Raw genomic sequence first — 57,192 nt, 5'->3', positions numbered from 1 at the left:
TCTGGTCATGACATCACAGGTTGTCAGGCGAACACCAGTTCGCTAACATGTCTTCATGGGACACGCCACCGAGGTCCTGAGACCCGAGTTCCAAGCCTTCACCGCCGGTATCGACGCGATGGCGACCGTGGACCCAGACGCCCTCAGCGACGTCGAGCTGCACGAATTGGTGGTTGCCATGCAGCGTCAGTGTGCGCGCATCGGTGTGGCAAGGGCCGCCCTGCTACGCCGCTGGGACGCCCGTGGCGTGTGGACCGACGACGGTTCACGCAGCCCGGCTCACCGCCTGGCTCGGGAGACGAACACGTCGACGCGTTCGGCCAGGGTGGAGCTCGCCCGGGCGCGTGATCTGGCGGTGATGCCCTATACCGCAGACGCGATCGAAGCCGGTCGGCTGTCGTTGGACCACGTCTACTTGTTCTCCAAGGCACGCAAGGAACCGTGCGAGGCGGCGTTCGCGCAGAGCGAGCAGTGGCTCGTCGACCAATGCGCCCGATTGCGGTACCACGACGCCGAGCGGCTCGTCCTCTACTGGCGCCAACGCGCCGACGCGGCCGCCGCGGAAGAAGAAGCCGATCGCCAGCACAGCGCCAACTCGCTGCACGCGTCGACGACGATCAACGGCACGGTGGTGATCAACGGCCAGCTCGACGCGATGTCGGGCGCGGTGTTCACCAACGAGCTGCAACGCCTGGAACGCCAGCTACTGCTGGCCGACAAGGCTTCGTTGACGGTGCGCACCCCCACCCAGCGGCGGGCCGCGGCCTTGGTGGAGATGGCCAAGCGCTCAGCCGCGTCCAAGACCGGCCGGCAGCGGCCACTGGTGACCGTGCTCGTCGGCGAGGACTCGCTGCGCCACATGTGCGAGCTGTCCAACGGCACCGTGATCACCCCCGGCCAAGCAGCCGGGCTGTTGAACGACGCGTTGTTCGAATCGGTGCTGTTCGACGGACCGTCCACCGTGCTCTCGATCAGCAAGAAGCGCCGCTTCACCGGGGTGCTGCGCCGCGCGATCGAGGTGCGTGACCGCCGCTGCCAACACAGCTCGGGCTGCGACGTAACGGTCGACCGCTGCGACGTCGACCACATCGTGCCCTACCGCGACGGCGGCCCCACCAGCCAGTTCAACGGACGACTGCTGTGCAGCTACCACAACCGCCACCGCGACGTCAGCGACCACAACTGCGTCAACCCCTACCCCACAAGACCGATCGACTACCTCGAATGCCGGCGCGCCCGGCTGATATGGCAACTCCGCCGCGAACAAGGCGACGCGGACCCGAACGACGAGGACCCACCAGACGGCGAAGCGGCCGGCTAGTGAAGCAGGGCAGTCGTCTTCGAGTTGTCGGAAAGGCGCTCGGCCACGGTGCGCAGCATCTGGCGGGCGAGGCCGGGAACCTCGTCGAGGAGCGGGGCGAACGATCGACTGTCGACGACGAGCACGTCCATGTCGGTCGTCGCCACCACAGTCGCGTTCCGTGGGCGATGCAGGATCAACGCGAGCTCGCCGAGGACATCGCCCGGGCCGACGTCGGCCACCTTGCGCCCATTCCGGCGAACTGCGGCGTTGCCCCTCACGACCATGATGAACTCGTGGGCCATCGAGCCCTCGGTCATCAGCGTCGTCCCTGACGGGACGGTCAGCTCGGTGGTGATCGACGCCACGTGCTGAAGCTGCTTGCGGGTGCAGCCAGCGAGGAGGGGGACATCCTTCAGATGCTCTACGTACCGATCACGCGCCACACGGTCCTCCTCGAAAACGTCGCTGCCGTGGCGGGAATCGTGCCACAAAACGACAGGGCTCAGCGGTGCCTCGCCACCTCGTAACAGGCAAGAGCCGCAGCGGTGGAGACGTTCAGCGACGACAGGCGCCCGCGCATCGGGATGCTGACCACGAGGTCGCAGCGCTCGCGCACGAGACGTGACAGCCCGCTGCCCTCCGCTCCGACCACCAGGCAGACCGCCTCGGCGGCGAGATCGCCGAGATCGAACAGCGAGCGATCGGCAGAGTCGTCGAGGCCGACCACCCAGATGCCTGCGTCGCGGATCCGCGCGAGCGCGGCCGGCAGACCGCCGACGACGGCCATCGGCACGTGCTCGACTGCCCCGACGGCCGCCTTCGCGACGGTGGGGGTGACGTGCACGGCTCGGTGCCGCGGTAGCACCACGGCGCCGACGCCGGCCCCGTCGCACACCCGCAAGAGCGCGCCGAGGTTGCCGGGATCGGTGACGCCGTCGAGCGCGACGAGGAACGGAACGCGACCGGGTCGCCGGCGCGTGATCGCGTCGAGCTCCACGGGCTGTAGCGGCGCAGCCAGAGCGAGCACACCTTGGGGCGCTTCGCTGCGCGCCTTCGCCTCCAACTTCTTGCGGCTCACCTCGACCACCGGCACCCTGTTCGCTCGGGCGAGCGCCACGATGTCGGACAACACCTCGCTCTCGCCGAGATCGGTCGCCACCCATACCTCGTGCGTCTTGCGGCGGCCGGCGACGAGCAACTCCCGCACCGCCTGACGGCCCTCCACCTGGGTGCCCCCGAGATCGTGGTCGTCACCAGAGCGCGTGCGTCGCGGCTCGGGAGCGCGCGGCGCCATCCCGCCCGGTGCTCTGCGCACCCGGCCACCTGGCGGCGGGCCCTTGCCCCGGCGGTTGGCCACGGTCACGTACCTCCTGCGCTGTCGCGCACGATCACGGCCACCGCCCAGCAGGCGATGCCTTCGCCCCGGCCGAGTGCGCCGAGGCCTTCTGCCCTTCGCCCCTTCACCGTCACCGGAGCGCCGACTGCCTCGGTCAGCGCGCGCTGCATCTCGGCGCGACGTGGCGCGATCTTCGGCTGCTCGGCGACGACGCTGCAGTCCACATTGCCGACCACCCAGCCTGCGTCGCGCACGAGCCCGGCGACGCGCGTGAGGAGCACGACAGAGTCCGCTCCTGCCCATTGCGGATCGGTGTCGGGGAAGTGCTCGCCGATGTCGCCGAGGCCTGCCGCGCCGAGCAGCGCGTCGGCCACGGCATGGGCCACGGCGTCGGCGTCGGAGTGGCCGGCCAGACCGGCGATCCCCTCGAACGTGCACCCTCCGAGCACCAGCGGGCGGGCGGGGTCGTCGGAGAAGCGGTGGACGTCGAAGCCCTGTCCGACCCGAACCTCGCTCGCGGTCACGCCCGCTCCTCCAGCTGGGCCTGAGCTCGCTGGCGCGCCCAGGCGAGGTCCTCGGGGTGGGTGAGCTTGCGGTTGTCGGGGTCGCCGGGGACCACCACCACCGTGCCCCCCGCCGCTTCCACCAATGCGGCGTCGTCGGTCTGCTCGCCGCCGGCCGCGTGGGCACGACGCAGCACGTCGGCGCGGAAGGCCTGCGGCGTCTGCACCCCGACGAGCGTCGCGCGATCCGGCGTCGAGACCACCCGCGCGCCGTGCGCGATGTCGCCGGCGATCACCTTGATCGTGTCGGTCACCGCCAGTCCCGGCACGGCGCCGTCGGCGCCGGCGCGAACCGCTTCGATGACCGCGTGGTAAAGCCCCTCGGTGGCAAACGGACGGGCCGCGTCGTGCACGCACACGATGGTGGCCTCCGCCGGCACCGCGGCCAACCCGGCCCGCACGCTGGCACTACGCGTCGCCCCGCCCGCGACACCGCGCTCTTCGGCGACGTCGCCGGGTGGCACGACCAGCACCACACCCTCGCTGACGGCCCTCGCGACGTCGGCCGAGCGGTCGATCACGCGCCGCCCGCCGATCGGTTCGTACTGCTTCGCACGGCCGAACCGCATACCCGTCCCACCGGCGACGACGATCGTCCACACGGTCTCGGCTTCGGCAGGGGACACGGTGCGGGAGGGTAGTACCGTCTGTGCCGCATGTCTCACGACGACGTCCTCGCCAAGACGGACTTCTTCGCCGACGCCGGCCCCGATGTGCTGGCCTCCGTCGCCGCCGCCGGTGCCGAGCGGCACCTCGTTCGCGGCGACCTCCTGTTCGCCGAAGGCGACGCTCCCGAGGCCCTCTACGTGGTGCTCTCCGGGCGGGTGGCCATCGCCATCGGCAACGAGCTCGACAACCGCGAGAGCATGGTCGCCCTGATGGAGCCCGGCGACCTGTTCGGCGAGATGGGCATGCTCGACGACGGTGCGCGGTCCGCGATGGCGCGAGCGCTCGAGACGAGCACCGTGTTGGAGATCCCCTACCAGCCGGTGCTGGCGATGCTGCGCTCCGACCCGAGCTTGCTGTGGGGCGTGACGCGCCTGCTCGCCAAACGCCTACGCGCGATGGACGAGGCCCTCGCCGACTCCGTGTTCCTCGACGTCACCGGGCGCACCGCGAAGCGGCTGCTCGAGCTGGCCGACGGAGCCGACGAGTTCATCCTGCCCGTCACCCAAGAAGAGCTCGCCGGAATGGTCGGCGCGTCGCGCGAGCGCGTCAACAAGGCGATCAGCAGCTTCATCCGCCTCGGCTGGCTGGAGCAGCACGAACGGCGCTATCGCGTGGTCCAGCGCGACCGCCTCGAGCAACGCGCCCGCTGAGGCAGTCAGGCGACGCAGTCAAGCGAGGCAGTCAGGCTCCGAGCAGCCAGTAGTGCGCCCTCGCGAACGCGTCGGCGGCGTCGTCGGCGCGGTGTGCCGGCCGAGCGGGATCGTGGGCGAAACCGTGCTCGGCGTCGTGGTAGCGCACCACCTTCACTCCGGCGGCCTCGAGCTCGGCGACCTCGACGGGTGGCGTGTAGGGGTCTTGCTCGCCGATTATCGCGAGCACGCGCTCGGGGTGGCCGGCGCGCAGGTGGTCGAGCGGCTCGTGCTGGCCCGCTCCTCGCCAATCGTCGGGCACGTGGACCATGCCGTAGAAGCTCGCGATGCGCTCGAAGCGGTGGTGGCGTGCTGCCTTCAGGCTGTACATGCCGCCCATGCAGAACCCGATCAGGCCCACCCTCGCGCAGCCGGTGGCGTCGGCGGCCTCGAGCAGGTCACGCAAGTGCATGTCGTCGTCGAGCAGGTGGACCGCCGCGAAGCGTGGCTCCGGGTCGGGGCCGAGGTCACGACCGGGGAAGGGCTCGACGGCACACACGACCATCGACCACTCGCTCGCGAAGCGGGCGACGATGTCGTCGAAGAGCGGCCGCAGCCCGAACAGGTCGGGCGAGACGACGAGACCCATCTCAGGATCGCCCGGACAGCGCGCGAGCGATGCTGGTGTACCCGAGGGAAGTGTGATGCGCACGGGGGAATCCTGCCACTCAGGCGTCGCGGCGTTCGTTGACCGCGAACCCGATCGCGAGCAAGGCCGCCACCCACGCGGCGAAGTACGCGCCGGCGAGCCACCGCGAGCCCCAACCATCTTCGAACTCCTCGACGATCGCGAGCTGGAATCCGGCTGCGTAGGGCATCCAGCGGAACGCCGATTCGCCGAAGGCCAGACTGAGCAGCCCACCGACGATGTTCTCGGCGACCATCGGCCAGAGAACGAGCAGCGCCACCGCGGTCGGGACGTTGCGGATCAGCATCCCTAGGGCCAGCCCGAGCAGCGCGAGCAGCACCGCCAGGAGCACCGACCCGAGGAGAGCGGCACGGCCGTTGGAGGTGCCTGCCATCTCCAAGTCGGCATCACGGGCAGAGGCGATGGAGGTCGCGCTGAGGACGGAAGCCGCCACCGCTACACCGATCACGACCGCGGCCGTGACCGCGACGACGATGACCTTGGCCAACAGCACCTGACGGCGCTGAGGCACCGCGGCGAAGGTCACGCGCAGCGTGCCGTGCGCGGCTTCCTGGGCGACGGAGAGCACTCCGATCACCCCGAACAGCAAGGCGCTGACGATCGTGGTGCCGGAGACGACAGAGGCGATGGACTCGTCGTCGAAGCCGTCGAGATCCGCGAACACCGCCGTGAGCGTCGCCACCACGAACGGGAAGGCCACCGCGATGTACGCCAGCACCCAGTGCGAGCGCACGGTACGCAGCTTGATCCATTCGGCGCGCAGGACGTCCGTCATCGTGGCGCGCCTTGTCCGTGGTACTCGACCTCACTGGACGTCGCGCGGAGGAAGGCCTCTTCCAGCGAGCCGGTGCGCGCGACGAGCTCGTGCAAGACGATGCCCGCGGCCGCAGCCGTCTCGCCAACCCGCTCGCAGGTGGTGCCGTCGAGGAGCAGCGTGTCGGTGCTGCTTCCCTCGCGCACGACGGCGCCGTGCTGCGCGAGCAGCGCCTGCAGCCGCGCTGCCTCCGGGCTGCGCACGTGCACCCAGCGTTCGGCGTGACGGTCGACGAAATCGGCGACGGTGCCTTGCTCGATCAGCCTGCCGCGCCCGATGACCACCAGGTCCTCGGCCATCTGGGCCATCTCCGAGAGCAGGTGGCTGCTGACGAACACCGTGCGGCCCTCCCCGGCGAGGTGGACGAGCACGTCGCGGATCCACCTCATGCCTTCCGGGTCGAGCCCGTTCGCGGGCTCGTCGAGGATCACCGTCGACGGGTTGCCGAGCAACACCGCGGCGAGACCGAGCCGCTGGCGCATGCCGAGCGAGTAGCCCTTCACCCGCGTGGCGCCCACGGAGGCCAGTCCGGACCACTCCAGCACCTCGTCGGCGCGGCTGGAGGAGATCCCGTTCGACGCCGCGATCCACCGCAGGTGGTTGCGGGCGCTGCGCCCGGGGTGCACGTAGCCGGCGTCGAGCAGGGCTCCGATCTCGTGCAGCGGGCGCTTGATCGACTGGTACGGACGGCCGGAGAACAGCGCCGTGCCGGCCTCGGGTCGGTCGAGGCCGAGCATGCAGCGCAACGTGGTGCTCTTGCCCGAACCGTTCGGACCGAGAAAGCCGGTCACCCGGCCGGGTTGCACCTCGAACCCGAGTGAGTCGACGGCGACGATGGAGCCGAACCGCTTGCGCAGGCCGGCGACGGTGATCACCGGCGGCATGGAAGTCCTGTCATCAACCGAGACCCTCGGCGGCGAGGTAGTCGGCCGCGACGTCTGCGGGGTCGGCAGCTTCGACCTCGACCTCGACCATCATCGCCTTCAGCTTGTCGGTGGTCAGCGAGGCGCTGACCGCGTCGAGCGCTTCGACCACCTCGTCGGAGGCGGCATCGACGCGGATCAACGGGAGCACAGCCTCGTTCGGCACGAGCGTCTGGTCGTCCTCGAGGGCGACGAAGCCCTCCGTGGTGATCACCGACATCGTCGAGAACAGGTTGCCGCAGTCGATGGCTTCACCCTTCAGCGCATCGGCTACCTCGCCGGGGGCAAGCGGGACGAACTCGGCGAACTCGGCGTCGAGCAGATCGCGGAAGCCGGCCAGTCCGAACGGGGAGCGCTGCTCGAACTCCGGCGGTGCACCGAGCGTGATCTGGTCGGCGACAGCGGCCAGCTCGGACAGGTTGGTGATGCCGAGCCCTTCCGCGATGTCGGCGCGGCAGACGATCACGTCCTTGTCTTCCGCGGTCGAAGGGGTGAGCACCTTCAGCGACTCGGGCAACGCCTCGCCGAGCGCCGTGACCTGCTCGTCCACCGACGTCGCCGACGGGGTCGCCTCCGGGTCGGCGATGCGCAGCACGAAGGACAGCAGCGAGTTGGTGTACTCCGGCAGCAGGTCGATCTCGCCGGCCTCGATCGCGCCGAAGTACGCCTCGCGGCTGCCGGTGTTCAGGTTGCGCTCCACCGAGACGTCGGCCGCCTCGAGTGCCTGCGCGTAGATCTCGGCCAACAGCTGGCTCTCCGGGAAGTTCGCGGAGCCGACCGTGACCGCCTCGGCGCCCTCGCCACCGCCACCGTCGTCGCCGCCACACGCTCCGAGCACCAGTGCTGCGGCAACGCCGACCGCCACCAAGACTCGCCTCGACCTCACTTGAGCCCCCTTCGGTTCCTCTGCGCAGAGCGCTGGGCCACGGCGAAGACGCCCTCGACCAGCAACACGAGCGCCACTACAGCGATGGTCGCACCATAGACGATGTCGTAGCGCTGGGTTCCGTAGCCGGAGAAGATGAACGCGCCGAGGCCACCAACGCCTACGAACCCGGCGACCGTCGCCGTGGCGAGCACCTGGTTCGCCGCCGAGCGGATCCCGGCCAACACCAGCGGCACCGCGTTCGGCAGCTCGGCCTGCCACAGCACCTGCCACGACGTCAGGCCCATGCCGCGGGCCGAGTCGCTCACCTCGGCGTCGACACTCTCGATCCCGGCGGCCGCGTTCACCAGCACGGGAGGGATGGCGAGCAGGGCGAGGGCGACGAGCACCGGCCACACGCTGAGCGGACGCCACACGAACAGCAGGCTCACCACCCCGAACGTGGGGACGGCGCGCAACAGCCCGGCAAGGCTCGCGGCGACGAACCGCCCGCGCCCGGTGTGCCCGATCGCGAGGCCGATCGGGAGCCCGATCACCACCGCGGCGAGCGTGGCGAAGAGGGAGTAGCGGAGATGCTCCAACACGCGGGCGGCGATGCCACGGTCGCCCCACCAGTTGTCGGCCGTCGTCAGCCACGCCAGGCCGTCGAAAAGGTCGCTCATCGTCCACCCCGCTCGGCGCGCTCGGCACGTGCCCACGGTGTGAGCAGCCTGCCGGAGAGGAAGATCGCGGCGTCGACCACGAGGGCGAGCACCATCACCGCCGCGATCCCCGCCCAGATCTCGATGGTGATGTCCCGCTGGCGGCCGTCGTCGAACAGCCGTCCCAGTCCGCCGCGCCCGATCGCCCCGGCGACCGAGATCAGCGAGATCGTGCTCACCGCAGCCACCCTCAGCCCCGCGACGATGCCGGGCACGGCGAGCGGCAGTTCCACCGCGAAGAACCGGCGGAGCGGCGCGTAGCCCATCGCCGTGGACGCGTCCACGACGTTCACCGGGACGGCGCGCAGACCCTCGACGACGTTGCGGAGCAGGATGACGAGTGAGTAGAGGGCCATCGCGATCACCACCGGCCGATCGTTCGTGAACCCGAAGGCGGGGGCGAGCAGGACGAACATCGTGATCGACGGGATGGCGTAGACGACGTTCACCGCTCCGAGCAGCGGCGGGTATGTACGCGGCCAGCGGTGCGCGACGTAGGAGAGCGGGAACGCCAGCGCGCATCCGAGCGCCAGCGCGAGGGCGGTGAAGCGCAGGTGCTGAGCCGTGTAGAACCAGATCACGTCCCAGTTGCCGACGAGCGAGTGACCGCTCCACGTCGGCGCGGACAGCATCACCTCGGCCCACCTCCGGCCGCGGCCGAACCGGCGTGCAGACGCGCGATCGCGTCGGTGAGCGCGTCGAACCGGACCACCCCGCTCGGGGACCCCGCTTCGTCGAGGACGACGACCGCACCGCCTGGCGAGCCGAGCGCCGAGTCGAGCAGGTTCCTGGCCGTCGCCCGCGGGCCGACGCGCGGCAGCGACGCGGGGTCGACGCCGGCGGGCAGGCTGGCGAGCGGATCGACGGCAACCTCCCCCGCCTCGACGAGCCCGAGCAAGGCGATGCGGCGCTCGTTGCCGAGGAAGCCGGCCACGAACTCGTTCGCCGGGTCGGCGAGCAGTGACGCGGGCGTGGCGTCCTGCTGCAGGACGCCTCCGGGGGCCAGTACGGCGATGCGGTCACCGACGAGCAGCGCCTCGTGGACGTCGTGGGTGACGAACACGACGGTCTTGCGCAGCTCACGCTGCAAGGCCACGAGGTCGAGCTGGAGCTGTGTGCGCACGACGGGATCGACGGCGCCGAAGGGCTCGTCCATCAGCAGCACCGGCGGATCGGCGGCCAACGCGCGGGCCACGCCGACGCGCTGCTGCTGGCCGCCGCTCAGCTGCCTCGGGTAGCGCGGCGCGAGGGCGGCGTCGATGCCGACCAGCTCGAGCAGCTCCAACGCACGGCGTCGACAACGCTCGCGGTCCCATCCGAGCAGCCTCGGCACGGTGGTGACGTTCTCGAGCACGCTCCGGTGGGGGAACAGCCCGATCTGCTGGATGACGTAGCCGATGCCGCGGCGCAGTTCGTGCACGGGCACCTCACGCACGTCACGTCCACCGAGCCTGATCGTTCCCGAGGTGGGCTCGACGAGGCGGTTGATCATCCGCAGCACGGTGGTCTTGCCCGAGCCCGACGACCCGACGAGCACGGTGATCGAACCGGTCGGCACCGTCAGGCTGAGCTCGTCTACCGCCACGACGCCGCTCCGGAACCGCTTCGTCACGCGGTCCAGCTCGATCACGGCGCGACCCTACCCACCGAGGTGCTGACCGAGGATCGGCCCCGGCGGCTTCGACGGTCGGGAGATCTGCACCACCTCCTTCGCGTCGCCGTCGACGACGAGCCATCCCCGCCCGGGCGCAGCCGGCTCCCGGCGCCCCCGCGGGATCACCGCGCCGAGCAGGTCGGCGTCGAGCGCATCGACCCCGTCGAGCAGCAGGCCGTGCCGGCTGCGACGCACCACCTGGGTCCAGTGCCCGTACGCGGCGCGCAACGGCCCCGGCCGACCCGCGGCGACCACGGTCAGTCCGGGGTGGGCGCTCATCGCCCGGACCAGCCGGCCGTCAGGATCGTCGAACATGTCGGCGTCGTCGACGACCACCAGCGTGCGCCGGTCGATCACGCTCAGCCTCCCCAGCTCCCCGAGCGTCACCGCGGCCCGCTCCCGACGCCGACCCGAGCACCACAGCACTTCGGCACCTGCCCCGGTCGAGGCCGCCGGTGCCGCGCCCATCGCGTCGACCCAGCTCTCGGCGAAGCGGGTGAGGACCGACGTCCGTCCCGAGCGGGACGGCCCGACGACCAGCAGGTGCTCGCCGAGCGGCACGTCCACGCAGACGACCGCACGGCTCGCGGCACCGAGCCCCACCGCCAGCACTGCACCGGTGTCCGACCACCGGGACTGCCCGGCGACGACATCGGCGCCCACGTCCGCAGGCAACAGCCCGATCGCCGCGGGAAGGCAGCGCGGCGCGCCCGCCGTTCGCCGTCCCGCTCGGCGCCGCGGCGGCGGCCAGCCGTCGGGGGTGGCGAGCTGGGCCTCGATCAGCTCGGGCCACAGCACCGCGCGGCCCGGAGCCGCACCGGGCGCCGGAACCCGTCCAGCCGGAACACCGCACAGCGTCGCGTCTGCAGGGTCGCTCACCTTCATCACCCAGCGCTGCGGACACATCGACATGATCGCGGCGGGCACCGCGGCCACGTGCTCGACCGCGATCACGGCGACGACGCCCCGTGCCGGACCCTGCGCGAGCACCTGGTCGAAGCGGTCGAGCCACTCGCCGCTTCGTCCGTCGTCCAGCGCGCGGCGCACCACGTCGAGACCGTCGACGAGCACGACGGTGCGCACGGCAGAATCCCCCGACGTCGACCGTGCATGCAGCAGCTCCACCAGACGGGCGAGACGCTCTGCCTCGGCAACGCCCACCACCGCGCCGACGTGGTCGAGATCGGCAAGCTCGCGCAGGCGCAGGTCGGCACGCCCGTCGATCGCGTACAGGTGGATCTCGTCCGGCGTGTGACGCGCGGCCAGCGCCCGCGCGATGCCGACGAGCGTCGAGGTGACCCCCGATCCGTGGGCGCCGGCGACGAGCAGGTGGCCGGTCGCGGACCACGAAACGGCCACCCGTCGCTGCCGGTCGGGATCGTCGGCACACCCGACGACCACCTCGTCGCGGGCGTCACCGTCGTGCAGGTCGACGTGCAGGTCGGCGAGCAGGTCGGCGAGATCGGTCGGCGTGATCTTCCGGGGAAGCGCCGGCAGCCACGGCGCAGTAGCCGACCCGCCGGGCCACGCCAGCGCCGCTTCCTCGACCGCGCGCACCATCGACCCGAGCGACCCGCCGTCGCCCTCGGGCACCGGCCGCCGACCCTCGACGCGCGGCATCGCGCCTCCGGGCGCGCGGCCGACGGCCGTGCACGCCGCCTGGAACACGATCAGCTCGCCGGCGCCGAGGCGCAGGACGGCCCGGCCGGGAAAGGCGCGCGGCAAGGTGGCGGCGACGGCGTCGCCGATCACCTCGGTGGAGTCGGAGGCGTCCTGCACGCGAAGGGCGATCCGCAGGTTCGTGTTCGCGCGCACGTCGTCACTGACGACGCCACCTGGCCGCTGGGTGGCGAGCACGAGGTGCACGCCGAGGCTGCGCCCGCGCTGGGCCACCGACACCAGAGCGCCGAGGAAGCCGGGGAGCTCGGCGGCCAGCGTCGCGAACTCGTCGACCACGACGACGAGCCGGGCCAACGGCTCGGCATCGGGCAAGCTCCGCAGCCCGGACAGGTCGTGGACCCCGTGGCGGCGCAGCACGGCCTCCCTCCGGCGCAGTTCGGCCTCCAGGCTGCGCAGCACCCGCTCGGCCAGGCGGTCGTCGAGATCGGTGACCACGCCGACCACGTGGGGAAGCCTGGCGCAGGCGTCGAACGCGGCCCCGCCCTTGTAGTCGACCAGCACCAGACTGCAGAAATCCGGCGGAGCGCTGAGGGCGAGCCCGAGGACGAGCGTGCGCAACAGCTCGCTCTTGCCGGATCCGGTGGTGCCCGCAACCAGCGCATGCGGGCCGTCACGGACGAGGTCGACCTCCACCACGCCGTCGGCGGCGATCCCGAGCGGCGCCGAAGGCGAGGGGTCCGCGCCACCCAGGCTCCAGCGGGCGAGTATCGCTTCGGGCAGATCCGCGCCGAGGATCGCCGCCGCAGACACGACCTCGGGAATCTGCCGGTGGGGGTCGTCCAGCTCGGGGTCACGCCACTGCGCGAGGGCGGCGGCGGCATGCTCGGCCAGCGCTGCGGATAGCCCCGCGAGACGCGCCACGGCCGGGGGCCGACCGTGCCCGCGGCGCTTCGCGCGACCGTCTCTCGTGAGCTCCACCGTGCAGGTGCACCAGGCGGGCAGCTCCTGCACCGTCGTCGCGAGGACGACCACAGCGGCGGGGCGACCGGAGACGAGCAGCCGACGCAGCGGCGCCGTGCGGGCGCTGACGAGAGCCGGATCGTCGACGAGGGCGACGACCATGCCGTCCGGCGACGAGCCTTCCGGCTCGACCGCGCCTAGTTGGGGAAGCCACCGCGTCCACGCCCACGACCTCGTGTCGCGGCTCTCGACGATCAAGCGCCAGTCGCTCGGACCGACCGCGGTTGCGAGCTGGACCAGCATCGACCGCGCGAGGGCACGAGCATTGGGTCCGGCGATGCCGGTGACGGTCCCGGGCGCGAGGTCGAGCTCGACGGGGACGTCGCCGAGGTGTCCGTGGCGCTGCGCGATCGCCCACACCGCGGTGTCGGCAGGCTCGCCGGCGAGCTCGGGTTCGGCTTCGATCCGGCCGGGGCCGATCGAAACCCACCACGCGTCGTCGTTCTCGGCCCTCCACGACCACACCTGCCCGGACTCGGCCCGGGCCACGACGGCGGGCAGCGCGGGCAGCCGCTTGCGGCGGGCGCCGGCGCGGAGCTGCTGCTGCGCGGCGAGGGCGCTCTCGAAGCGCTCCAGGGCGTGCTGCCAGCTGCGCCGGCGGCGCCGCTCTGCCCGCCAGCGGCCGACGTGATGCGCGCCCCAAGCCGCGGCCGCGACGAGTGCTCCGACTGCACCGATGAGCAGGATCAGCCTCTGGCCGGTGACGGCCGCGATCACCCCCGCCGCGACGAGCCCGGTCAGCGCCGGGCCGAGCACCGCCGGAGGCGCACCGGTAGGCGCAGCCTCCTCCGCGGGCACTTCCACCGGAGCCGGGACATTCGGCTGTTCGACGCCGCCGCGGTGGACGGTGCGCCGCCACGGGCCGGCCTCGTCCGGACACCGGGGCTCCACCTGCGCCGGGCACCCGCTTCCGCTTCCGGCGGCGCGAAAGACGAGCAGGCTCCCCCCGACCGACAGCGAATCTCCGGCGGCGACGCTGCGCCGGCGGCCCGGCGTAAGGAAGACGGCGTCGGTGGTGCCGGCATCGTCGTTGCCTGCCCGCCCCCGGCCCGCGAGCTGGAGCACCGCCGCCCCACGGGGTTCGGCGGTGACCTCTACCAGCAGGTGGTGAGGTTCGAGCTCGGAATCGGCCAGCTTCACGTCGGCGGTGGGCGAGCGCCCGACCACGTGCCGACCCGGCAGCAGGGGGATGCGGTGCCCGGCATCGGGCCCGGCCTCCACCTCGAGCACCAGAGCAGCACCGACCTCGGATTCCCGAGCAGCCGACGACCGCTCCACCACGCTGCCCTCACGCAACCCGCAACGGGAGAGCGCGGCGCTCGCCGGGGCGACGTCGCCGTCGATGCTCAGCTCTGCCGTCGGCCAGCCGAGCGCGTGCGCGAGGTCGGCCACCGTGTGCGTGGGGTGCAGGCCGACGACCGTCGTGTCACCGTGACCGGAGACGCGCAGGTTGAGCCGCACCGCGTCGTGCGCGAGATCACCCATACGTGCGGTGTGTGGGCGCCGAATCGCACCGCCCGGCAGGATCGGGCAGCGGATCTGCCAGGGATTACGCGCGGGGAGAGGTGCTGTGAGCCAGCCGGTGAGGCGGTGGGTGAGACCCGCCTCCCACGATGCGCGCCATGACCGTGACACCTCGTGCCGATGGAATTGCACCCACCCTCACCGACAAGTTGCGCGACGAGTGGGGACACCTGCGGACCCGTCCGGATCTGGCCTCCCGCGTGAGCAGCTGGCAGCTACCCCTTGGCCCGCCGCACGTGGCCGAGGGCCGCGCGGGACTCGACGCGGTCCTCGCGTCGGCCGGTTTCGAAGGCCGCCGCGACGACGAGCAAGCAGATCGGTGCCTGGCCGCGCTAGTCGCCGCCGCCGCCGAAGACGAGCTGGCCGCTCGGGTCGTGCTGCAGCGGATCCTGCCCGGCCTGGTGAACATCGCCCACCGCCGCGGACCCGTGGCAGGCGGCGTCCGCCGGGCCTTCGACGAGCTGGCCGGCACGGCCTGGCTCGTCATCCGCACCTACCCGATCGATCGACGGCCGGCGCGTGTCGCCGCGAACCTGCTGCGCGACATCGAGTACCGGGCCTTCGTCCGCGAGCCGCGCCTCGTCATCCACCAGCGTGAGCAACCGACCGAGTGCCACCGCCTGCCCGACGTCGCGGAGCAGCCCTGCGCCGAGCCCTTCGTCGAGCTCGTGGCGCTGCTCGCGGAGGGTGTGCGAGCTGGGCTGTCAGCGCAGGACCAGTCGGTGCTGTGCGAGGCGGTGTCGTCGGAGTCGCCGCGGGCGTCGAGCCGACGGCTCGGCATCTCCGAGCGGTCCTGGAGAACCTGGCGCGTCGCTTCTGCAGCGAGGCTGCGCCGGCTGGTCGAGGAGTCAGCCGGCGACGGCGCTGCGGAACCGACGTAGGCGGAGGCTGTTGGAGACGACGAAGACGCTCGACAGCGCCATCGCCAGGCCGGCGATCACCGGGTTGAGCAGCCCGAAGGCGGCCAGGGGCAGCGCGGCCACGTTGTAGGCGAAGGCCCAGAACAGGTTGCCCTTGATCGTGGCCAAGGTGCGCCGGGCGAGGCGGATGGCATCGGCCGCGCTGCGCAAGTCGCCGCTCACGATGGTCAGGTCGCTGGCCTCGATGGCTGCGTCGGCGCCGGTCCCCATCGCCACCCCGAGATCGGCCTGGGCGAGCGCCGCGGCGTCGTTGACGCCGTCACCGACCATCGCCACGACGGAACCCTCCGACTGGAGGGCGCGCACCAGGTTCACCTTGTCGGCAGGCAACACCTCGGAGATCACGTCCGCCGCGGCGATGCCCACGTCGGCGGCGACCGCCGCGGCCGTGCGTGCGTTGTCTCCGGTGAGCAGCACCACCCGCAACCCGAGGGAGCGCAGCATCTCGACCGCGGACCTCGACGTGGGCTTGGGCATGTCGGCGACGACCAACACGCCGCGCACCTCGGCGTCCCAGTCGGCGACCACCACGGTGCGCCCCGCGCGCTCGGCGGCGTCGACCGCCTCGGCCAGCTCCTCGGGCAGCACCAGCCCCCGGTCGGCGATGGCCCCCGGACGCCCCACCGTGACGAAACGGCCGGCGACGCTCCCCTCGACGCCGAAGCCGGCGCGGCTCGCGAAGTTCTCGACCGGTGGCAGACCGCGGCCGGCCAGCTCTGCGCTTCCCGCGGCGGCGATCGCCCGCCCGATCGGATGCTCGCTAGCCGCTTCCACCCCGGCGACGGCGCCCAGCAGCTCGCCACGGTCGACTCCCGGGGCCGCCACGACCTCGACCAGCCGCATGTCACCGGTGGTGACCGTGCCCGTCTTGTCCAGCACGACGACGTCGATGCGACGCGTCGCCTCGAGCACCTCGGGGCCCTTGATGACGATGCCGAGCTGAGCGCCGCGCCCGGTGCCGACGAGCAGCGCCGTCGGTGTCGCGAGGCCGAGCGCGCACGGGCAGGCGATGATCAGCACGGCGACGGCAGCGGTGAAGGCCGCGGTCACGTCGCCGTCGACGGCGAGCCAGACCACGAGCGTGAGAATGCTGAGCCCGATGACGATCGGCACGAACACCGCGCTGACCCGGTCGGCGAGGCGCTGCACCTGTGCCTTCCCCGACTGTGCCTCGGCCACCAGGCGAGCCATCTGCGCGAGCACGGTGTCGCTGCCGACCCTCGTCGTCCTCACGACCAGTCGACCGCCGACGTTGACGGTGCCGCCGGTCACGGCCGACCCGGCGGCGACCTCGACGGGAACGCTCTCGCCGGTGAGCATGCTGACGTCGACGGCACTCGCCCCGTCGACGACCTCGCCGTCGCTCGCGATCTTCTCCCCCGGCCTCACGACGAACCGGTCGCCGACTGCGAGCTGGCCGATCGGCACCCGTACCTCGATGCCGTCGCGCAACACCGCCGCGTCCTTCGCCCCGAGGTGGAGCAGCGCACGCAACGCCGCCCCCGCGCGGCGCCGGGCTCGCGCCTCGAAGTAGCGCCCGGCGAGCAAGAAGGTGACGAGCGTCGCCGCCACCTCGAGATAGATCTCGTCGCTCCCCGATCCCCCGTGGCCGCGCTCGGGCACCAGGTTCATGTCCATCGTCATCCCCGGCATACCGGCGTCGCCGAAGAACAACGCCCACACGCTCCACCCGAAGGCGGCGATGACGCCGAGCGAGACGAGGGTGTCCATCGTCGTCGAGCGGTGCCGCAGGTTCATCCAGGCGGCACGGTGGAACGGCCACGCGCCCCACACCGCCACCGGCGCGGTCAGCGTCAGGGCCAGCCATTGCCAGTTGTCGAACTGCAAGGGCCTGACCATCGACATGAGGAGCACAGGTGCGCTCAGGAGCGCGCTGACCACTAGGCGCTGGCGCAGGTCGGCGGCGCGGGCCTCACCCGCGAGCTCGGCCGGAGTGAGCTGCTCGCCGGCGTTCCCGTCGCCACCAACCGTGCCCGGGGCGCCACCTGGCGATCCGTTCTCGGCAGGCAGTGCCCCGTACCCGATCGCCTCGACGGCGGCGACGAGGTCGGACGGCGACAGGGTGTCCGGGTCGTACCGCACCGCTGCCTGCTCGGTGGCGTAGTTCACCGACGCAACCTCGACACCGTCGAGGCGGCTCAACCGCTTCTCGATCCGCGCCGCGCAGGCCGCACAGGTCATGCCCGTGACGGACAGATCGACTTGGCGCGAAGCGCTGGTAGGTGAACCGGCCATCAGCGCACGGCTTCGTATCCAGCCTCGTCGACGGCGGCGGTGATCGCGGGCCAGGACAGCTCGTCGCCGGTGACGAGGACGACCTTCGTCGCGAGATCGACGTCCACCGACGCCACCCCGGCGAGTCTTACAAGCTCCTCCTTGACCGCCGCCACGCAGTGGCCACAGGTCATGCCCGGCACCTTCAGCTCCATCGTCTCCATGTCGGTTGTCTCCTCTCTAAGAGCGCAGCAAGCGCTCGACGGCGCGGGTTGCCTCGGCGACAAGCTCGTCGGCACGAGCGCGATCGCCGTGCTCGGCGGCGTTCGCGACGCAGTGGCGAAGGTGGTCGTCGAGCAGCAGGAGCCCGATCGACTGCAGCGCCTTGGTGGCCGCAGCCACCTGGGTCAACACGTCGATGCAGTACGTGTCGGCCTCGACCTGGCGCTGGAGCCCGCGGATCTGGCCCTCGACGCGGCGCAGCCGGGTGAGCACGGCCTGCTTGTCGTCGTGGTATCCGGGGGTCTCACGCATCGCTGACGAGTATACCCCGGTGGGGTATCCGAACAAACCCCCTCAGGGGCGCTCGGAGAACTTCGGCGGGCGCTTGCCGAGGAAGGCGTCGATGCCTTCGCGAGCGTCGCCGGTGAGCGCGGCCGCGGCCATCACTCCGATCGCGTACTGGTAGGCCTGATGTTGGGGCAGGTCGACCTGGGCGTAGAACCCCTGCTTGCCGAGCGCCTTGGAGAGCACCGAGCCGCGGCTCGCGCGCGAGATCAGATCGTCGACCGCGGCGTCGAGCTGGTCGTCAGCGACCACCCGGTTGACGAGTCCCCACTCGGCAGCCGTCGCGGCGTCGATCGGGTCACCGGTCATCGCCATCTCGAGGGCCCGCTTGCGCCCGATGTTGCGCGCCACCGCGACGAGAGGCGTGTGGCAGAACAGGCCGCCCTTGCCCCCCGGGAGGGCGAAGGCGGCGCTCTCCGCGGCGACGGCGAGGTCGCACGTCGCGACGAGCTGGCAACCCGCCGCGGTGGCGAGGGCATGGACGCGGGCGACGACGGGCTGGGGGATCGCCTGGAGGGTGTCCATCATCACCGTGCACACCTGGAACAGCCGCTGCGCCGCGGCAAGATCGGCACCGGCCATGTCGGCGAAGTTGTGACCCGCGGAGAACACCGGTCCCCGGGCCGCGAGCACCACGCCGTCGGCATCGCTCGCGCCGACCGCCCGCAGCGCGGCGGTGAGCTCGAGCATCAGCTCCGACGAGAGGGCGTTGCGCTTGTCCGGACGGTTCAAGGTGATGCTGACGATGTTGCCGGAGCGCTCCACGAGCAGGTGTTCGTACGAAGCAGCGGAACCACCTTGGACGCTCACCTCTTCAGTCTCGCGCCGCTCCTGGCACACTCGCGACCGGGGGCCGACGAGGGAGAAGTGATGCGTTTTGGAGTGATGTTCGCGAACACCGGTCATGGCTCGTCGCCGCCGGGCGCGGTACGGCTGGCCCAGGCCGCCGAGGCGGCGGGGTTCGAGGCGCTGTGGACGGTCGAGCACGTCGTCGTGCCCTCCGGCTACGAGTCGAAGTACCCGTACGACCGCAGCGGCAAGATGGCCGGAGGGGCCGAGGACTTCGACCTGCCGGACCCGCTCGTGTGGCTCACCTGGGTCGCCGCACACACCGAGCGCATCAAGCTCGCCACCGGCATCTTGATCCTGCCCCAGCGCAACCCGGTGATCACCGCGAAGGAGGTGGCCACGATCGACCACCTCTCCGGTGGCCGGATGGTGCTCGGGGTCGGCGTCGGTTGGCTGGCCGAGGAGTTCGCCGCGCTCGGCGTGCCCTTCGAAGGCCGCGGCGCCCGCCTCGACGAGTACATCGAGTTGATGCGAGCGCTCTGGACGCAGGAGCGGGCCACCTTCCATGGCGCCTACCACCAGTTCGAGGACTGCATCGTGCGTCCCCGCCCGGTGAATGGCACCGTGCCGATCGTCGTCGGCGGGCACACCCAGCGCGCGGCACGCCGCGCCGGGCTGCTCGGCGACGGGTTCTTCCCCGGCAGCGCGTCGTTGGAGGACCTCTCCGGTCTGTTCGCCACCGTACGTTCGACCGCCGAGCAGGCCGGCCGTGACCCAGGGGAGATCCAGTTGATCGCGGGCGGAGCGGGAGCCCCCGGCGAAGCACTCGACCGCCGCATCGAGGCGCTTGCCGAGCTCGGCGTCGATCAGGCGGTCCTACCCGCCTTTCCACCCGACCGGCTGCTCGAGATCGGCGCCGACCTGACCCGTCGCTTCGGCTGACGGGTCCCTAACTGCCAGGACTGATGACCCTTGCCGCGCCCGGTCGTCTGATGCACCGTGACCTCATGGCAAGAATGGAAATGGCAACCGCGGTCGGCGCGATCCGGCCCGACGACAGCCTCGCCGTCCCGCTCGGGCCGGGGGTGCCGGGCGGGTTCATGCACGCGCTCGGCGAGCGTGACGACTTCACCCGGCTAGAGGTGTTCGGCGCCCTCCTGCCCGACCTCTACCAACTGTTCATGCGCAAGGGCGTGCACTACCGCAGCGGGTTCTTCGGGCCGGCGGAGCGGTTCCTGCGCGACGCCGGTGCGTCGATCGACTTCGTGCCCGCGGACTTCCGCCGGTTCGAGCCGATCCTCCAGCACCTGGCGCCGCGGGTGATGGCGACCGCAGCCGCGCCGCCCGTCGACGGCTGGGTCAGCCTCTCCGTGCACGCCGGCGCCGGCATCGACGAGCTTCACCGCGCCGGCGCCGACCCCGACCGCGTGCTGCTGGTGGAGGTCAGCGAGAAGTACCCCCGCACACACGGTCTCCCGCCCGATCACATGCACAGGCTGAGCCTCGACGAGATCGACATCCTCGTGGAGTCGGATCGTGCGCCGCTCGACCTCGCCGATGCACCGCCGACGGCAGAGGAGATCGCCATCGCCGAGCACGCGATGGCGTACTTCCAGAACGGCAGCACGGTGCAGACCGGCATCGGAGGCATCCCCAGCCAGATCGCGACGATCCTCGCCGCGAGCGACCTCGAGGATCTCGGCGTCCACTCCGAGATGTTCACCACCGGGTTGATGCGTCTGCACCAATCGGGAAAGGTCACCAACCGCAAGGGCTCGGAGTTCGACGGGTTCACGCCGACGACGTTCGCGGCCGGCATCCCCGAGCTGTACGAATGGCTCCAGGACAACGACCAGGTGCGCTTCCTGCCGGTGCGTCTCGTCAACTCGCCCGAACGCATCGCCCGCAACCGTCACATGGTGACGATCAACGGTGGGATGGCCGTCGATCTGTCCGGTCAGGTGGTGGCCGACACGATCTTCGGCAAGCAGTGGAGCGGTGTCGGCGGCCACGAAGACTTCGTGTCCGGGCCTGGGCTCTCCGCCGACGGGCGCAGCCTGATCTGCCTGCCGTCGACGAGCTCGATCAACGGCGAGCTGGTCACGCGCATCGTCCCCGAGCTGCCGATGGGCAGCGTCGTCAGCACCCCGCGGCACCAGGTGGACATCATCGTCACCGAGTTCGGTGCCGCCGAGCTGCAGGGCAAGACGATCCGCGAGCGGGCGACGGCGCTCGCCCAGATCGGCCATCCGGACTTCCGCGACGAACTGCAAGCCGTCGCCGAGATCTGGCCGCAGGACTAGGTCAGCGCTCAACGGGCGAGCGCGGCCACCTGCTCGGACGCCTCGATCAGCCAGCCGGGGAAGATGCCGAACACGAGGGTGAAGGCGGCCGCAGCGGCTATCGCGATGCCCGCCGACAGCGGAACGCGCACCGGCTCACGCTCGGTGTCGCCCTCCTCGGTGCCGGTGAGCCACATGCTGACCATGATCCTGAGGTACAAGTACGCAGCGACGACGGCCGAGACCATCGCGATGATCGCGATCGCATAGCTCTCGACGTCGACCGCGGCCTCGATCACCCCGAACTTGGCGATGAACCCCGACGTCAGCGGCACTCCCGCCTGGGCGACGAGGAACACCGTCAGGCCGAGGGCGAGCAGGGGACGCTCGCTCGCCAAACCCCTGAACGCGCCGATGTCGGTGGCGCCGTCGCCGGTGCGGGTGACGAGTGTGACAACACCGAACGTCCCGATGACCAGCACTGCGTAGAACAGCAGGTAGAGCGCTGAAGAGGCCGTGCCGTCGTTCACCCGGCCGACGTGCCCGGCGGCTTCGACACCGACGAGGATGAAGCCGGCATGGCTGATCGAGGAGTACGCGAGCATCCGCTTCACGTCGGTCTGCACCACGGCGAGGATCGATCCGAGCACGAGCGAGGCGACGGCGAGCACCCAGATCACCGGTCGCCAGTCGTCGGCCAGTGAGGGCAGGGCGACGACGAGCACCCGCAGCATGGCGAGGAACGCCGCAGCCTTGCCGGCCGACGCCATGAATGCCGTCACCGGCGTGGGCGCGCCCTGGTAAACGTCGGGAGCCCAGAAGTGGAAGGGCACGGCGGCCACCTTGAACGCCAGCCCGACGAGCAGCAACCCGACCCCGGCAAGGAGCATCACGTCGTCGCCCTGGAGCAGCACCTCTGCGTCGAGCACCCCCGCGACGCCGGAGATGTTGGTGCTGCCGGTGGCGCCGTACACGAGGGCGATCCCGTACAGGAAGAACGCCGACGCGAAGCCGCCGAGGATGAAGTACTTGAAGCCGCTCTCGGTGCTCTCCGCCCGCCGGCGGTGGCTGGAGGCGAGCACGTACAGCGACAGGCTGAGCGTCTCGAGGCCGAGGAACGTGACGACCAGGTCGTTCGCCGCGAGCATCACCACCCCGCCGACGGCTGCGCTCAGGTAGAGCGCGTACACCTCGGGCCCGTCCATCGACTCACGCCGCAGGTAGCCCTCGGTGACGAGCGCGGCGAGAACGATCGCGACGCAGATGGTGATGGTGCCCCAGAGCGCGAGGTGGTCGACGGCGAGGCTGCCGTTGACGATCGTGCGCGGCCCGTCGTTGCTGACCTCGACCCACAGCACCATCGCCAGTGCCCCAGCGGTGCAGGCGCCGACGACGGTCACCAGCGCGTACATGCCCCGCGCCCACGGCCTCGTCAGGCCGGCGACGACGAGCATCGCGACGGCGGTACCGATGAGGACGAGCACGGGGCTCAGCGCGAACCAGTCGATCTCCGGTAGCGCGACGTTCGCCTGGGCCACGAGCGAGGCCATCAGCCCTCTCCCTCCGTGTCGCCGGACTCCTCCAGCACCACCGGCTCGGGAGCCCGGTAGTCGGTGCGCTCCTCGACGTGGGAGATCAGGGCTTCCACGCTGGGGCCGATGCGGTCGAGCATCGGCTTCGGATACACGCCGCAGAACACGATCAGCCCGACGAAGGGCAAGAGCACCAGCCCCTCGCGCAGCTTGAGCTCGGGAAAGCGTGAGTTCTCCTCGTCGGGTTCACCGTGGAACACCCGCTGGTACGCCCACAGCAGGTACAAGGCGGCGAGGATCACGCCGGTGGCCGCGACGACGACCCACCACCGCGCGGTGGCGAAGCTGCCGACGAGGATCAAGAACTCGCCGACGAAGCCGTTCAGACCCGGCACGCCGATGCTGGAGAGCATCACCACCATGAACACGCCGGCGAAGATCGGCGCCACCTTCTGGATGCCGTTCAGTTCGGAGATCTGGCGCGTGTGGCGGCGCTCGTAGATCATCCCGACCAGCAAGAACAGCGCCCCTGTCGACACGCCGTGATTGATCATCTGCATCACGCCGCCCGACACCGCCTCGGTGGTGATCGCGAACGTGCCGAGCACGATGAACCCGAGGTGGGCGACGGAGGAGTAGGCGACGAGCCGCTTCAGGTCGGCCTGCATCGTCGCCACGATCGCCCCGTACACGATGCCCACCACGGCGAGCGTCAGGAAGAGCGGTCGGCTCCAGTACGCGGCCGCCGGGAACAGGTACACCCCGAAGCGCAGCAGGCCGTACGTGCCCAGCTTCAGCAGCACACCGGCAAGGATCACCGACCCGGCCGTCGGCGCCTGCGTGTGAGCGTCGGGCAACCACGTGTGCAGCGGCACGAGCGGCACCTTCACCGCGAACGCGATCGCGAACGCGAAGAACAGCCAACGACCCGTGGTGGCCGAGAAGTTCGCGCTTTCGGCAAGGGTGACGAGGTCGAAGGTGATCCGCCCGACGTCGTCGCGGGCAAGCAGCGCGGTGGCGATGATCCCGACGAGCATGAACGCGGAGCCGATCATCGTGTAGAGGAAGAACTTCGTCGCCGCGTGGACGCGCCCTTCGTAACCCCAGCCGCCGATCAGGAAGTACATCGGCACGAGGACGATCTCGAAGAACACGAAGAACAAGAACAGGTCGAGGCTGAGGAACGACCCGAGCACCCCGGTCTCGAGCAGCAACAGCCAGGCGAGGTACGGCTTGTCGTCGTGGTGCGGATCGCACCCGAGGATGGCGAGCGGGAACAGCACCGCGGTCAACACGACGAGGAACAACGAGATGCCGTCCACACCGAGGTGCCACGAGATGCCCCACGTGCGGATCCACTCGTGCTGCGACGTGAACTGGAACCCCGCTTCGCCGCTCTCGAACGCGGCGAGCAGCCACAGCGCGAGCCCGGCGGTGAGCACCGATACGACGATGGCAAGGAGCTTGACGATCTCGGGTCGACGCCGCGACACGAGCACCGTCGCGAGAGCGCCGATCGCCGGCAGAAGCACGATCGCGCTGAGGATCGGGAAGCGGACCGCGGCCGCGCCCTCTGCGGCGATCAGCGCGCTCACAGCAACACTCCCCGCAAGAAGAACCAGGCGAGCAGCGCGACGACCGCGAGGCCGATCGCAGCTGCGTAGGTTCGCACGAACCCCGTCTGGCCCTTGCGCAGCAAGCCACCGACGCCCTGCACGGCGCGCCCGCTGCCCTCGACGGCACCGTCGATGACGGCGGTGTCGAACGCGGCGACGGCCTCGAACCCTTGGCGCCCGGGCCCGCCCATGAACGCGGACACGGCCTGGTCGTAGTACCACGCGTTGGCCAGCACCTCTGGCTCGACAGGGCGCACCCGATGGCGGGCGTACACCAGGTAGGCACCGATCACTCCCGCGATTCCGACGAGGATCGAAACCACCGCGATCGTCACCTTCAGGTCTTCGGTGCCATCCTTCAGGTGGCGCTCGCCGAACTCGACCACCGGCTCCAGCCAGTGCTCGAAGAACTGCAGCCGCGGGGTGAGCGGCAGGTTCAGCACTCCCCCGCCGATGGACAGCAAGGCCAGCACCACCAGCGGGGTGAGCATCGTCCACGGGCTCTCGTGGGGCTCGAAGTCACCGTGGGCGCCGTGTTCCTCGCTGCGGTCACGCCAACGCGCCTCGCCGAAGAACACCATGATCACCTGGCGGGTCATGTAATACGCGGTGAGCAGCGCGGCGACCAGCGCGAAAACGGCCAGCACCGGGCTCTTGTCCCACGCGTAGACGATGATCTCGTCCTTCGACCAGAAGCCGGAGAACGGCGGCACCCCCGCGATCGCCAGCCAGCCGACGATGAACGTGACCGCGGTGACGGGCATCAGCACGCGCAGCGCACCCATCTTGCGCATGTCCTGCTCGTGATGCATGCCGTGGATCACCGAACCCGCGCCGAGGAAGAGCAGCGCCTTGAAGAAGGCGTGGGTGACCATGTGGAACACCGCGGCGATGTAGGCACCGGATCCGACGGCGAGGAACATGAACCCGAGCTGGCTCACCGTCGAGTAGGCGAGCACCTTCTTCACGTCGTTCTGGGCTACGGCGATCGTCGCGGCGAAGAGGGCGGTGGCGACGCCGACGACGGCGATGATGGTCGGCGCCCAGTCGTAGGCCGCGGTCAGCACCGGACTGATCCTCGTCATCAAGAACACACCGGCAGTGACCATCGTCGCCGCGTGGATCAGCGCCGAAACCGGGGTGGGGCCCTCCATCGCGTCGGGTAGCCACAAGTACAGCGGGAGCTGCGCGCTCTTGCCGGCGGCGCCGACGAACAGCATCAGCGCGATCGCAGTCGCCGTGACCGGAGCGAGTGCTCCCGACTCGGCGGCTTCGTTGATGCCTGCGTAGGAGAGCGTCCCGACCGCACCGAAGGCGAGGAACATCGCGATCATCACGCCCCAGTCGCCGACGCGGTTGGTGACGAACGCCTTCTTGCCCGCCGTCGCCGCGCTCTGCCGGGTGTGCCAGAAGCTGATCAGCAGGTACGAGCACGTCCCGACGCCCTCCCACCCGAGGAACGTGACGAGCAGGTTCTCGCCCATCACCAGCATCAGCATGGAGAAGACGAAGAGGTTGAGGTACAAGAAGAACTTGGGGAAGTCGCGGTCGCCGTGCATGTACCCGATCGAGTACAGGTGGATCAGCGCACCGATGCCGGTGACGAACAGCGCCATCGAGATGCTGAGCGGGTCGGCCAGGAAGGCGAGATCGACGCGCAGGCTGCCGATCGGCATCCAGGCGAAGATGCGCTCCACGTGGAGTCGGTCCTCGGGTTCGTCGCCGAGCAGGTCGAAGAACACGCCGACGCTGACGAGGAACGCCGCCGCCGTGGCGAGCGTTGCGACCCAGCCGGCGAGCGGCTCGCCGAGGCGGCGGCCGAACAGCAAGAGGACGACGAACCCGGCGAGGGGCAGGGCCGGGATCAGCCAGATCACATCGAGCACGGGTGTCTCCTCAACCCTTCAGCGTCGCCACGTCGTCGGCTGTAGCGCCGGGCCGGCGGCGCATGATGGCGACGATGATCCCGAGCCCGACGACCACCTCGGCCGCGGCGACCACCATCACGAAGAACACCGTCGTTTGCCCCGCGATGTCGCCGAGCCGGCGAGCGAGCGCGACGAAGCTCAGGTTCACCGCGTTCAGCATCAACTCGACACACATCAACATGATCAGCGGATTGCGGCGCACGAGCACGCCGACCGTGCCGATCGTGAACAGCACCGCGGCGACGAGCAGGTACCAGGTGGCGGTGGGGGTAGCTGCGGCGACGAGGCTCATCGCCGGCTCCCCTCGCCGGGCGTCGCGCCCGCGTCCGGCGTGCGGCGCCCTCGTCTGGTCAGCACCACTGTGCCGATCACGGCGACGACGAGCAGCACGGACGTCACCTCGAACGCGACGACGTAGTCCGAGAACAGGTTCGTCGCCACCTGCTTCACGTTGTCGTCGCCGTACGGCGCGGTGGCCGGATCGCTGCCCGGCACGGCGATGCCCGTGCCCCGGGCGGTGACCGAGTCGCGTCCGCCGACGATCGCGGCGCAGAGGAACACGACCAGACCGACACCGACGATGCCGGCCAGCCACCGCTGCACGGCGATGGGCTCCGTCCGGACGTCTTCGACCGTATCGACGCCGAGCAGCATGATCACGAACAGGAACAGCACGACGATCGCGCCCGCGTAGACGATGACCTGGACGGCGGCGAGGAAGTGGGCGTCCTGGGCGACGAACATCACCGCGACGCCGAACAGCGTCAGCACCAAGCTGAGGGCGGCATGCACCGGATGGCTGCGGGTGACGACTCCGATCGCGCCGAGCAGGATCATCGTCGCGGCGACGAGGAAGACGGCAAGCTCCATCATCTGGGATCGACCCCCTCGGCGTGGTGTTCGTCGTCGAGCGGCTCCGGGGCGCGCACGCCGTAGCCGAGCTCGCCGCTCCAGCCGACGACACCCCGGAAGCGCGCGTCTCCGCTCGGTGCGGTGGCCCGCACCCACCCCGACGTGGCCAGGTCGTCACCCTCGCGCCAGTCCTCCCACGGCATCTGGCGCGGCTTGCCCTCGTCGTCGACGAGCAGCTCGGTCTTCGTGTACACGGCGTCGCGGCGGTTCGTGAACGAGAACTCGAACAGCTTGGTCTCGGTGATCGCCTCGGTCGGACACGCCTCGACACACAGGTCGCAGTGGATGCAGCGCAGGTAGTTGATCTCGTAGACGAAGCCGAATCGCTCGCCCGGCGAGGTCGGCTGGTCCGGGTCGTTGTCGGCGCCGCGCACGTAGATGCACTGCGCCGGGCACACGCCGGCGCAGAGCTGGCATCCGATGCACTTCTCCATCCCGTCCTCGTACCGGTTGAGCACGTGGCGGCCGTGAAGCCGGGCGGGCTTCGGGATCTTCGTGTCCTGGTGCGTCTTGCCGCGGCGCGCAGCTCGCCCACCCGAGTACTGGGTGGTGACCTTGTTGCGGTAGCCGACCTGGCGCAACGTGACGAGGAACCCTCCGAGATAGCCCATCAGAGGTTCACCCCCTCGGACCGGTGTCGGTGCCCGGACCTGACCGCCGCGCTCATCAGAGCGAAGCCGCCGAGCAGCACCACCCCGGCGATGCCGGCCACGACGAACCGGTTCCAGCCCTCGTCGTCGGCGAGGCGCAGCGCGGCCAGCAGCATGAACCAGCCGAGCGCCAACGGGATCAGGATCTTCCATCCGAGGTCCATCAGCTGGTCGTAACGGAACCTCGGCAGCGTCGCCCGGAACCACACGTACACGTACAAGAACACGAGCACCTTGGCGACGAACCAGAGCGTGCCCTCCCACGAGCCCGGGATGAGGGGGATGTCGAACAGCCCCTGCGGGCCGCCGAAGAACAAGGTGACGATGACCGCGCTCATCGTGACGGTGTTCATGAACTCGGCCAGGAAGAACAGCGCGAACCGGATGCTCGAGTACTCGGTGTTGAAGCCCCCGACGAGCTCCTGCTCCGCCTCGACGAGGTCGAAGGGCGGGCGGTTGAGCTCGGCCGTGGCGGCGATGAGGAAGATCACGAACGGCACCACACCCGTGGCCACCACGTGCCAGTCGGCGATCGTGTCCTGCACGTCGACGATGCCGCTCGTCGACAGGGTGCCGGCGACGAGCAACACCGAGCCGACGCTCAGACCGAGCGCGGCCTCGTACGAGATCATCTGCGCGGAGGCGCGCACTGCCCCGAGGAGCGGATACTTGGAGCCGCTCGACCATCCGGCGAGCATCACCCCGTACACGGCGATCGACGACAGCGCGAGCACCAGCAGGATGCCGATCGGCGGGTCCGCCAGCTGCACCCTCGTGACCTGCCCGAACCACACCACGGTGCCCTGCTTGCCGTCGCTCCAGTCACCGCCGAGGGGGATCACGCTCCAGACGAGGAACGCGGGCACCAGCGCGAGGAACGGGGCGAGCTTGAACACGAGCCGGTCGGCGCGGTCGGGGACCAGGTCCTCCTTGAAGAACAGCTTCACGCCGTCGGCGAGCGTCTGCAGGATGCCGAACGGCCCGGCCTTGTTGGGCCCGATGCGGTTCTGCAGCCCGGCGACGGCCTTGCGCTCGAACCACACCATGAACATCGTCACGACGAGACCGAGCACGAAGATGAACACGGCCTTCAACAAGACGATGAGCAGCGGTGTCCAGGTGAGGTCACCGACGAGGAGCGGGTCGAGAGCGAACATCTACATGTTCTCCACGCGGACGTCGATCACCGGCGACGCGGAATCGATCAGCTCGCCGACGTTCGGGCCGGCCTGGTTCCATGCCGCCCACACCGTGCCGCGCAGCACTGCCGGGTCTGACTGCACCGGCATGATCACGCTGGTGCGCGGCGAGGACACCTTCACCGACGCGCCGTCGGACGCTCCGAGGCGGTCGAGGTCGAGGGGGTGCACGTGCAGGGCGGCCGGCCGCGCGAGCGGGGCCAGCGAGGGCGAGTGCGCGGTCCCGACGGCCTGGTCGTACAGGCGGCGCCCGACCACCAGACGGAAGTCGTAGCTGTTGCGCTCCGGCGTGGGGAGCCCCGACGGAGTGGGCACAGCCACCGCCGGCGCGCCGCCGGCGCGTGACAGCGCATCTTGGACGTCGGCGAGCGCGCCGAAGCCGAGGTCGTGGCCGAGCGCCGAAGCGAGCTCGATCGCGATCATCCAGTCGGGGCGGGCCGCGCCCACCGGCGAGATCAACTGGCCGACGGCCGAGACCCTGCCCTCGATGTTCGTCGTCGTGCCCGCCTTCTCCGCGTATCCGGCTGCGGGCAGGACCACGTCGGCTCGTTTGGAGGAGGAGTTCAAGAACGTGTCGACGGCGATGATCCGCCCCACACCCGCGAGTGCCCGGCGGGCGAGGTCGGTGTCGGGTACGTCGGCGAGCGGATCGGCGCCGAGCAGCACCAGGCAGTCCAGCTTGCCCTCGGCGCCGGCGCGCAGCACCTGATGCGCGTCGCCCATGCCCATGCCGGCGGCGAGGGCGCCCCGCACGTTGCCGCGGCGCAGCACCGGCAGCACTCGCGCGGTGGGCACGGCGGCGAACACCTCGGCGAGGGCGTCGACGGTGTAGCGCGGGTCCTCGGCCAGGTTCGCCCGGCCGACGACGACCACCACCGCGCCGCGGCCGAGCTGCTCGGCGACATCGACCTCGGTGAGCGTGCGGCGCACCGCCGCGGCCTGAGCGCCGGGCTCGTAGCCGACGCTGCGCCACGCCTGAGCGGTCAGCCCCGTGGCTCGCGGGGTGAACTCGACGAGGCGGCTGCGACGCTTCTGCACCGCGTCTCGCACGCGCAGGTAGAGCACCGGCAGCTCTTCTTTCAGATCCGGCGCCAACAACACGATCGTGGCCGCCTGGCAGGCCTCGTCGATCGTCGCCGGCGGCAGGCCGAGCACCTCGGCCGGCAGGCCGTCGCCGAGTTGCGCGTCTACCCCGTCGACGCCGATCGAGCCGGCCAGCCTCGCCCAGGCCAGCGCGTCCTCGTTCGTGCCCCGCGCTCCGCCGAGGATGCCCACCCGTGACGGCCCGGCTGCGAGCGCCTCGCGGATCAGTGCCGCCGCCGCGGACAGGGCTCCCGCCCACGTGGTCTCGACCAGCTCACCGCTCGCGTCGCGCACCATCGGCGCGACGACTCGCTGCGGGGACCGACCCGCCTCGAAGTCGAACCGGCCGCGGTCGCACAGCCAGCCCCAGTTGACGGCGTCGCTGTCGACGCCTTGCACGCGCAGCACGTCGTCCCTGCTGGACTGCACCGCCACCCGGCAGCCGACTGCACACGTGGTGCAGGTGCTCTCCACCTGGGCAAGGTCCCATGGCCGTGCCTTGAACCGGTACGGCGTCGCGGTCAGCGCGCCGACTGGGCAGATCTGCACGGTGTTGCCGGAGAAGTACGAGCTGAACGGCTCGTCGGGGAACGTCATGACCTGCGTCTGGTTGCCACGCTGGACGAAGTGGATCAACGCGTCACCGGCCACCTCGTCGGCGAAGCGGGTGCACCGGTCGCAGAGGATGCAGCGCTCCCGGTCGAGCAGCACCAGGGAGCTGATCGGGATCGGCTTCGCGTAGTGGCGCTTCTCCTCGACGAAGCGACTCTCGCCGGGGCCGTGGCTGAACGCCTGGTCCTGCAGCGGGCACTCGCCGCCCTTGTCGCAGACCGGGCAGTCGAGGGGGTGGTTGATGAGCAGCAGCTCCAGCACCCCCTCCTGAGCACGCTTGGTGGTCGGCGACTCGGTGTCGACGACCATCCCCGGGGAGACCGGAACCATGCACGACGGCACGATCTGGGGCCCGCGGCCGGTATCCACCTCGACCAAGCACATCCGGCACATGCCGACCGGGTTCATCCGCTCGTGGTAGCAGAAGCGCGGGATGTAGACCCCGTGACGCTCGGCCGCGGCGATCAGCAGCTCACCGTGCTCGGCGACCACCGCCCGGCCGTCGATCGTGATCGGGACGGCGTTCGGGTCCGGCGTCGCGGCCGGCGTCGGCTCGGTGGCGGTCATGCTCCACCTCCGGCAGCGGCCACCGGGATCGTGCGGTGCCGCACGAGCTTCGCCTCGAACTCGTCACGGAAGTTGCTCAGCGCGCCGTGCACCGGCGCGTACGCCGAGGGGCCGACGAAGCAGATCGTGGTCATCTTGTACGGGAACGGGTACGCCTCCAGCCCGAGGCGCTCACTCGACGGGTGGGGGAACTCGCCGGGGCAGATCGACTGGCCCACCTCGTACAACTGGTCGAGATCCTCTGCGGTGCCCGCGCCGTCGACGATGCGCTGCAGGATCCGCTCCAACCACGTACCGCCTTCACGGCAGGGCACGCACTTGCCGCACGACTCGTGGGCGTAGAAGCGGGTGAGGCTCAGCGCCGCCCGGGGGATGTCGGTGGTGTCGTCCATCACCATCACCGCGCCAGACCCGAGCATCGACCCCGCGGCGCCGACGAGGCGTCCCTCGAACGGCAGGTCGAGCTGGTCGGGCAGGAACCACGGCGCCGAGCCGCCGCCGGGCACGAACGCCTTCAGCTCATTGCCGTCGCGAATCCCGCCGGCGAACTCGTCGCCGTAGATGAGGTCACGGAACGTCGTCGTCCCGTTGACGATCTCGAACACGCCCGGACGGCGCACATGCCCGGAGACCGCGACCATCCGCGTACCCGGCGACGTCGGCGTGCCGATCGCGGTGTACGCCTCGGCGCCGTGGCGCATCAGCCACGGCAGGTTGGCGATCGTCTCGACGTTGTTGACGATGGTCGGCTGGCCGTACAAGCCAATCGCGGCAGGGAAGTACGGCGGCTTCAGGCGGGGCATGCCGCGGTTGCCCTCGAGGCTCTCGATCAGTGCCGTCTCCTCGCCGACCACGTACGCGCCCGCGCCCCAGTGCAAGACGATGTCGACGGAGAAGTCGGTGCCGAGGACGTTCCTACCGACGAACCCGGCCTCGTAGGCCTCGTTCAGCGCCGTGGCGAGACGCTCCTGCGCCTCGGCCATCTCGCCGCGCACGTACAAGAAGCACTGCGACAACCCCGCCGCGTAGCACGCGATCAGCGACCCCTCGATGAGCTGGTGCGGGTCGCGCTCCATGAGCAGGCGGTCCTTGTAGGTGCCCGGCTCGCTCTCGTCGCCGTTCACCACCAGATAGCGCGGCCAGACCCCCTGCGGGGTGAGGCCCCACTTGACGCCCGCCGGGAAGCCGGCCCCGCCGCGTCCGAGCAGGGTCGCCGACCTCACCTCTTCGTGCACGTCGGCCGGGGGGCGAGCGAGCGCGCGACGCAGCCCCTCGTAGCCGTCGGTGGCTTGGAAGCGCTCCAGCGTGTACGAGTCGGCGTACTCGAAGCGAGCGGTGACGATGCGCGGCCGGTCGCCGGCGACGAAGCCGGCGGCGTGGGGGTAGGTGTCGCCGCTCACGACGATCCCTCCTGGACGACGGGGACCCAGGCCGGGGGCGTGGTGACCTCTTCGGGCGGGTGCGGACCGACGAAGCGGTCGGCGCGAATCCGTTGGCGGACGCGGGCGAGCGTGCCGTGGGGCGGCACCTCGTCGTGCAGCCGGCCAGCAGCGAGGTCGTCGAGCAGCGCGTCGAGCTCGGGAGTGGTCACCCGGTAGCGATACCGGTAGTTCACCTGCACGCACGGTGCCTCGGTGCACGCCGCCTGGCACTCGGCATGTTGCAGCGTGAACAACCCGTCGGGGGTGGTACCGCCGGCCTTCACCCCGAGTCGCTGTTCGGCATGGTGCATCAGGTCGTCCGCGCCCATCAGCGCGCACGACAAGGTGCCGCAGATGTTCACCACGTACCTGCCGACGGGCTCCATCTTGAACATCTCGTAGAACGTGCAGGTGCCGAGCACCTCAGCCGGCGTCGCCCCGACGAGCTCGGCGATGTGGCGGATCGCGTCGTGTGACACGTAGCCGTCCTGGCTCTGCGCGAGGTGCAGCAACGGGATGGTCGCCGAGCGCGGGCGCGGGTACCTGGCGATGATCTCCTTCGCCACGTGCACGTTGTCCTCCGACAGCCTGCCCATCAGCGGTCGACCTCGCCGAGAATCGGGTCGACGGAGGAGATCACCGCGACCGCGTCGGCCACCAGGCCCCCGCGCAACATGTGCGGCAGGGTCTGGATGTTCACGAACGATGGCGCGCGGATGTGAATCCTGTACGGCTTGGCCGAACCGTCACTGACCAGGTAGCACCCGATCTCACCCCGCGGGCTCTCGATCGCCACGTACACCTCGCCCTCTGGCACCTTGAAACCCTCGGTGAAGATCTTGAAGTGGTGGATCAAGGCCTCCATGGACTCGTCGATGCGCGCCCGCGGCGGTGGCGTCACCTTCTTGTCCTGGATGCGGTAGTCGCCGGGGGGCAGCTTGTCGAGCACCTGGCGCACGATCCTCATCGACTCCCGGATCTCGTTCAGCCGGATGGCGTAGCGGTCGAAGCAGTCGCCGTAAGTGCCGACGATGACGTCGAACTCGACCTCCGGGTAACGCAGATAGGGCATCTCGCGGCGCAGATCCCACGGCACACCGGTGGAACGAAGGATCGGCCCCGTCGTGCCGAGCGCCAACGCCTCGTCGACGGTGATCACCCCGACCCCTTGCAAGCGCTCACGCCAGATGGGTTGCTCGGTCATCAGCGTGTCGTACTCGTCGAGGCGCGGCGGGATGAGCTCGAGCAGCCTCAGCACGTCGTCGCGCCAACCCGGCGGCAGATCGGCGGCGACGCCACCGGGGCGGATGTAGTTGTGGTTCATCCGCAGTCCGGTGACCTTCTGGAAGAAGCGCAACACCTCTTCGCGCTCGCGCCACCCGTAGATCATCATCGACACCGCGCCGAGGTCCATGCCGTTCGTCGCCATGAACAGCAGATGGCTGCTGATCCGATTCAGCTCGCTCATCAGCATCCGGATCCACACCGCCCGCTCGGGGATGTCGTGCTCGATGCCGAGCAGCTTCTCGGTGGCCAGAGAGAACACGAGCTCGTTGTTCAGCGGGCTGGCGTAGTCCATGCGCGTCACGTTCGTGCCGCCCTGCATGAACGTCAGCTCCTCACCGGTCTTCTCCATGCCGGTGTGCAGGTAGCCGACGATCGGCTTGCAGCGCAGCACCGTCTCGCCGCGCAGCTCGAGCATGAGGCGCAGCACCCCGTGGGTGCTCGGGTGCTGGGGCCCCATGTTGATGATCATCGTCTGGTCTTCGTCGGGGTCTGCCGGGAGCTCGCCGAGAGCGGCTGCGTCGGCCTCGCTCATCCGCAGCACCGCGCCCACCTCGCGCAGCAGCTCCGCGGCGGTGCACTCGCTGCGCGGGCGCATCTCCTGCGCGCCCTCGCTCGTCTGGCGGACGAACTCGTCGAGGGTCATCGGGCATCACCGCCGCGCGCCGCGAAGTCGGTCGAGAACTGCACCGGAATGCGTCCGGGCTCGTAGTCCTTGCGCAGCGGGTGACCCTCCCAGTCCTCGGGCATGAGGATGCGGCTGGGGTCGGGGTGACCGTCGAAGGTCACCCCGAACATGTCGAACACCTCACGCTCCATCACCTCGGAGCCCGGCCACAGGTCGAACAGCGTCGGCAGCACCGGATCGTTCTCGGGCAGCTGCACCCTCACCCGGATCCGCTCGCGCTGGCCCATGGAGAGCAGCGACACCACGACCTCGAAGCGCTCGGGCGCGATCCCTTCCGGCAACGCACGTTCACCCGCGTGGGTGAGGTAGTCGGTGCAAGTCAGGTCGACGCACATCGTGAACCCCTCGTCGAGGAGAGCCTTCAGCAGACCGATGTACTGCTCACGCGTCGGGTGGACGACGGTCTGGCCACGTGAATCCGTCACCGCGCACCCGTGACGCACGGCAGGCGGCTCGGGCTGGGCGGCCTCGGTGTCCTCGGCCACGTCGCTCACGCTCTCGACCGCGGCGTCAGCATGACCGGCGCCGGATGCGCGGCGGCCGGGATCTCGGTGATGTGCAGGTTGGCCCCGGCCCCGCTCGCGGCCCTCCGCCGCATCACCTCGCCGTCCTCGATCTTCTGGTGCAGCGTCTCGATCGCGTGGATCAGCGTCTCGGGGGTCGGCGGGCAACCAGGGGCGTAGACGTCGACAGGCACCACCTGGTCGACTCCTTGCACGATCGCGTAGTTGTTGAACATCCCCCCACTCGACGCGCAGACGCCCATCGAGATGACCCACTTCGGCTCCATCATCTGGTCGTAGACCTGACGCAGCACGGGAGCCATCTTCTGGCTCACCCGCCCGGAGACGATCATGATGTCGGCCTGGCGCGGCGACGCGCGGAACACCTCCATCCCAAAACGCGAGATGTCGTAGTGCGCGCCACCGGCGGCCATCATCTCGATCGCGCAGCAGGCGAGCCCGAAGGTGGCCGGCCAGCTCGATCGGCTGCGCGCCCAGTTGACGAGGCTCTCCAGCTTCGACGTGAGCGCGTTGTGCTCGAGCCCAGCGAGGCCGTCGTCCAAGACGTTGCGAACGAGCGAGGTCATCGCGTCGACGAGCCCGGGCTCATGCCGCGTGCTCCTTCGCGTCGCGGCCCTCGAGACCGACGCGACGGATGGTGGACGAGCTGGTCCGCTCGGCATCGACACCGAGGCGTCGCTGGCGATGGACCGGGCCCCAGTCGAGTCCACCGCGCGCGACCTCGTAGACGAAGGGCAAGAAGATCATCGCCGAGAACCCGAGCATCGCCCAGAAGCCGAAGGCACCGAGCTCGCCGTGGGACACCGCGTAGGGGTAGATGAAGACGATCTCGATGTCGAACACCACGAACAACATCGCCACGAGGAAGAAGCTGACCGGGAAGCGTTCCGGCGGCTCGCGGCTCGGCACGATGCCGCACTCGTAGGGCGCCTCCTTTGCCGCGGACGGCCGACGTGGCGCCAAGAGACGCGACGCCAGCAGGCTGAGCGCGGCGAAGAGCACGGCGAGCACAAGCAGGACCACGACGGGGAGGTACTGGCCCATGGGTCGCTACACCTTGGCTGGCAGAGACTTCGCGTCGGCGAGGTGGGCAGCGACGAAGCGGTCCCTGCGGTGCAGCAACCACACGCAGACGCCGAAGATCAGCGTCGAGCCGATGGTGATGAACGCCGACGGCTGGCGCTTCGTGCCGAGGTCACGCAGCATCAGCACGTACTCGTGAGGCTGGCTCTCGTCGACCACGGGACGCGCCGGCGCGCGCCCGGGCTCGGTGCGTTGGGGCACCAGCGGCTGGATCTCGACCAGCGCGTAGTGCGGCTCGTGGAAGAACGCGAAGAAGTCCAGCGACTCGCCGATCTTCGGCCAGCGCTCCCCACCGCGGTCGAAGACCTCGACGGCCTGGTACTCGCCGGCGGCGAACAGCTCGGCTTCGATCTGGATGATCTCGTCGGCGGAGGCGATGGCCTGACCGCGGCCCTGGTCGTCCTCGGGCAGCTTCACCCAGCCCTCGTCGACGATCGCCTCGCTGGCGGTGGCGGCGAGCTCGGTGAACGACACCTCGCCGTCGACCTGCAGCGGGTCGGTGAGGACCTCGGCCTCGTACAGCTTGTTCGCGTCACGGATGATCGCGAAGGGCTCGGCCGGCTCCCAAGTGGGCTCACGGCCCTTCAAGCCGATGCCGTAGGCCCACCAGATGGAGCCCATCGAGGCCATCCAGCCGAACAACCCGGCCAGCGCGACGAGCAGGCCGAGCCGGATGCCGACGTTCGTCGCGAGCAGCAGGTACACGCTGCCGCACAAGACCACGGCGCCGATGATGACGGTGAGGATGCCGCGCAGCTCGGGATCCCAGGCAATGGCCACCAGCGCGCTCACAGCTCACTCCGCACGTAGTCGACGATCTGCTTGATCTGGTCGTCGGACAGCATGCCGTCGAACCCCGGCATGCGCCCGGTGCCCTGACCCTGCTGGCCGTACTGCTTGCCGTTCTCCGAACCGGACTTGATGAAGTCGATCATCGCCTGCTCGCTGCCGAAGTGCGCGTTCGTCGAGCCGGCGCGCAGGTTCCAGCCGAACGCTCCGAGCCCGGGCACGCCCGGATCGCCGTAGCTCCACCCTTGGGTGTGGCACCGGGCGCAGGAGTACGCGCCGCTGCCGAGCTCGAGGTTGAACAGCGCCTCGCCGACGGAGCCGTAGGTGCCTTCCTCGACCGCCCGCTCGGCGGCGGCCTGCACTTCGTCTGTAGTGGCCACCGGCAACGAACCGCCCGAGCACACCGCCGGATCGTTGTCCGCGGAGAACTCGGCGTCGCCTTCGGCACAGCCCTCCGGAGCTACCTGGATGCTCTTCAGGTACTCGATCAGCGTCTGGATCTGCTGGGAGTTCATCGGCCCGCCACCCGCTACCCCCCAAGGCGACATCGGTGAGAAGGGCCGGCCGTAGACGAGGATGAAGCGCACCTCTTCCTCGCTGTAGCGGTAGAAGACGTTGTTCAGCGCCGGCGCCTTCCAGCTGACCGCACGCACCTGACCGGTCATCGGGTTGGTGACGGTGAAGTCGGCCGAACCGCCGGTGGCGTTCATGCCACCGTGACAACCGGCGCAGTTGAACCCGCCGTTGGCGGTGGTCTCGAACAACCCCGCGCCCCAGCCGACGAACTTGCGCTGATAGCTGGCTTCGGCACCCGCCTGGCGGCTGGGCTCGAACACCCAGTAGAGGGGCAGGCCGACGACGATGATCGCGAGCAGCAGCACACCGAGCAGCTGAGTGCGCTCGAGGTGCTTGCCCTCGAGCTCCTCGTCGGACAGGAACGGCTTGCGGTTCGGCGCCAGCTCGATCTCCGAGCCGATCTCGGCTCGCCCGGCCGCCCGGTTGAAGAAGAAGTAGACGACCCAACCGATCGTCACCGTCAACGCGATGACGATGGCGATGCTCGTCGGAACGGATGCACCCAGCATGGCTCAGTGACCACCCTCTCCACCGGTGATGCAGTGCGGACCCTCGGCCTCTTGGCCGGTGGTGTTGGTGCCGATCGGCGGGCCGTTGACGACGAGACCGGTGTCGACGATCACGTTGCCGTTGGAGATGGACACGCCGAAGCGATCCATGCCACGCGGCGCCGGGCCGGCCTTCTTCTCGCCGACGCGGTTGTACGACGAGCCGTGGCAGGGGCACTCGAACCACTGCGACGTCATGCACTCCGGCACCCGGCAACCGAGGTGCGGGCACTTCTGGTACAACGCGTTGATCCCTGCCTCCATGCCGGTCAGCACCGGCCCGGAGTAGACCGCCTTCGCCTTGGGCAAGGCGCCTGCGGGGTAGGCCGTCAACCAGGTGCGCGCCTCGGGCTTGTAGACGAAGCCGCCTTCCTGGCGGATCTGCACGAGCAGCTCGTCGAGCTTGCCGACGTTGAACTTGCCGCCGAAGCCGCCGCCGGCACGTGGCCACAAGAACGCGATCACCGCTAGTCCGAAGGCGCCGAGCCCGGCGGTCATGAGCGTCACCTGCGCCCGGTTGAAGAACTGCCGACGGGTGACGCCGACGGCGTCCTCGTCGGGGCGCACGAAGGGCATCAGCGCGCTCGGCTCGGCCTTCTCCAGCTCTCCAGACCGTGCAGCCGCGGCCGCGGCCTCGACCTCGGTCCCCGAAGGGGGTTCGGGCAGCGAGACGTCACTCGCGCGGTCTCGGCGGAGCGTCTCGCGGGAGAGCGCGCCGGCACCGCGCACGTCGCTGCGCCGCGCGGCGGTGACGAGCACGATCGCGCCGAGTACGACTACGGCGGCGATGGCGATGGCGATGGTGGCAGCAGTGCTCACGTCGGATCAGTCCTCACAGCTCGAAGAACAGCCCGTCCCGCCAAGGGAAGGTGAAGTTGAAGCCCGGGCCCCTGAAGAAGGAGCCGATCATGACGAGCACGGACCAGAACATGAGGTGCACGGTCATGAGGGAGGTGGCGAACTTGCGGTCCTCGGGCTTGTTGGACGGGTTCTTGTCGATGTACGGCGCGAGGATCAGCGCGAAGAGGGCGATGCCCGGGATGGTCACACCGGCGACCATCGGGTGGAACATCGTGAGCAGTTCCTGCAGGCCGAGGAAGTACCACGGCGCCTTCGAGGGGTTCGGCGTCTGGTTGGGGTTCGCGAGCTGCAGCAGCGGGGCGTTGACGAACACCGAGAACACGAACGTGAACGCGGTGCAGGCGAGCGCGGCGACGAACTCGATCGCCAGCAGATGGGGCCAGGTGTGCACCTTGTCGACCGGGGTCGCCTTCACGTCCTGGATCGAGCCCGACTTGACGACCGTCAGCAGCCGCTGGGTGTGTCCGCCCGGGCCGGCGCCGACGGGCAACCCCCCGGCTGCAGCGGGTGCGGAGGCCACGGCCGAGCCGACCCGCTCGGCCACCGCGACGCCACCACCGCCAGCCGGCGCCTCGGCGCCGCCCTCGGCCTTGTCGCGCGCGGCACGGCTGCGCTCCAGCAGGTGTGCAGGGATGCGCGGGTCGGCCGCGGGTGCGTCGGCGCCTGCCGCCGAGACGTCGGCCGCCGGGGCGCCCTCGCCTGCGGTGGCCTCGGCCGCGGCCTTCTCCCGCGCCGCCTGGGCTCGCTTCAAGAGGTGTTCGGGGATCTCGGTCATGTCGTCTGCGTCCTCTCGCTCACCGTCAGAGCGGCCCGGAGATGCCGCCGTCCTTGCGGACTCGCCAGAAGTGGATGGCCATGAAGATCACGATCACGAACGGCAGCATCAAGACGTGGAGCACATACCACCGCAGCAGCGTCTCGGGCCCGATCTCGACGCCACCGAGCAGCACGAAGCGCACCTGGGTGCCGAACACGGGCGTGTACCCCATCATGTTCGTGCCGACGGCCACGGCCCACATCGCGAGCTGGTCCCACGGCAGCAGGTAGCCGGTGAACGACAGCAGCAAGGTGAGGGTGAGCAGCACGACGCCGATCACCCAGTTGAACTCACGAGGTGGCTTGTAGGCGCCGTGGTAGAAGACCCGCGCCATGTGCAAGAACACCGACAGCACCATGAGGTGGGCGCCCCAGCGGTGCATGTTGCGCACGAGCAGCCCGAACGCCACCGAGGTCTGCAGGTTCTTGATGTCGTTCCAGGCCGCCGTGGCGTCGGGGCGGTAGAAGAACATCAAGAAGATGCCGGTGACGGTGAGCAGGATGAACAAGAAGAAGCTCAACCCGCCGAGGCACAGCGTGTAGCTGACCTTCACCGCGTGGCGCTTCACCTTCACCGGGTGCAGGTGGTAGAGCACCGAGTTCATGATGACGTAGGAGCGGTTGCGGGGGCTGTCGGTGTAGCCCTTGCGGAAGATCGAGCCCGGACGGAAGATCGAGTTCCAGGCCTGGCTTCCCTGCACCTGGTCGACCACCTTGTTCAGGCGGTCCTTCGCCGTCGGGCGAGGCTGGTCGTCGAGGATCTTGGCCATTTAACAGTCGTCTCCTAGAGCCTCATGCCGTAGCCGTAGCCGTGGTTGTTGGTGCGCACGTGCGCGTCGCCGGTCACGCTCGGGGTCCCCGCCTTGCCGAGGATGATGACACCGGTCGGGCAGCGATCGACGCACAGCGCGCAGCGGGTGCAGATGTCGTCGTCGATGATGAAGATCACATGGTCGCTCGGGTCGAGGCCGGGCTGCTCGGTGCCCGTCGACTCGGCGACCGCGTCGGGGCGCACCATGTGGATGCACTTCCACGGGCAGATGTCGACGCAGCCTTCGCACATGATGCACTCGGACTGGTCGATGTGGATGAACTGCTTCGGCTTGACGGCCTTCGAGAGGTAGTCGGCATCGACCTCGACGAGCTGGTAGTCGTCGGTGTACGGCATCATCGGCGGGTTCGCGTCGGTGCGAGCCATGAGCTCAGGCCTTCCTCACGAGGGGACGACCGTACGTGGACTGCTCGATCGCGGCCGGGGCCGCAGCCGCCGCCCCACGCTTTTGCCACCAGCTCCAGATCCAGATCTGCAGGCCGAGGAAGAACCCGTAGATGACGGTGACGAGCACGTCGCCCACCTGCAGGTAGCTGATGTCGAACGGGAAGTTGCCGCCCTTGGCCTGCGACTTGAAGATGTCTCCGGGGCCGAAGAGCATCTTGTCGCTCTGCCAACCGAGCTCGTTCTGCACATGGGTCAGCCACTGGTGGGGGACCACCCCGTACGCGAGGAACATCACGAAGAACGCGTAGACGGCTCCCGCCATCGCCTCACCCCAGGTGATCGGCGCGCCTGGGCGGCGCCTTCGCCCGTACGGGATCGCGAGCGAGGTGAGGAGGAGGGCGAGCAGGAGGGAGAACAGGAACGCCTGGTTCATCCCTGGCCACTTGAGGATGTCGATTGCCAGCATCGTCGCCGGAGGGCCTTTCCTCGTGAAACTGCTCACGAACTGTAGTCGCCTGTGTCGCTTCGCGGCCCAACCAGTCCGTTGGCAGACACGGTGTGCATCGGGTCTATCATGCGCGGCCCGCGAGAGCATTCCGGTTGTGCGTTCGTGCACGTGACCAGGCGGCGTTGGGACGCCAACCGCTCTCCGCTCTAAGGTGGCGCTCGTGTCGGGCCTGTCGGTTCGACCGCGCGAAGGCCTGGAAAGGACGCGTTCGTGACCGAGATCCCCGAGCATCTCCTGAAGCGCTCGCGAGAGCGGCGTTCGGCGACGGGTGGCGCCCCGGACGAAGGCGGAGACGCCGGCTCGTCGGCACCCGCGGCGTCCGCTTCGGCCCCGGCGGTCACCACCTCTGCGGCTCCGGCAGTACCGGCGCCCACCGCACCCCCGGCACCAGCGCCGCCGAAGCCCGATCCTGCGCACATCGCCGCCGCGAAGGCGCGCCCGCGCATCCCGTACTGGGCGATGGGAACCCTCGCCCTCCTGCCCGTCTTCCTCTTCATGTACGTCCGCGGCCTGACACCACAGGAAGCCGAACCCGCCGGCCCGATCGCGATCGGCGTCGAGACCTACGGCTCGTGTTCGAGCTGCCACGGCGCCGACGGCCAAGGCGGTGCAGGGCGGCCGTTCGTCAACGGCGAGGTGCTGTTGACGTTCCCCCACATCGAGGACCAGCTCAACTTCGTGTACGCCGGCACTGAGGGTTACGAGGCCGCCGGGATGACGACGTACGGCGATCCCGAGCGTGAGGGCGGAGCACGTGTGCCGCGCTCGTTCAACGGCGCCCCGATGCCGTCACAGGGGGCCAACTTCGGTGGTGCGCTGACCGAGGCCGAGATCCTCGGCGTGGTCTGCCACATCCGCTACGACCTCGCGGGCGCCGATTCGGGTGGCGACTTCGCGAGCGAGTTCGAGGAATGGTGCTCGCCGGAGTCCGAGGTCTTCGCCGGCCTGAACGACGGCTCGCTCACGTTCGACTCCATCGAAGGCCTCGGCACCGAGCCTCGCCCCGGCACTCCCGCCGGGGAGCCCGTCGGCGAGTAGTGAGCTGGCGCGAAGCCACGAACACGACGTCCTGATCGTCGGGGCCGGCCCGGCAGGGGCCGCCGCGGGTCACTGGCTCGCCGGCCACGGCCACGACGTGGTGATCGTCGAGAAGTGCTCGTTCCCGCGGGAGAAGACGTGCGGCGACGCGCTGACTCCGCGTGCCGTGACCCAGCTCGAGGCGATGGGCTTGTCGGGCGCACTCGCTCAGTTCCACCGCTGCGTCGGCCTGAGGCTCGTCGCGCACGACCGCGCGATCGAGATCCCCTGGCCGAGCCACCCGGTGCACCCCTCGCACTCGTACGTCGTGCGCCGGAGCACACTCGACTCGCTCGTCGCCGCGAGCGCCGTTGGAGAAGGGGCGGCGCTGTTGCACCGCCACGAGGCCACCGCTCCCCTGCTCGATCGCGGGTTCGTCCGAGGCGCGGTGGTACAGGCCGACGGCCACGACGATCCGCTGGAGCTGCGGGCCCGATACGTGCTCGTCGCCGACGGCGCGAACAGCCGGTTCGGGCGCGAGCTCGGGACGTTCCGCGCCAGGGAGTGGCCGTACGGCACCGCGATCCGGGCCTACTGGGAGACGCCGCGCAGCGACGAGACCCGCATCGAGTCCGTGCTCGACCTCGTCGACCGCAACGGCACCTCCGTCCCCGGCTACGGCTGGGTGTTCCCCGTCGGCGACGGCACGGTGAACGTCGGCGTCGGCCTGCTGTCCACCTTCCGCGACTGGAAGAGCGTCAACACCACCCATCTGCTCGACGCGTTCGCCCGTTCGATCGCCGATCGGTGGCAGATCGACCCCGATCGCCCGATCGAGCGCGCGGTGTCGGGGAGGGTGCCGATGGGCGGTTCCGTCGACCCGAAGGCCGGGCCCACGTATCTCGTCGCCGGTGACGCCGCCGGCAGCGTCAACCCGTTCAACGGCGACGGCATCGACTACGCCCTGGAGACCGGGCGCATGGCCGCCGAGGTGCTCCACGAGGCGCTGACCACGAACGATCCCTCCGTGCTGCAGCGCTATCCGGCGATGCTCGACGCCGAGTACGGCCAGTACTTCGCCGTCGCCCGGCTGTTCACGCGCATCATCGGCAGGCCGATCGCGATGCGTGAGCTGTCACGCGTCGCGATGCACAGCCGCCCACTGACCGAGTGGATGGTGCGGATCATGGCCAACCTGATGCGCCCCGGCGAGCGCGGCCCGGCCGAGATGGCGTACCGCACTGCGGCGGCGATCGCTCGCCTCGCTCCACGCGACTAGGCCACCCCGCAGCGCACGGCGGAGACCTCGCCCTCGTCGAGGTCGAAGACCGTCACGTGATCCCTGCCGAAGCGCTCGACGAAGTCGCCGAGCGATGTCGTCTCCTCGTCGCAGCGGCGGGAGACGACCGCGAGCAGCGGTACCTCCCACCCGTTGTCGAGGCGAGCCCAGGTGACACCGTCGAGCAGTTCGACGATCGGGGGCAGTGGGTATTCGGCCCCCGAGGCGGCGGAGGCGGGAAGCAGGCTGAACCACACCACCGCGTCGCCGAGCAGGTCGGCCGCGAACACGCAGCCGCCGAGCTCGGCGATCGCCTCACACGTCGTCTCTCCCGGCACGCCGTCGACCAGGCGCAGCTCGCGTCCACCGAGCAGGACGACGGTCGCCGTGCCCTGCACGCGACCGCCATCGATCGCGAAGCCTTCGTCGGGGATCACTCCCGCGGCCAGCGCGATCACGTCCATCCGCCGCGTAGGTGGAGAATCGTCGACGACGAGCTGCTCGCTCGGTCTGACGAGGGCGAAGAGTGCGAGAGCGAGCCCGGCGAGCGCGCCGAGTGCTGCCCAGAACCGGACGGTGAAGAACTGGCGCATCCGTCACGAGGTTGCGGTCGCGACGAGCGCGGCGCGGTGGGCTCGTTCGGCGATGTCGGCCAGGACGGCGTCGTCGTGACCGAGGCCGACGAACAACGCCTCGTACGCTCCGGGGGCGATCGCCACCGCCTCGGCCAACAGCGCGTGGAACAGGCGCGCGAACATCGCCTCGTCGGTGCGCTTGGCCCCAGCGAAGTCGACGGGGAGCTCGGGAGACAGATGGATGCCGACGAGCGTCCCGACCACGGGGAACTGAGCGTCGATGCCGCCGGCCGCGCAGGCGTCGCGCAACAACGCCGCGAGGTGGCGCGCCCTGGCCGCTAGCTCGATGTACACGTCGCCGGTGAGCTCGCCGAGCACGGCGAGACCGGCGGCGGTGGCGAGCGGGTTGCCCGCAAGGGTCCCGGCGTGGAACACCGGCCCGAGCGGCGACAGCTGCTCCATCACGTCGGCACGCCCGCCGACCGCTCCGATCGGCAGCCCGCCGCCGATCACCTTCGCGAAGCAGGTGAGGTCGGGACGGACGTCGTACTTCGCCTGCGCGCCCCCCGGGCCGAGGCGAAAGCCGGTGATCACCTCGTCGAACACCAGCAGGGCGCCGACGCGGTCGCACTCGGCCCGCAGGCCTTCGAGGAAGCCCGCCACCGGCGCCACCACGCCCATGTTCGCGGCAACCGGCTCGACGATCACCGCGGCCACCTGGTCGTCGAGCACCGGAACCTGGTTGTAGGGGGCGACGACGGTGTTCGCCACAGCTTCTTGCGGCACACCGGCCGTCCCCGGCAGGCCGAGCGTCGCCACGCCGCTGCCGCCGGCCGCGAGAAGGGCGTCGGTGGCACCGTGGAAGTTGCCGTGGAAGGTGACGATGCGGGAGCGGCCGGTGGCTCCGCGGGCCAGGCGCACCGCGGTCGATGTCGCCTCGGTGCCGGAGTTCATGAGACGCACGCGCTCACACGACGGCACCCGCTCGGTGATCGCCTCGGCGAGCTTCATCTCTCGCGGTGTCGGCGCGCCGAAGGAGGTCCCGTCGCCGGCGGCGGCCCGCACGGCGGCGGTGACCGCCGGATGGGCGTGGCCGAGGATGACCGCGCCGTAGCTCTGCACCAGGTCGACGTAGCGGCGGCCCTCGACGTCGACGACGTAGGGCCCCTCACCGCGGGCGACGACGTACGGCGTGCCGCCGACGGCTCGAAACGCCCGGATCGACGAGTTCACCCCGCCGGGGATCGCCCGCCGCGATCGTTCGAACATCTCCGTGTTCGACCGGACCCCGGCCCCCTGGCAGAGCACGGGATCGCAGCCCGCGTCGGGACAGCGCGGATCGCAGTAGGGGATCAGGCCCTGCGGCGACGTCACAGCCGAGCCTCACGCTCGGCGAACCAGCGGGCGAAGTAGGTGAGCACGATGTCGGCGCCGGCACGCTTGATCGCCGTGAGGTGCTCCAAGGCGACGGCGTCGTGGTCGATCCAGCCGTTCGCCGCCGCCGCCTTGACCATCGAGTACTCCCCGCTCACGTGGTACGCGGCGACAGGTACGTCGACGCGTTCGCGCACGGCGCGGATCACGTCGAGATAGGCGAGCGCAGGCTTCACCATCACCATGTCCGCTCCCTGTTCCACGTCGGCCAACACCTCGAGCACGGCCTCGCGGGCGTTGCGCCAGTCCTGCTGGTAGCCCTTACGGTCGCCACCGCCGGTGATCTCGACCTCGACCGCGTCGCGGAACGGCCCGTACAGACCCGACGCGTACTTCGCGGAGTAGGCGAGGATCGCGACGTCGGCGTGCGAAGCGCCGTCCAGCGCGGCCCGTATGGCCCCGACCTGGCCGTCCATCATCCCCGACGGCGCGACCACGTGGGCCCCCGCATCTGCCTGGGCGAGCGCCGCTCGGCAGTACACGTCGAGCGTGGCGTCGTTGTCGACCGAGCCGCGGGCGTCGAGCACGCCGCAATGACCGTGGCTCGTGTACTCGTCGACGCACAGGTCGGCGATCAGCACCATGTCGTCGCCGAGATCGCCCCGCAGGTCTGCCAGCGCCAACTGCACGATCCCGTCCGGGTCGAAGGCACCGGACCCGACGTCGTCCTTCGACTTCGGAACTCCGAACAAGATCACCGCCCGCACCCCGAGCCCGGCCAGCTCTGCCACCTCGCGGCGCAGGCTCGCGCGCGTGTGCTGCACGACGCCTGGCAGGGCTGAGATCGGGCGCGCTTCGTCGAGGTCTTCGCGCACGAACAGGGGGGCGACGAGGTCGTCGACGCTCACCCGAGTCTCGGCGACCAGCTCGCGCAGCGCAGCAGTGGTGCGCAATCGGCGCGGGCGGGCCGTGGGGAAGGGAGCGACCATCGTCACGATCCTACGGTCGAGGGGTGGTCGCAGTGACCACGGTCCGGCCGTGCCCGCCGCTAGCGTTGCCCTCTGATGCCGGTCTACGCGGAGCTGTCGGCCAACGAGATCGTGGTCGCACCCGGCGGCGAGGAGCACCTCGTGCTCACCGTGCGCAACCTCGGTGACACGACCGAGTCGTTCGTCGTCGTGCCCCTCGGGTTGTGCTCGGGCTGGACGTTGATCGATCCACCGAACGTCGTGCTATTCGCGGGCGAAGAGCAGGGGCTGCGGATCACGCTTCGCCCGCCGCGTTCCGCGAACGTCACCGCCGGCGTCACCGGACTCACCGTCCGGGTCGTGCCGTACTCCACTCCGGACGAGACGGCCACGGTCGAAGCTGCGGTGCGCGTGCTCGCGTTCCACGAGCGGCGCCTCAGCGTGCTGCAACCGGTGCTCCGCTCCAGACGGGCGGCGGTGTTCGACGTGGTCGTCGAGAACCTGGGCAACGAGCAGGCCACCTGCCGCCTGCATCTCGACGACGAGAGCCGGCGCGTCAGCGGGCGCTTCGAGCCGCCGTCGGTCGGGATCGAGCCGGGCATGAACTCCTCGGCCCAGGTGCGCGTGCGAACCCGGCGGCGACGGTGGCGAGGCGGCACCGCGACGCTGCCGTTCAGGGTCGAGGCCACCCAGGAGGGCAAGCCGAGCGCCATGGCACCGGCGACGTTGCTGCAGACGCCGCTGCTGACGCCGCAACTCGGTGCGCGACTGCTCGGCGCGGCGCTCGCGCTCGGCGCACTCGCCGCCGCCTGGTTCGGGCTCGTCCGCCCCGCGATGGAAGACGCCGCCGAGCGCGCCGTCGACGACCGCATCGACGAGATCGTCGACGTGACGCTCCCCACACCCGGGCCGGACGAGACGATCGTCAGCCTTCCCGACGACGGGTCCGCGCCGCCGACCAGCCCCCCCGAGACGGGCGCCCCCGTGTCGTTCCGCCTGGCGCCGACGACCGCGCTGGGAGAGACCGCGACGCAGGAGTACGTGGTGCCCGCCGGCAACCAGTTGGAGATCACCGACATCGTGCTCCAGAACCCCGAGGGAGACCAGGGCGCGGTGACGCTCAGCCGCAACGGCGAGGTGCTGCTGGCGTGGAACCTGATCAACGTGCTCGGTGACGACGTGAAGCAGTTCATCACCCCGATCGCAGCCGCTCCGGGCGACTCGGTGGTGCTCACCGTGACTTGTTCGGCGGTGGGCAATCCGACGCTCGCGGCGTGCACGCCGAGCGCGTCGTTCGCGGGCCGACTAGCCACCCCGTGAGCCGCCGCGGCCTGGCCCGCGAGGCGTTACCTCAGCGGCCGGGGTAGAGAGGCAGCGCCGGCGACACGGCGCCGCGCGGCAGCACCAGCACCGGGGCCGTCGCCGGTGTCACGTCACCGGTCGGGTCCGAGGCCACGAGCACGCGTGCGCCGACGCGTTCGTTCACCGGCAACCTGATCTGCGCGACGAACGCGCCGACGGAGTCGGTGGCCACGACGAGGCCTCGCCCGGAGCCGTCCGCGAAGGAGAGAACGACCGTGCTGTCGGGGGCGAACCCGGCGCCGACGACGTCGAAGGCCTGCCCGACACGGGCCACGGGCTCGGCCATCATCATGCCCGTCAGGTGACCTTCGCCGGCGACGATCGCGCTGGTGCGGCTGCCCTCGAGGGTCGTCACCGTGACGAGTGCCGTACGGGGCCCGGCCGCAGTCGGGCTGAACAGCACATCGATCTCGCATGCCGCGCCGAGAGGAAGCGCACGCGCGGTGCAGGTGTCCGACACGAGCCGGAAGTCACCGGGGTTCAACCCCGACAGGGCCACGGTGGCGACGATCGTGTCGAAGAAACCGCTGTTGGTGACCGTCACCTTCGTCGGGCTCGACGCCGACCCGACGTCTAGGGTGCCGAGGTCGGCGCCGGCGGGGTCCGCCGACAGCATCGGCTCGCCGCCGGACGCGACGACCGAGGTGGTGATCGCCGCGGATCCGAAGCCCTGCTCCGCGACCGTGATGCTGGCCGACGCCGGCCCGGGTGTGCGGGGGTAGAAGACGACGTTCACCGAGCACGACTCGCCGGGGGCGACGACGGTGTTCGGAGCACAGGTACCGCCCGTGATCATGAACGCCGGGCTTGACGACACGACAGTGGCGGGTACGAACGGGGTGAGGCCGCGGTTCGCGACCGACACGTACCACTCGGTGGAGGGCCAGTTGACGGGCACCGAGCCGATGTCGAGCGACGGCATGGAGAGCTCGACGGGCAAGGACGCCGACAGCACCTCGGAGGTGGAGCCCGCCGGTGCGCCCGGCGCCAGCTCGGTCGGGCTCGCCGACTCGAAGGTGACCACCCGGCCGTTCTCCGAGACGACAGGCGCGGAGTGGGCACCGACAGCGGGGCTCGCGCCGTCCGGGCGCACGCTCAGGCGACGCACGGCACGTGTCTGGAGGTCGGCGAACAACAGGTCACCGGTGGAGGCGTCACTGGAGAACGTCGTCGACGTGGACACCAGGTTGCGGGCCCGAGTGACGAAGGCCACCCCCGTGCTGAGCCCGGTGACCGCCGGTTGGCCGGAAGCCGCATCTCCGGCGACCAGCGGCGCGTCGCTCGATTCTGCCGGCGCGGCGGAGACGAGCTGGAACCCGTCGGGTGAGGCCGCGCCGTCTGCGTCGATCTCGTAGATCGCGGCGAACACCTGGGTGGCGCGGCAGGCCTGCTGGGAGCACGCCGGGTAGCGGGCGGCGACGAGCAGGGTCGACGTGCTGGCGAACGCGATCACGCTGCCGTCGTCGGAGACCGAGGGCTGCCCGGCGGTGCCCGTCGGCGAGGCGCCGGGCAGCGCCGAGACGATCGAGGTCGCGTCGAGGACGCGGTCCCAGACGAAGACCTGGGTGGCCGGTGCCCGACCACCGACCGACTCGGCCCACGCCGGCGCCGGCTCGGCCGCCGTGGCGTCGGAGGTGAACGCGACGAAGCGCCCGTTGCCGGAAACGGCGGGTTCGCCCTGGCCGAGGTAGCGCGACCCAGCGGTCGGCCGCTCGGTCGGCAACCCCGGCACCTGGCGGATGCGACCGAGATCTCCGGAAGGCACGGTGAGGTCGACCACCGATATTGCGGTGGGCCACGGCGACGGGTCGTAGGGATCGGCCGCCGCGCTGAACGCGACGACGGTGCCGTTCGACGACACGGACACGCCCGCCGCCGGGTCGACGCGGTTCAGGGCGTCTCCGGTGAGCGAGGTGGAGACGAGCTGCCACTCCTCGCGGCCTCCGCAGGCGACGAGCTCGATCTGGTAGACGTCCCAACGCTGGCCGGTGTCGTCGTCGCGGAACAGGTCGAACGCCATCTCGGTGACGACGGTCACCGTGCAGCCGTCGGAGCTGATCGTCGGCGCGCGGCTCTCGCCCGGGCGGATCCCCTCGGACGCCACGGTGAGCTCACGCAGGGCGCTCGCCGCTCGGTCTCTCAGATAGACGGTGCTGGCGGCGTCGGACCCAGCCGGTGCACTGCTGAACACGACGGACCGACCGTCGCCCGAGACGGACGGCTCATCGCCCCCGATGGCGGTGGAGGCCGTCGCGCCGCGAGCGGAGTCGACGGTGATCCCGGTGATCGCGGTGCGGGCCGCCGATGCGGGGAGCTGGGCCTCGACGGTGGCGACGGCCACGGCCCCGATGCCGACCGCGACGATCAGGGCTCCTCTCAGGAGCCGGCTGGTGGAACACGCGTGCCCTGTATGACCCGTCATCCGTGAGAGATCCCTGATTTGCCCAACCCGACCCTACCGGGCAGATCGCAACGCGCCGAGAAGTGCCGCCACGAGTCCCGCGACGGAGTGATCGGCCGCGACGGCGCTCACCTTGAGGCCGACCTCAGTGGCAACGGCCGCAGTCGCCGGGCCGAGCGCCACGACCACAGGCGGCGTCGCCGTGCCGAGCGACCTCGCCCATGCCCGCGCCGCGGATCCCGACATGAACAACACGGCGTCTGCCGCGAGCGCCCGTCCGGCAGCCGCCGCGCCGGGATCGACCGGGCGAGTGCGGTACGCGGCCACCGCATCGACCGTGTAGCCGCGGTCGCGCAGCCCGTCGGCGAGCACCGCGCGGGCGCCTTCCGCCTGGGCGAGCAGAACCCGACCTGGGCCGGCGGGCATCGCGTCGAGCAGGCCCTCCGCGATCTGACGCGCCGGCACGAGATCGACCGGCCTGCCGAGGGCGGCTGCGGTGGCAGCACCGACGGCGGCCACCCGAGGTCGCCCAGGAGGCGCCCCGGCGAGCGCGCCGGACACGCGCGTGGCGCCGTTGGGCGAGGTGACGACGACCCAGTCGTAGCGCGACACGTCTGCCAGAGCTGCGCTCAGCGCGGCGCCGCCGTCGGCCGGCTCGACGATCTCGATCAGGGCCAGCGTGAGGACGTCGGCACCAGCTTGCTCCAGCCGCTCGACCAGCGCAGTCGCCTGGGCGGCGGCGCGGGTGACGACCACCCGGGCACCGCGCAGCGGTTCGTCGCTCACCCCGCGGGGCCGTTCCCGACGGCCTGCTGATCGGCGCGGGCGGCGAGGCGCACCGCGTCGAGCCCGCCCGGCAGGGCCTCGGCGCGCCTGGTCCAGCCCTGCGGACCGGCCAGGAACCGCCACCAGCGCTCGCCGGCGACATGGGCTCCGACGGGCAGCGTGCAGCCCGAGCCGAGCTCGGCGAGGTAGGCCCGCTCCAGTTCGACCTCACGGCGCGCCACCGGGTCGTCGACGCGGGCGACGAGCTCGGCGGTGTCGAAGTCGTCCGTACGGCACTCCACCGCGACGCAACCCTGGCCGACGGCGGGCACCATCTCGTCCACCGCCAGCACCTGGGCCAGCCGGTCCGTCATCCCGAGGATCTCGAGCGCCGCGACTGCGATCAGTATCGAGCCGCCGTCGGGGACGCTCGACAGCCTGGTGGCGATGTTGCCGCGCAGCTCCACGAAGCTCAGGTCGGGCCGGGTGAGCGCGAGCTGGGCGCGGCGACGCACCGAACCCGTCGCCACCGTGGCCCCGTGGTCGAGGTCGTCGAGCGCGCGACCGACCAGGGCGTCACGCGGGTCGCGCCTCGCGCAGAACGCGGCCAGCTCCAAACCTTGCGCCGGCGTCGACGGCAGGTCCTTAGCACTGTGCACGGCGACATCGGCGCGTCCGTCGAGCACCGCGAGCTGGACTTCTTTCACGAACACCCCTTGCCCGCCGATCGAGTGCAAAGGGACATCCGTGCGCACGTCGCCGGTGGTGGTGACGAACACGAGCTCGGTGGCCACCCCGCTCCGGCGAAGCTGGCGCGCCACGTGCTCGGCCTGGGTGCGGGCCTGGTTGCTGCCTCGCGTCGCGATCCGCAGCGTGCGCACTGTGGCTCAGAGCAGGTCGAACAGGTCGCGCAGCGCCGCGGCGTTGCGCTCGCCGCGCGGTGTCCCCGCGTCGTCCTTCAACCGCACCGAGGCATCGTGCAACAGCTTGGCGACGATGCCCTTCGTCAGGGCCTCGACGGCCGCGGCCTGCGCCGGGTCGAGGTGCTCGAGCCGGCGGGCGAAGCGGTCGATCTCGGCCCGGCGGACCGCGTCGGCCCGTTCGTGCATCTGGGCGACCAGCGGCGCCGCCTGACGAGCGGTGGCCTCGGTGAGGAACCGCTCGAGCTCTTCGGCGACGATCTCGCGCACGGCCGCGGCCTCACCGGCACGCTGGTCGCGCCCACGCGCCGCCCAGTCGCGCAGGTTGTCGAGGTCGAGCAGGGTCACCCCGTCGAGGGCGGCCACCGAGCCGTCGACGTCGCGCGGCACGGCGATGTCGACGATCAGCAACGGCCGCTCGCGACGACCGAGCAGAGCCCGTTCGACGGCTTCGTGGTCGATCAAGGTCGTCCCCGACCCGGTGCAGGTGAGCACCATGTCGGCCTCGGCGAGGGCCGCGTCGAGCGCGGACAGCGGCACGACGTCGCCCTCCACCCGGCGCGCCAGCGAGCGCGCTCTGTCGATGGTGCGGTTGGTGACGGTGACCTTGGCCGCGCCCGAAGAGGCGAGCGCCACCGCGATCCCCTCACCCATCTCTCCGGCGCCGACGACGAGCACGTTGCGGCCGTCGAGGGTGCCGAGGCGCTCTTGCGCCATCTCCACCGCGGCATGGCTGACGCTCGTCGTGTGGCGGCTGATGTCGGTCTCGGTGCGCGCCCGCTTGCCGGTCTCGAGCGCATGGCGGAAGAGCAGGTTGAGGGTGCTGCGCGCGCCTCCCTCGTGCTGTGCCCGTTCCCAGGCGGTGCGCACCTGGCCGAGGATCTCGGTCTCGCCGAGCACGGCCGAGTCGAGTCCGGCGGCGACCTCGAACAGGTGGCTGACCGCGGCGTCATCGTGCTGGCTGTAGAGGTGCGCGGCGAGCTGGTCGGGGGTGAGCCCGCCGAGCTCGCAGAAGAAGTCGCGGATGTCGCCGAAGGCCGCGTGGAAGCGCTCGGTGACCGCGTACACCTCGGTGCGGTTGCACGTGGAGAGCACCACGGCCTCGCGCACGTCTGGTCGGGAGATGAGCGAGTGGATCGCCTTGGGCAGTGATTGGTCGGCGAGGGACACCCGCTCGAGCAGCGAGAGCGGCCCGGTGCGATGGTTCACGCCGATGACGACGATGCTCACGGTGCCACCCTACGCGCTCGCGCTCCGCGACCGGCCAGCCGCACCCACTGCGCCGAGGCCGTCGCTGCGGCGCTGTTCGTAGTAGCTGAGGATCTGCAGCTCGACGGCGAGGTCGACCTTGCGCACGTCGACGCCGAGCGGCACGGAGAGCACGACCGGGGCGAAGTTCAGGATGCTGGTCACTCCGGCGGTGACGAGACGGTCGGCCGCGCCCTGGGCGTCGCCCGGGGGCGTGGCGACGACACCGATCGACACCTTGTGACCCTGGACGACCTCGGCGAGCTCCTGCAGATGGCGCACGCGCACGCTGCCGACGACGAGGCCCACCTTGGCCGGATCGACGTCGACGATGCCGACCACGGGGAACCCCCGCTGCGTGAACCCGTCGTAGCCCGCGAGCGCCTGGCCGAGATGGCCGGCACCGACGATCACGACGGGCCAGTCATGGGTCAGCCCGAGCTCGCGGCGCACCTGGTAGACGAGGTAAGCCACCTCGTAGCCGACGCCACGGGTGCCGTAGCTGCCGAGGTAGCTCAGGTCCTTGCGCACCTTGGCGGCGTTGACGCCGGCGAGCTCGGCCAGACGTTCCGACGACACGTGCTCCACGTCGTCGCCGGCGAGATCGCCGAGGATGCGCAGGTATTCCGGCAGGCGGGCGACCGTGGCCTCGGGGATGCGGCGTCGAGAGCGCTCCGGCATGGCGGGTACCACGCTACGCGCTCGTGCATGGATTCACGAAGTCACCTCCGGCGGCCGTCCCTCTAGCCTCGGCGACCGTGACGACGGACGCCGCCCTCGCTGCCGCGGCCACCCTCGTCGCGGTGGCGTTCGGGTTGAGCACCCTTGACCGCTGGCTGAGGGGCGGTCGCGCGCACGAGCTGGCCTGGACGGTCTCGCTCGCCCTCTTCGCGCTCGGCGCCGGGGCGCTGTGGTGGGGGGCGGCGCGGGGCTGGAGCGCAGCCAGCTTTCGCGTCTTCTACCTGGCCGGCGCGGTGCTGAACGTGCCTTGGCTCGCTCTCGGCACCGTCTACCTGCTCGCCGGGGTGCACACCGGTGACCGCGTCCGCACCTGGCTGATCGGCCTCTCCGGAGCCGCCGCGGGTGTGGTGCTCGTCGCCCCGCTGCGGGCCGCGGTATCCCCCGACGCGCTGCCGAAGGGCAGTGAGGTGTTCGGGCCCGCACCGCGGTTGTTCGCCGCGGTCGGCTCGGGCGCCGCGGCGGTCGTGATCATCGCGGGGGCGGTGTGGTCGGCGGCGAGGGTGCTGCGCGGTCGATCTCCCGCACTGAAGGGAGCGGCGTCACGTCAGGTCGGCGCGCCTCGCCGACTGGCGCTCGGCAACGTCGCGATCGCCGCCGGCACGATCGTGCTGTCCGCGAGCGGCAGCTTGGCGGGCCGGTTGGGCGAGACCCGCGCGTTCGCCGTCACCCTCCTCGTCGGCGTCGTGTTGCTCTTCGCCGGTTTCCTCGTGGCGTCGAGTCGGACGCCGACGGCTCAGACGAGCTCTCTGCGCAACAGCTTGCCCGCGACGCTGCGCGGCAGCACGTCGACCGGCAGCACCTTGGAAGGGCACTTGTAGCGAGCCAGGTGCTCGTGGCAGTAGTCGACGAGGGTGTCCTCGTCGACCTCGGTGCCCGGTCGGGCCACGACGTAGGCCTTCACTGCTTCGCCCGTGTGCGGGTGGGCGACGCCGACCACCGCGGCCTCGGCCACCGCCGGATGACTGCGCAGCACGTGCTCCACCTCGGCGGGGAACACGTTGAAGCCGGACACGATGATCAGGTCTTTGATCCTGTCGACCAGGTACACGTAGCCGTCGCTGTCGGTGACGGCCACGTCGCCGGTGCGCAGCCAGCCGTCAGGGGTGAGCACCTTGGCCGTCGCCTCGGGGTCGTTCCAGTAGCCGAGGAACACGTTCGGCCCCCGCACCCACACCTCGCCGGCGTCACCCTCGAGCGCGTCGGCACCGGACTCGTCGACGAGGCGGATCTCGATGCCGTGGAGCACTCGCCCGACCGAGCCGAAGCGATGGGAGACCCCGACCGACGAGGTGACGACGGGCGACGCCTCGGTCAGCCCATAGCCCTCGCGCAGGGTCACCCCCAGGCGATCGCGCAGGTCACGCATCGCGTCCTCGGGCATCCTGGCGGCGCCGGTCAGCGCCAGGCGCACGGAGGCCAGATCGTCGCGGCCGACGCCTTCGAGTTGCGCGAGAGCGGTCCACATCGGAGGTGCGCCGGGGACCACGGTGATGCCGCGCTCGCGGATCGACTCGACCATCGTCGAAGGGTCGAAACGCTGGACGAGCACCACGGTGCCCCCCGCGGCAAGCGTGGCGTTGAGGACCACGTTCAAGCCCATGATGTGGTACACGGGCAGCAACCCGTAGACGATGTCGTCGGCGTTCAGCCGCCCCGGCGAGCTGAGCGACTGGTCGATGTTCGAGCGCAGGTTGCCGTGGCTGAGCATCGCCGCCCTCGGCGACCCCGCGGTGCCGCTCGTGAAGATCAGCACGCCGAGGTGGTCCGGGTCGACGTCGACGAGAGGCATCGGCTCGTGGCCGGCGAGCACGTCGAGGGAGGTGTCGGCGCTCATCGACTGCGACGAATCGGCGGCGATCACGAAGCGGACCGTGGGCACGCGGGCGCGATCGACATCGTCCCAGGCAGGCTGGGCCGAAGGTTCGACGACCACCGCCACCGCGCCGACAACGGCGATCTCACCCTCGAGCTCAGGTGCGGGGCTGGACGGGTTGAGCGGCACCGCCACTGCCCCGATGCCGATCGTGGCGAGGTACGCATCGACGAACCAGCGCGCGTTGCCGCACAGCAGCGCCACGCGGTCACCGGCCTCGATGCCGAGCGCGAGGAGCCCACCGCGCAGCGACGCGACCTGGTCGCGCAGCTCTCCGTACGTGGTCGGCTGGCGGCGGCTGATCAGGGCCACGCGCTGGGCATCGTGCCCCTCGATGATCTCCGCCAGGTTCATCAGTCGCCCCCTAGAACCACCCGAGGGGCCTCTCGTCGTCGAGTGACCACCTGGGTGCCAGATGGTAGTACGCCGACGGGCGTGATCGTCAGTAGTGGATCGTCAGTAGTGGATCGTCATTAGCCGGTCGTCGGTAGGCGGTCAGAGACGCAACAGCGAGATGATGCCGGCGGCGAGGATCGCGATCATCAGCAGGGCGAGCGTCAAGGAGATCGCGGGGCGCACGCCGGAGACGATACCGGCGCGGAGCGGCCCTGGCGAAGGTGCACGGCGGTCGTCGTCGCCCCGGTGGCATCGTCACGAGCCGGACCGACCACCACCTGGTCACCGATGCCGAGCGGCCCTTCTGCAGCGGCCGAGCCGCGGGAGGCGGCCACGGCGAGCATCCCGGCCGCGTCCGCGACCAGCGCGAGCGACCCGGCGGCGATGGCGTCGTAGCCCGCGACCACGAGCACGCTGCGGACGTTGCCGGCGAAGGAGATCTGGAGCCGATCCCCGACCAGTGTGCCGAACGCGTCACGCACGTCGTCGGGGGAGATGTTCAGCTCGCAGTTCCCGAACCGGTCGACGGACAGCACCTCGCCGACGAGCACTCGGCCCTCGGCGCCCGGTTCCTCGTGGGGCAGCGGCACCACGCCGGGCAGCAGGTCGGCGGGGTCGACGGTGGTCCCCAGGGTGTCGAGTGCGGCGCCGTTGCAGAGCTCGGCGGCGACGGGTGCGAGCACGTCACGCATCGCGAACGTGGTGGGCCCACC

At 70.5% G+C, this 57,192-nt stretch carries 54 protein-coding genes and 1 pseudogene (1 of these 55 cut by a window edge); 9 read left to right on the top strand and 46 right to left on the bottom strand.

The features are described 5' to 3' along the window. Positions 1–55: 55 nt before the first annotated feature. Positions 56–1,321, top strand: a complete 1,266-nt coding sequence (locus IPM43_09175) for a DUF222 domain-containing protein (GenBank protein ID QQS23624.1) — start codon at positions 56–58, stop codon at positions 1,319–1,321. Here IPM43_09175 and IPM43_09170 read toward each other — a convergent pair. The 3 genes and pseudogenes from IPM43_09170 to IPM43_09160 form a co-directional block, all read right to left on the bottom strand. Continuing rightward, positions 1,318–1,746 carry a cyclic nucleotide-binding domain-containing protein gene (locus IPM43_09170; protein QQS23623.1) on the bottom strand — a complete coding sequence of 143 codons (429 nt, stop codon included), beginning with the start codon at positions 1,744–1,746 and terminating at the stop codon, positions 1,318–1,320. The two genes, IPM43_09175 and IPM43_09170, sit on opposite strands and share 4 nt — an antisense overlap. A 59-nt stretch (positions 1,747–1,805) precedes the next feature. Then, positions 1,806–2,660 (bottom strand): 23S rRNA (guanosine(2251)-2'-O)-methyltransferase RlmB, encoded by an 855-nt coding sequence (gene rlmB / locus IPM43_09165; protein ID QQS23622.1) that lies wholly within the window; start codon positions 2,658–2,660, stop codon positions 1,806–1,808. A 2-nt stretch (positions 2,661–2,662) separates the two neighbouring features. Continuing rightward, positions 2,663–3,771: pseudogene (locus tag IPM43_09160) on the bottom strand (2-C-methyl-D-erythritol 2,4-cyclodiphosphate synthase). A gap of 87 nt (positions 3,772–3,858) precedes the next feature. Here IPM43_09160 and IPM43_09155 point away from each other — a divergent pair. Continuing rightward, on the top strand, positions 3,859–4,521 hold the full coding sequence (locus IPM43_09155) for a Crp/Fnr family transcriptional regulator (GenBank protein QQS23621.1): 663 nt from the start codon (positions 3,859–3,861) through the stop codon (positions 4,519–4,521). 31 nt (positions 4,522–4,552) lie between these two features. On the opposite strand, the gene IPM43_09150 is transcribed toward IPM43_09155, so the two are convergent. Genes IPM43_09150 through IPM43_09115 form a run of 8 tightly spaced genes read right to left on the bottom strand, consistent with a single transcriptional unit; the run spans position 4,553 to position 14,312 of the window. Beyond that, on the bottom strand, positions 4,553–5,212 hold the full coding sequence (locus tag IPM43_09150; GenBank protein QQS23620.1) for a dienelactone hydrolase family protein: 660 nt from the start codon (positions 5,210–5,212) through the stop codon (positions 4,553–4,555). A 16-nt stretch (positions 5,213–5,228) separates the two neighbouring features. Continuing rightward, a complete protein-coding gene (locus IPM43_09145) occupies positions 5,229–5,984 on the bottom strand; it encodes an ABC transporter permease (GenBank protein QQS23619.1) in 756 nt (251 codons plus the stop codon). Further along, positions 5,981–6,898: an ATP-binding cassette domain-containing protein gene (locus IPM43_09140; protein QQS26407.1), complete on the bottom strand. Its 918-nt coding sequence runs from the start codon at positions 6,896–6,898 to the stop codon at positions 5,981–5,983. The genes IPM43_09145 and IPM43_09140 overlap by 4 nt, the downstream gene beginning before the upstream one ends. Positions 6,899–6,920: 22 nt before the next feature. Next, the gene (locus IPM43_09135; GenBank protein QQS23618.1) at positions 6,921–7,811 is read right to left on the bottom strand and encodes an ABC transporter substrate-binding protein; all 891 of its coding nucleotides are present in this window, start codon (positions 7,809–7,811) and stop codon (positions 6,921–6,923) included. A gap of 17 nt (positions 7,812–7,828) precedes the next feature. Next, positions 7,829–8,494: an ABC transporter permease gene (locus IPM43_09130; GenBank protein QQS23617.1), complete on the bottom strand. Its 666-nt coding sequence runs from the start codon at positions 8,492–8,494 to the stop codon at positions 7,829–7,831. Further along, a complete protein-coding gene (locus IPM43_09125; GenBank protein ID QQS23616.1) occupies positions 8,491–9,165 on the bottom strand; it encodes an ABC transporter permease in 675 nt (224 codons plus the stop codon). Before IPM43_09125 ends, IPM43_09130 begins: the two co-directional genes overlap by 4 nt. Further along, complete coding sequence (locus tag IPM43_09120; GenBank protein QQS23615.1) at positions 9,165–10,163, bottom strand: ABC transporter ATP-binding protein; 999 nt, start codon at positions 10,161–10,163, stop codon at positions 9,165–9,167. Before IPM43_09120 ends, IPM43_09125 begins: the two co-directional genes overlap by 1 nt. Before the next feature lie 9 nt (positions 10,164–10,172). After that, positions 10,173–14,312, bottom strand: coding sequence for a hypothetical protein (locus IPM43_09115; protein ID QQS23614.1), 4,140 nt, complete (start codon positions 14,310–14,312; stop codon positions 10,173–10,175). Positions 14,313–14,449: 137 nt separating this feature from the next. Between IPM43_09115 and IPM43_09110 the strand changes: the two genes are divergently transcribed. Beyond that, complete coding sequence (locus IPM43_09110; GenBank protein QQS23613.1) at positions 14,450–15,232, top strand: hypothetical protein; 783 nt, start codon at positions 14,450–14,452, stop codon at positions 15,230–15,232. On the opposite strand, the gene IPM43_09105 is transcribed toward IPM43_09110, so the two are convergent. From IPM43_09105 to IPM43_09090, 4 genes are read right to left on the bottom strand one after another with little or no spacing between them, the layout of a single operon-like run. Beyond that, positions 15,200–17,527, bottom strand: coding sequence for a copper-translocating P-type ATPase (locus IPM43_09105; GenBank protein QQS23612.1), 2,328 nt, complete (start codon positions 17,525–17,527; stop codon positions 15,200–15,202). The genes IPM43_09110 and IPM43_09105 overlap by 33 nt on opposite strands. Then, positions 17,527–17,730, bottom strand: a complete 204-nt coding sequence (locus tag IPM43_09100; GenBank protein QQS23611.1) for a heavy-metal-associated domain-containing protein — start codon at positions 17,728–17,730, stop codon at positions 17,527–17,529. The genes IPM43_09105 and IPM43_09100 overlap by 1 nt, the downstream gene beginning before the upstream one ends. A gap of 16 nt (positions 17,731–17,746) precedes the next feature. Beyond that, entirely contained in the window at positions 17,747–18,040 is a 294-nt protein-coding gene (locus IPM43_09095; protein QQS23610.1) for a metal-sensitive transcriptional regulator, read from the bottom strand. A gap of 42 nt (positions 18,041–18,082) precedes the next feature. Continuing rightward, positions 18,083–18,979 (bottom strand): enoyl-CoA hydratase/isomerase family protein, encoded by an 897-nt coding sequence (locus IPM43_09090; protein QQS23609.1) that lies wholly within the window; start codon positions 18,977–18,979, stop codon positions 18,083–18,085. On the opposite strand from IPM43_09090, the gene IPM43_09085 reads away from it, so the two are divergent. Next, positions 18,944–19,804: an LLM class F420-dependent oxidoreductase gene (locus IPM43_09085; protein ID QQS23608.1), complete on the top strand. Its 861-nt coding sequence runs from the start codon at positions 18,944–18,946 to the stop codon at positions 19,802–19,804. The genes IPM43_09090 and IPM43_09085 overlap by 36 nt on opposite strands. A gap of 80 nt (positions 19,805–19,884) precedes the next feature. Further along, on the top strand, positions 19,885–21,165 hold the full coding sequence (locus IPM43_09080) for a 4-hydroxybutyrate CoA-transferase (protein QQS26406.1): 1,281 nt from the start codon (positions 19,885–19,887) through the stop codon (positions 21,163–21,165). 8 nt (positions 21,166–21,173) lie between these two features. On the opposite strand, the gene IPM43_09075 is transcribed toward IPM43_09080, so the two are convergent. From IPM43_09075 to IPM43_08975, 21 genes are read right to left on the bottom strand one after another with little or no spacing between them, the layout of a single operon-like run. Next, the gene (locus tag IPM43_09075; protein QQS23607.1) at positions 21,174–22,694 is read right to left on the bottom strand and encodes an NADH-quinone oxidoreductase subunit N; all 1,521 of its coding nucleotides are present in this window, start codon (positions 22,692–22,694) and stop codon (positions 21,174–21,176) included. After that, on the bottom strand, positions 22,694–24,262 hold the full coding sequence (locus tag IPM43_09070) for an NADH-quinone oxidoreductase subunit M (protein ID QQS26405.1): 1,569 nt from the start codon (positions 24,260–24,262) through the stop codon (positions 22,694–22,696). Before IPM43_09070 ends, IPM43_09075 begins: the two co-directional genes overlap by 1 nt. 5 nt (positions 24,263–24,267) lie before the next feature. Further along, complete coding sequence (gene nuoL, locus IPM43_09065; GenBank protein ID QQS23606.1) at positions 24,268–26,178, bottom strand: NADH-quinone oxidoreductase subunit L; 1,911 nt, start codon at positions 26,176–26,178, stop codon at positions 24,268–24,270. 10 nt (positions 26,179–26,188) lie between these two features. Further along, the gene (gene nuoK, locus IPM43_09060) at positions 26,189–26,512 is read right to left on the bottom strand and encodes an NADH-quinone oxidoreductase subunit NuoK (GenBank protein ID QQS23605.1); all 324 of its coding nucleotides are present in this window, start codon (positions 26,510–26,512) and stop codon (positions 26,189–26,191) included. Next, complete coding sequence (locus IPM43_09055) at positions 26,509–27,090, bottom strand: NADH-quinone oxidoreductase subunit J (protein ID QQS23604.1); 582 nt, start codon at positions 27,088–27,090, stop codon at positions 26,509–26,511. The genes nuoK and IPM43_09055 overlap by 4 nt, the downstream gene beginning before the upstream one ends. Further along, the gene (locus IPM43_09050; GenBank protein ID QQS23603.1) at positions 27,090–27,743 is read right to left on the bottom strand and encodes an NADH-quinone oxidoreductase subunit I; all 654 of its coding nucleotides are present in this window, start codon (positions 27,741–27,743) and stop codon (positions 27,090–27,092) included. Before IPM43_09050 ends, IPM43_09055 begins: the two co-directional genes overlap by 1 nt. Then, the gene (nuoH, locus tag IPM43_09045) at positions 27,743–28,939 is read right to left on the bottom strand and encodes an NADH-quinone oxidoreductase subunit NuoH (protein QQS23602.1); all 1,197 of its coding nucleotides are present in this window, start codon (positions 28,937–28,939) and stop codon (positions 27,743–27,745) included. The genes IPM43_09050 and nuoH overlap by 1 nt, the downstream gene beginning before the upstream one ends. Further along, positions 28,940–31,243: an NADH-quinone oxidoreductase subunit NuoG gene (nuoG, locus tag IPM43_09040; GenBank protein QQS23601.1), complete on the bottom strand. Its 2,304-nt coding sequence runs from the start codon at positions 31,241–31,243 to the stop codon at positions 28,940–28,942. After that, positions 31,240–32,643 (bottom strand): NADH-quinone oxidoreductase subunit NuoF, encoded by a 1,404-nt coding sequence (gene nuoF / locus IPM43_09035; GenBank protein QQS23600.1) that lies wholly within the window; start codon positions 32,641–32,643, stop codon positions 31,240–31,242. Before nuoF ends, nuoG begins: the two co-directional genes overlap by 4 nt. After that, positions 32,640–33,260, bottom strand: a complete 621-nt coding sequence (locus IPM43_09030) for an NAD(P)H-dependent oxidoreductase subunit E (GenBank protein QQS23599.1) — start codon at positions 33,258–33,260, stop codon at positions 32,640–32,642. The genes nuoF and IPM43_09030 overlap by 4 nt, the downstream gene beginning before the upstream one ends. Continuing rightward, a complete protein-coding gene (locus IPM43_09025) occupies positions 33,260–34,594 on the bottom strand; it encodes an NADH-quinone oxidoreductase subunit D (protein ID QQS23598.1) in 1,335 nt (444 codons plus the stop codon). The genes IPM43_09030 and IPM43_09025 overlap by 1 nt, the downstream gene beginning before the upstream one ends. Further along, entirely contained in the window at positions 34,591–35,079 is a 489-nt protein-coding gene (locus tag IPM43_09020; GenBank protein QQS26404.1) for an NADH-quinone oxidoreductase subunit C, read from the bottom strand. The genes IPM43_09025 and IPM43_09020 overlap by 4 nt, the downstream gene beginning before the upstream one ends. A 47-nt stretch (positions 35,080–35,126) precedes the next feature. Next, a complete protein-coding gene (locus IPM43_09015) occupies positions 35,127–35,726 on the bottom strand; it encodes an NADH-quinone oxidoreductase subunit B (GenBank protein ID QQS23597.1) in 600 nt (199 codons plus the stop codon). Between the two features lie 19 nt (positions 35,727–35,745). Continuing rightward, positions 35,746–36,204, bottom strand: a complete 459-nt coding sequence (locus IPM43_09010; protein ID QQS23596.1) for an NADH-quinone oxidoreductase subunit A — start codon at positions 36,202–36,204, stop codon at positions 35,746–35,748. Between the two features lie 6 nt (positions 36,205–36,210). Beyond that, positions 36,211–37,035 carry a hypothetical protein gene (locus IPM43_09005; protein ID QQS23595.1) on the bottom strand — a complete coding sequence of 275 codons (825 nt, stop codon included), beginning with the start codon at positions 37,033–37,035 and terminating at the stop codon, positions 36,211–36,213. Next, positions 37,032–38,117 (bottom strand): cytochrome c, encoded by a 1,086-nt coding sequence (locus IPM43_09000; GenBank protein ID QQS23594.1) that lies wholly within the window; start codon positions 38,115–38,117, stop codon positions 37,032–37,034. The genes IPM43_09005 and IPM43_09000 overlap by 4 nt, the downstream gene beginning before the upstream one ends. Positions 38,118–38,120: 3 nt before the next feature. Then, positions 38,121–38,975 (bottom strand): Rieske 2Fe-2S domain-containing protein, encoded by an 855-nt coding sequence (locus IPM43_08995; protein QQS23593.1) that lies wholly within the window; start codon positions 38,973–38,975, stop codon positions 38,121–38,123. A 13-nt stretch (positions 38,976–38,988) separates the two neighbouring features. Next, on the bottom strand, positions 38,989–39,792 hold the full coding sequence (locus tag IPM43_08990; protein ID QQS23592.1) for a menaquinol-cytochrome c reductase cytochrome b subunit: 804 nt from the start codon (positions 39,790–39,792) through the stop codon (positions 38,989–38,991). Between the two features lie 25 nt (positions 39,793–39,817). After that, on the bottom strand, positions 39,818–40,603 hold the full coding sequence (locus IPM43_08985; GenBank protein ID QQS23591.1) for a cytochrome b N-terminal domain-containing protein: 786 nt from the start codon (positions 40,601–40,603) through the stop codon (positions 39,818–39,820). A 14-nt stretch (positions 40,604–40,617) separates the two neighbouring features. After that, positions 40,618–41,031, bottom strand: coding sequence for a 4Fe-4S dicluster domain-containing protein (locus IPM43_08980; GenBank protein QQS23590.1), 414 nt, complete (start codon positions 41,029–41,031; stop codon positions 40,618–40,620). Positions 41,032–41,035: 4 nt separating this feature from the next. Beyond that, on the bottom strand, positions 41,036–41,518 hold the full coding sequence (locus IPM43_08975) for a hypothetical protein (protein QQS23589.1): 483 nt from the start codon (positions 41,516–41,518) through the stop codon (positions 41,036–41,038). Positions 41,519–41,770: 252 nt separating this feature from the next. Between IPM43_08975 and IPM43_08970 the strand changes: the two genes are divergently transcribed. Together IPM43_08970 and IPM43_08965 are read left to right on the top strand one after the other, a co-directional pair. Further along, positions 41,771–42,598, top strand: a complete 828-nt coding sequence (locus tag IPM43_08970; GenBank protein QQS23588.1) for a hypothetical protein — start codon at positions 41,771–41,773, stop codon at positions 42,596–42,598. A 4-nt stretch (positions 42,599–42,602) separates the two neighbouring features. After that, positions 42,603–43,856 (top strand): geranylgeranyl reductase family protein, encoded by a 1,254-nt coding sequence (locus IPM43_08965; GenBank protein QQS26403.1) that lies wholly within the window; start codon positions 42,603–42,605, stop codon positions 43,854–43,856. Here IPM43_08965 and IPM43_08960 read toward each other — a convergent pair. The 3 genes from IPM43_08960 to hemB form a co-directional block, all read right to left on the bottom strand. Beyond that, entirely contained in the window at positions 43,853–44,449 is a 597-nt protein-coding gene (locus IPM43_08960; protein QQS23587.1) for a hypothetical protein, read from the bottom strand. The two genes, IPM43_08965 and IPM43_08960, sit on opposite strands and share 4 nt — an antisense overlap. Positions 44,450–44,452: 3 nt before the next feature. Continuing rightward, on the bottom strand, positions 44,453–45,700 hold the full coding sequence (locus tag IPM43_08955) for a glutamate-1-semialdehyde 2,1-aminomutase (GenBank protein ID QQS26402.1): 1,248 nt from the start codon (positions 45,698–45,700) through the stop codon (positions 44,453–44,455). Positions 45,701–45,801: 101 nt separating this feature from the next. Continuing rightward, positions 45,802–46,794, bottom strand: a complete 993-nt coding sequence (hemB, locus tag IPM43_08950; protein ID QQS23586.1) for a porphobilinogen synthase — start codon at positions 46,792–46,794, stop codon at positions 45,802–45,804. A gap of 75 nt (positions 46,795–46,869) precedes the next feature. Between hemB and IPM43_08945 the strand changes: the two genes are divergently transcribed. Further along, on the top strand, positions 46,870–48,093 hold the full coding sequence (locus tag IPM43_08945; protein ID QQS23585.1) for a hypothetical protein: 1,224 nt from the start codon (positions 46,870–46,872) through the stop codon (positions 48,091–48,093). A 31-nt stretch (positions 48,094–48,124) separates the two neighbouring features. On the opposite strand, the gene IPM43_08940 is transcribed toward IPM43_08945, so the two are convergent. The 5 genes from IPM43_08940 to IPM43_08920 are packed head-to-tail and all read right to left on the bottom strand — an operon-like array spanning position 48,125 to position 54,150. Beyond that, positions 48,125–50,557, bottom strand: a complete 2,433-nt coding sequence (locus IPM43_08940) for a choice-of-anchor D domain-containing protein (protein QQS23584.1) — start codon at positions 50,555–50,557, stop codon at positions 48,125–48,127. Between the two features lie 33 nt (positions 50,558–50,590). Next, positions 50,591–51,322 (bottom strand): uroporphyrinogen-III synthase, encoded by a 732-nt coding sequence (locus tag IPM43_08935; protein QQS23583.1) that lies wholly within the window; start codon positions 51,320–51,322, stop codon positions 50,591–50,593. Beyond that, a complete protein-coding gene (hemC, locus tag IPM43_08930) occupies positions 51,319–52,182 on the bottom strand; it encodes a hydroxymethylbilane synthase (protein QQS23582.1) in 864 nt (287 codons plus the stop codon). The genes IPM43_08935 and hemC overlap by 4 nt, the downstream gene beginning before the upstream one ends. A gap of 6 nt (positions 52,183–52,188) precedes the next feature. Next, positions 52,189–53,451 (bottom strand): glutamyl-tRNA reductase, encoded by a 1,263-nt coding sequence (locus IPM43_08925; GenBank protein ID QQS23581.1) that lies wholly within the window; start codon positions 53,449–53,451, stop codon positions 52,189–52,191. A gap of 9 nt (positions 53,452–53,460) precedes the next feature. Beyond that, positions 53,461–54,150, bottom strand: coding sequence for a redox-sensing transcriptional repressor Rex (locus IPM43_08920; GenBank protein QQS23580.1), 690 nt, complete (start codon positions 54,148–54,150; stop codon positions 53,461–53,463). A gap of 77 nt (positions 54,151–54,227) precedes the next feature. Here IPM43_08920 and IPM43_08915 point away from each other — a divergent pair, with 77 nt between their 5' ends. Further along, positions 54,228–55,028, top strand: coding sequence for a hypothetical protein (locus tag IPM43_08915; GenBank protein QQS23579.1), 801 nt, complete (start codon positions 54,228–54,230; stop codon positions 55,026–55,028). Here IPM43_08915 and IPM43_08910 read toward each other — a convergent pair. Both IPM43_08910 and IPM43_08905 read right to left on the bottom strand, forming a co-directional pair. Beyond that, complete coding sequence (locus tag IPM43_08910) at positions 54,944–56,437, bottom strand: AMP-binding protein (protein QQS23578.1); 1,494 nt, start codon at positions 56,435–56,437, stop codon at positions 54,944–54,946. The two genes, IPM43_08915 and IPM43_08910, sit on opposite strands and share 85 nt — an antisense overlap. A gap of 203 nt (positions 56,438–56,640) precedes the next feature. Continuing rightward, positions 56,641–57,192, bottom strand: partial view of an SAM-dependent chlorinase/fluorinase gene (locus IPM43_08905; GenBank protein ID QQS23577.1) — the 3' portion only. It continues 378 nt past the right edge of the window; only the last 552 of its 930 coding nucleotides appear in the window; its start codon lies off the right edge, out of view; the stop codon is at positions 56,641–56,643.

This window comes from Actinomycetota bacterium (assembly GCA_016700055.1).
Lineage (GTDB): Bacteria > Actinomycetota > Acidimicrobiia > Acidimicrobiales > Ilumatobacteraceae > Kalu-18.
Note: the sequence above shows the minus strand (reverse complement) of the source record. Positions and strands in the feature narration are given on the sequence as shown.

Excerpts from the sequence above, each read along its gene's own strand:
- IPM43_09175 (QQS23624.1), top strand. The coding sequence starts at position 56 with ATGGGACACGCCACCGAGGTCCTGAGACCCGAGTTCCAAGCCTTCACC.
- IPM43_09155 (QQS23621.1), top strand. The coding sequence starts at position 3,859 with ATGTCTCACGACGACGTCCTCGCCAAGACGGACTTCTTCGCCGACGCC.
- IPM43_09145 (QQS23619.1), bottom strand. The coding sequence starts at position 5,984 with ATGACGGACGTCCTGCGCGCCGAATGGATCAAGCTGCGTACCGTGCGC.
- IPM43_09130 (QQS23617.1), bottom strand. The coding sequence starts at position 8,494 with ATGAGCGACCTTTTCGACGGCCTGGCGTGGCTGACGACGGCCGACAAC.
- IPM43_09125 (QQS23616.1), bottom strand. The coding sequence starts at position 9,165 with ATGCTGTCCGCGCCGACGTGGAGCGGTCACTCGCTCGTCGGCAACTGG.
- IPM43_09115 (QQS23614.1), bottom strand. The coding sequence starts at position 14,312 with ATGGGTGATCTCGCGCACGACGCGGTGCGGCTCAACCTGCGCGTCTCC.
- IPM43_09110 (QQS23613.1), top strand. The coding sequence starts at position 14,450 with ATGACCGTGACACCTCGTGCCGATGGAATTGCACCCACCCTCACCGAC.
- IPM43_09105 (QQS23612.1), bottom strand. The coding sequence starts at position 17,527 with ATGGCCGGTTCACCTACCAGCGCTTCGCGCCAAGTCGATCTGTCCGTC.
- IPM43_09100 (QQS23611.1), bottom strand. The coding sequence starts at position 17,730 with ATGGAGACGATGGAGCTGAAGGTGCCGGGCATGACCTGTGGCCACTGC.
- IPM43_09095 (QQS23610.1), bottom strand. The coding sequence starts at position 18,040 with ATGCGTGAGACCCCCGGATACCACGACGACAAGCAGGCCGTGCTCACC.
- IPM43_09085 (QQS23608.1), top strand. The coding sequence starts at position 18,944 with ATGCGTTTTGGAGTGATGTTCGCGAACACCGGTCATGGCTCGTCGCCG.
- IPM43_09090 (QQS23609.1), bottom strand. The coding sequence starts at position 18,979 with ATGACCGGTGTTCGCGAACATCACTCCAAAACGCATCACTTCTCCCTC.
- IPM43_09080 (QQS26406.1), top strand. The coding sequence starts at position 19,885 with ATGGCAACCGCGGTCGGCGCGATCCGGCCCGACGACAGCCTCGCCGTC.
- IPM43_09075 (QQS23607.1), bottom strand. The coding sequence starts at position 22,694 with ATGGCCTCGCTCGTGGCCCAGGCGAACGTCGCGCTACCGGAGATCGAC.
- nuoK (QQS23605.1), bottom strand. The coding sequence starts at position 26,512 with ATGAGCCTCGTCGCCGCAGCTACCCCCACCGCCACCTGGTACCTGCTC.
- IPM43_09055 (QQS23604.1), bottom strand. The coding sequence starts at position 27,090 with ATGGAGCTTGCCGTCTTCCTCGTCGCCGCGACGATGATCCTGCTCGGC.
- IPM43_09050 (QQS23603.1), bottom strand. The coding sequence starts at position 27,743 with ATGGGCTATCTCGGAGGGTTCCTCGTCACGTTGCGCCAGGTCGGCTAC.
- nuoH (QQS23602.1), bottom strand. The coding sequence starts at position 28,939 with ATGTTCGCTCTCGACCCGCTCCTCGTCGGTGACCTCACCTGGACACCG.
- nuoG (QQS23601.1), bottom strand. The coding sequence starts at position 31,243 with ATGACCGCCACCGAGCCGACGCCGGCCGCGACGCCGGACCCGAACGCC.
- IPM43_09030 (QQS23599.1), bottom strand. The coding sequence starts at position 33,260 with ATGGGCAGGCTGTCGGAGGACAACGTGCACGTGGCGAAGGAGATCATC.
- IPM43_09025 (QQS23598.1), bottom strand. The coding sequence starts at position 34,594 with ATGACCCTCGACGAGTTCGTCCGCCAGACGAGCGAGGGCGCGCAGGAG.
- IPM43_09015 (QQS23597.1), bottom strand. The coding sequence starts at position 35,726 with ATGACCTCGCTCGTTCGCAACGTCTTGGACGACGGCCTCGCTGGGCTC.
- IPM43_09010 (QQS23596.1), bottom strand. The coding sequence starts at position 36,204 with ATGGGCCAGTACCTCCCCGTCGTGGTCCTGCTTGTGCTCGCCGTGCTC.
- IPM43_09000 (QQS23594.1), bottom strand. The coding sequence starts at position 38,117 with ATGCTGGGTGCATCCGTTCCGACGAGCATCGCCATCGTCATCGCGTTG.
- IPM43_08990 (QQS23592.1), bottom strand. The coding sequence starts at position 39,792 with ATGACCGAGATCCCCGAACACCTCTTGAAGCGAGCCCAGGCGGCGCGG.
- IPM43_08985 (QQS23591.1), bottom strand. The coding sequence starts at position 40,603 with ATGGCCAAGATCCTCGACGACCAGCCTCGCCCGACGGCGAAGGACCGC.
- IPM43_08980 (QQS23590.1), bottom strand. The coding sequence starts at position 41,031 with ATGGCTCGCACCGACGCGAACCCGCCGATGATGCCGTACACCGACGAC.
- IPM43_08975 (QQS23589.1), bottom strand. The coding sequence starts at position 41,518 with ATGCTGGCAATCGACATCCTCAAGTGGCCAGGGATGAACCAGGCGTTC.
- IPM43_08960 (QQS23587.1), bottom strand. The coding sequence starts at position 44,449 with ATGCGCCAGTTCTTCACCGTCCGGTTCTGGGCAGCACTCGGCGCGCTC.
- IPM43_08955 (QQS26402.1), bottom strand. The coding sequence starts at position 45,700 with ATGTTCGAACGATCGCGGCGGGCGATCCCCGGCGGGGTGAACTCGTCG.
- hemB (QQS23586.1), bottom strand. The coding sequence starts at position 46,794 with ATGGTCGCTCCCTTCCCCACGGCCCGCCCGCGCCGATTGCGCACCACT.
- IPM43_08945 (QQS23585.1), top strand. The coding sequence starts at position 46,870 with ATGCCGGTCTACGCGGAGCTGTCGGCCAACGAGATCGTGGTCGCACCC.
- IPM43_08940 (QQS23584.1), bottom strand. The coding sequence starts at position 50,557 with ATGACGGGTCATACAGGGCACGCGTGTTCCACCAGCCGGCTCCTGAGA.
- IPM43_08920 (QQS23580.1), bottom strand. The coding sequence starts at position 54,150 with ATGCCGGAGCGCTCTCGACGCCGCATCCCCGAGGCCACGGTCGCCCGC.
- IPM43_08910 (QQS23578.1), bottom strand. The coding sequence starts at position 56,437 with ATGAACCTGGCGGAGATCATCGAGGGGCACGATGCCCAGCGCGTGGCC.